This is a genomic window from Halobacillus litoralis, assembly GCF_020171725.1.
GTDB lineage: Bacteria > Bacillota > Bacilli > Bacillales > Halobacillaceae > Halobacillus > Halobacillus litoralis_F.
In genome coordinates, this window is the sequence record NZ_JAIVAJ010000011.1 from 1 (window position 1) to 56,187 (window position 56,187).

At 45.4% G+C, this 56,187-nt stretch carries 70 protein-coding genes and 2 other annotated features (1 of these 72 only partly in view); of the genes, 2 read left to right on the plus strand and 68 right to left on the minus strand.

Features of this window, described 5'->3' with window-relative positions; all coding sequences use genetic code 11:
- Positions 1-427: 427 nt before the first annotated feature.
- Positions 428-649, minus strand: a complete 222-nt coding sequence (locus LCM20_RS18620; protein ID WP_225197004.1) for a hypothetical protein — start codon at positions 647-649, stop codon at positions 428-430.
- A 116-nt stretch (positions 650-765) separates the two neighbouring features.
- On the opposite strand from LCM20_RS18620, the gene pdaB reads away from it, so the two are divergent.
- Positions 766-1,524 (plus strand): polysaccharide deacetylase family sporulation protein PdaB, encoded by a 759-nt coding sequence (pdaB, locus tag LCM20_RS18625; RefSeq protein ID WP_225197005.1) that lies wholly within the window; start codon positions 766-768, stop codon positions 1,522-1,524.
- A gap of 80 nt (positions 1,525-1,604) precedes the next feature.
- Here pdaB and LCM20_RS18630 read toward each other — a convergent pair whose 3' ends face one another.
- Complete coding sequence (locus LCM20_RS18630) at positions 1,605-2,195, minus strand: KinB-signaling pathway activation protein (protein WP_225197006.1); 591 nt, start codon at positions 2,193-2,195, stop codon at positions 1,605-1,607.
- 220 nt (positions 2,196-2,415) lie between these two features.
- On the opposite strand from LCM20_RS18630, the gene gerD reads away from it, so the two are divergent.
- Positions 2,416-3,075, plus strand: a complete 660-nt coding sequence (gerD, locus tag LCM20_RS18635) for a spore germination lipoprotein GerD (RefSeq protein WP_225197007.1) — start codon at positions 2,416-2,418, stop codon at positions 3,073-3,075.
- Between the two features lie 62 nt (positions 3,076-3,137).
- Here gerD and LCM20_RS18640 read toward each other — a convergent pair whose 3' ends face one another.
- From LCM20_RS18640 to clpC, 66 genes are all read right to left on the minus strand, one after another.
- Positions 3,138-4,187: an Mrp/NBP35 family ATP-binding protein gene (locus LCM20_RS18640; protein ID WP_225197008.1), complete on the minus strand. Its 1,050-nt coding sequence runs from the start codon at positions 4,185-4,187 to the stop codon at positions 3,138-3,140.
- Between the two features lie 81 nt (positions 4,188-4,268).
- Positions 4,269-4,991: an N-acetylmuramoyl-L-alanine amidase CwlD gene (gene cwlD, locus LCM20_RS18645; RefSeq protein WP_225197009.1), complete on the minus strand. Its 723-nt coding sequence runs from the start codon at positions 4,989-4,991 to the stop codon at positions 4,269-4,271.
- 169 nt (positions 4,992-5,160) lie between these two features.
- Positions 5,161-5,553 carry a 30S ribosomal protein S9 gene (gene rpsI, locus LCM20_RS18650; protein ID WP_225197010.1) on the minus strand — a complete coding sequence of 131 codons (393 nt, stop codon included), beginning with the start codon at positions 5,551-5,553 and terminating at the stop codon, positions 5,161-5,163.
- Positions 5,554-5,572: 19 nt separating this feature from the next.
- A complete protein-coding gene (rplM, locus tag LCM20_RS18655) occupies positions 5,573-6,010 on the minus strand; it encodes a 50S ribosomal protein L13 (RefSeq protein ID WP_225197011.1) in 438 nt (145 codons plus the stop codon).
- A gap of 189 nt (positions 6,011-6,199) precedes the next feature.
- Positions 6,200-6,943, minus strand: a complete 744-nt coding sequence (truA, locus tag LCM20_RS18660) for a tRNA pseudouridine(38-40) synthase TruA (protein ID WP_225197012.1) — start codon at positions 6,941-6,943, stop codon at positions 6,200-6,202.
- A gap of 15 nt (positions 6,944-6,958) precedes the next feature.
- Positions 6,959-7,756, minus strand: coding sequence for an energy-coupling factor transporter transmembrane component T family protein (locus LCM20_RS18665; protein WP_225197013.1), 798 nt, complete (start codon positions 7,754-7,756; stop codon positions 6,959-6,961).
- Entirely contained in the window at positions 7,749-8,621 is an 873-nt protein-coding gene (locus LCM20_RS18670; protein ID WP_225197014.1) for an energy-coupling factor ABC transporter ATP-binding protein, read from the minus strand. The genes LCM20_RS18665 and LCM20_RS18670 overlap by 8 nt, the downstream gene beginning before the upstream one ends.
- Complete coding sequence (locus tag LCM20_RS18675; protein ID WP_225197015.1) at positions 8,597-9,436, minus strand: energy-coupling factor ABC transporter ATP-binding protein; 840 nt, start codon at positions 9,434-9,436, stop codon at positions 8,597-8,599. The genes LCM20_RS18670 and LCM20_RS18675 overlap by 25 nt, the downstream gene beginning before the upstream one ends.
- 360 nt (positions 9,437-9,796) lie before the next feature.
- Positions 9,797-10,156, minus strand: a complete 360-nt coding sequence (gene rplQ / locus LCM20_RS18680; RefSeq protein ID WP_225197016.1) for a 50S ribosomal protein L17 — start codon at positions 10,154-10,156, stop codon at positions 9,797-9,799.
- A gap of 46 nt (positions 10,157-10,202) precedes the next feature.
- Positions 10,203-11,147, minus strand: a complete 945-nt coding sequence (locus LCM20_RS18685) for a DNA-directed RNA polymerase subunit alpha (RefSeq protein ID WP_225197017.1) — start codon at positions 11,145-11,147, stop codon at positions 10,203-10,205.
- A gap of 176 nt (positions 11,148-11,323) precedes the next feature.
- On the minus strand, positions 11,324-11,716 hold the full coding sequence (rpsK, locus tag LCM20_RS18690) for a 30S ribosomal protein S11 (protein ID WP_225197018.1): 393 nt from the start codon (positions 11,714-11,716) through the stop codon (positions 11,324-11,326).
- A gap of 28 nt (positions 11,717-11,744) precedes the next feature.
- Positions 11,745-12,110, minus strand: a complete 366-nt coding sequence (gene rpsM / locus LCM20_RS18695) for a 30S ribosomal protein S13 (RefSeq protein ID WP_225197019.1) — start codon at positions 12,108-12,110, stop codon at positions 11,745-11,747.
- A 21-nt stretch (positions 12,111-12,131) separates the two neighbouring features.
- On the minus strand, positions 12,132-12,245 hold the full coding sequence (gene rpmJ, locus LCM20_RS18700) for a 50S ribosomal protein L36 (protein ID WP_002509257.1): 114 nt from the start codon (positions 12,243-12,245) through the stop codon (positions 12,132-12,134).
- 27 nt (positions 12,246-12,272) lie between these two features.
- A complete protein-coding gene (gene infA / locus LCM20_RS18705; RefSeq protein ID WP_035543089.1) occupies positions 12,273-12,491 on the minus strand; it encodes a translation initiation factor IF-1 in 219 nt (72 codons plus the stop codon).
- Positions 12,469-12,804 (minus strand): KOW domain-containing RNA-binding protein, encoded by a 336-nt coding sequence (locus LCM20_RS18710; RefSeq protein ID WP_225197020.1) that lies wholly within the window; start codon positions 12,802-12,804, stop codon positions 12,469-12,471. Before LCM20_RS18710 ends, infA begins: the two co-directional genes overlap by 23 nt.
- A gap of 16 nt (positions 12,805-12,820) precedes the next feature.
- The gene (gene map, locus LCM20_RS18715) at positions 12,821-13,567 is read right to left on the minus strand and encodes a type I methionyl aminopeptidase (protein WP_225197021.1); all 747 of its coding nucleotides are present in this window, start codon (positions 13,565-13,567) and stop codon (positions 12,821-12,823) included.
- A complete protein-coding gene (locus tag LCM20_RS18720; RefSeq protein WP_225197022.1) occupies positions 13,564-14,217 on the minus strand; it encodes an adenylate kinase in 654 nt (217 codons plus the stop codon). Before LCM20_RS18720 ends, map begins: the two co-directional genes overlap by 4 nt.
- A gap of 41 nt (positions 14,218-14,258) precedes the next feature.
- A complete protein-coding gene (gene secY / locus LCM20_RS18725; RefSeq protein ID WP_225197023.1) occupies positions 14,259-15,548 on the minus strand; it encodes a preprotein translocase subunit SecY in 1,290 nt (429 codons plus the stop codon).
- Positions 15,548-15,988, minus strand: coding sequence for a 50S ribosomal protein L15 (gene rplO, locus LCM20_RS18730; protein ID WP_225197024.1), 441 nt, complete (start codon positions 15,986-15,988; stop codon positions 15,548-15,550). Before rplO ends, secY begins: the two co-directional genes overlap by 1 nt.
- Before the next feature lie 30 nt (positions 15,989-16,018).
- Positions 16,019-16,201, minus strand: a complete 183-nt coding sequence (gene rpmD / locus LCM20_RS18735) for a 50S ribosomal protein L30 (RefSeq protein ID WP_079477335.1) — start codon at positions 16,199-16,201, stop codon at positions 16,019-16,021.
- A gap of 18 nt (positions 16,202-16,219) precedes the next feature.
- Entirely contained in the window at positions 16,220-16,717 is a 498-nt protein-coding gene (rpsE, locus tag LCM20_RS18740; RefSeq protein ID WP_225197025.1) for a 30S ribosomal protein S5, read from the minus strand.
- Positions 16,718-16,737: 20 nt separating this feature from the next.
- Positions 16,738-17,100, minus strand: coding sequence for a 50S ribosomal protein L18 (gene rplR / locus LCM20_RS18745; RefSeq protein WP_225197026.1), 363 nt, complete (start codon positions 17,098-17,100; stop codon positions 16,738-16,740).
- Positions 17,101-17,133: 33 nt separating this feature from the next.
- The gene (rplF, locus tag LCM20_RS18750; RefSeq protein WP_225197027.1) at positions 17,134-17,670 is read right to left on the minus strand and encodes a 50S ribosomal protein L6; all 537 of its coding nucleotides are present in this window, start codon (positions 17,668-17,670) and stop codon (positions 17,134-17,136) included.
- 31 nt (positions 17,671-17,701) lie between these two features.
- Complete coding sequence (rpsH, locus tag LCM20_RS18755; RefSeq protein ID WP_225197028.1) at positions 17,702-18,100, minus strand: 30S ribosomal protein S8; 399 nt, start codon at positions 18,098-18,100, stop codon at positions 17,702-17,704.
- A gap of 30 nt (positions 18,101-18,130) precedes the next feature.
- Complete coding sequence (locus tag LCM20_RS18760; protein WP_079477340.1) at positions 18,131-18,316, minus strand: type Z 30S ribosomal protein S14; 186 nt, start codon at positions 18,314-18,316, stop codon at positions 18,131-18,133.
- Positions 18,317-18,342: 26 nt separating this feature from the next.
- Positions 18,343-18,882, minus strand: a complete 540-nt coding sequence (gene rplE / locus LCM20_RS18765) for a 50S ribosomal protein L5 (RefSeq protein ID WP_225197029.1) — start codon at positions 18,880-18,882, stop codon at positions 18,343-18,345.
- Positions 18,883-18,908: 26 nt separating this feature from the next.
- A complete protein-coding gene (gene rplX, locus LCM20_RS18770) occupies positions 18,909-19,220 on the minus strand; it encodes a 50S ribosomal protein L24 (protein ID WP_225197030.1) in 312 nt (103 codons plus the stop codon).
- Positions 19,221-19,260: 40 nt separating this feature from the next.
- Positions 19,261-19,629 carry a 50S ribosomal protein L14 gene (gene rplN, locus LCM20_RS18775; RefSeq protein ID WP_225197031.1) on the minus strand — a complete coding sequence of 123 codons (369 nt, stop codon included), beginning with the start codon at positions 19,627-19,629 and terminating at the stop codon, positions 19,261-19,263.
- A 42-nt stretch (positions 19,630-19,671) separates the two neighbouring features.
- The gene (gene rpsQ / locus LCM20_RS18780) at positions 19,672-19,935 is read right to left on the minus strand and encodes a 30S ribosomal protein S17 (protein ID WP_225197032.1); all 264 of its coding nucleotides are present in this window, start codon (positions 19,933-19,935) and stop codon (positions 19,672-19,674) included.
- A 24-nt stretch (positions 19,936-19,959) separates the two neighbouring features.
- Positions 19,960-20,160 carry a 50S ribosomal protein L29 gene (rpmC, locus tag LCM20_RS18785; protein WP_008636054.1) on the minus strand — a complete coding sequence of 67 codons (201 nt, stop codon included), beginning with the start codon at positions 20,158-20,160 and terminating at the stop codon, positions 19,960-19,962.
- Positions 20,150-20,584, minus strand: coding sequence for a 50S ribosomal protein L16 (gene rplP, locus LCM20_RS18790; protein ID WP_225197033.1), 435 nt, complete (start codon positions 20,582-20,584; stop codon positions 20,150-20,152). Before rplP ends, rpmC begins: the two co-directional genes overlap by 11 nt.
- An 18-nt stretch (positions 20,585-20,602) precedes the next feature.
- A complete protein-coding gene (rpsC, locus tag LCM20_RS18795; protein ID WP_225197034.1) occupies positions 20,603-21,244 on the minus strand; it encodes a 30S ribosomal protein S3 in 642 nt (213 codons plus the stop codon).
- A 3-nt stretch (positions 21,245-21,247) separates the two neighbouring features.
- A complete protein-coding gene (gene rplV / locus LCM20_RS18800) occupies positions 21,248-21,589 on the minus strand; it encodes a 50S ribosomal protein L22 (protein ID WP_225197035.1) in 342 nt (113 codons plus the stop codon).
- Between the two features lie 20 nt (positions 21,590-21,609).
- Positions 21,610-21,888: a 30S ribosomal protein S19 gene (gene rpsS / locus LCM20_RS18805; protein ID WP_225197036.1), complete on the minus strand. Its 279-nt coding sequence runs from the start codon at positions 21,886-21,888 to the stop codon at positions 21,610-21,612.
- Positions 21,889-21,945: 57 nt separating this feature from the next.
- On the minus strand, positions 21,946-22,779 hold the full coding sequence (rplB, locus tag LCM20_RS18810) for a 50S ribosomal protein L2 (protein ID WP_225197037.1): 834 nt from the start codon (positions 22,777-22,779) through the stop codon (positions 21,946-21,948).
- Between the two features lie 35 nt (positions 22,780-22,814).
- Positions 22,815-23,102: a 50S ribosomal protein L23 gene (gene rplW / locus LCM20_RS18815; protein WP_225197038.1), complete on the minus strand. Its 288-nt coding sequence runs from the start codon at positions 23,100-23,102 to the stop codon at positions 22,815-22,817.
- Complete coding sequence (gene rplD, locus LCM20_RS18820) at positions 23,102-23,725, minus strand: 50S ribosomal protein L4 (protein ID WP_225197039.1); 624 nt, start codon at positions 23,723-23,725, stop codon at positions 23,102-23,104. Before rplD ends, rplW begins: the two co-directional genes overlap by 1 nt.
- A 22-nt stretch (positions 23,726-23,747) precedes the next feature.
- Complete coding sequence (rplC, locus tag LCM20_RS18825) at positions 23,748-24,383, minus strand: 50S ribosomal protein L3 (protein ID WP_225197040.1); 636 nt, start codon at positions 24,381-24,383, stop codon at positions 23,748-23,750.
- A gap of 32 nt (positions 24,384-24,415) precedes the next feature.
- A complete protein-coding gene (gene rpsJ / locus LCM20_RS18830; protein ID WP_014641420.1) occupies positions 24,416-24,724 on the minus strand; it encodes a 30S ribosomal protein S10 in 309 nt (102 codons plus the stop codon).
- Between the two features lie 588 nt (positions 24,725-25,312).
- The gene (gene tuf, locus LCM20_RS18835; protein WP_225197041.1) at positions 25,313-26,503 is read right to left on the minus strand and encodes an elongation factor Tu; all 1,191 of its coding nucleotides are present in this window, start codon (positions 26,501-26,503) and stop codon (positions 25,313-25,315) included.
- A 122-nt stretch (positions 26,504-26,625) separates the two neighbouring features.
- A complete protein-coding gene (gene fusA, locus LCM20_RS18840) occupies positions 26,626-28,704 on the minus strand; it encodes an elongation factor G (protein ID WP_225197042.1) in 2,079 nt (692 codons plus the stop codon).
- A gap of 42 nt (positions 28,705-28,746) precedes the next feature.
- A complete protein-coding gene (gene rpsG, locus LCM20_RS18845) occupies positions 28,747-29,217 on the minus strand; it encodes a 30S ribosomal protein S7 (protein ID WP_225197043.1) in 471 nt (156 codons plus the stop codon).
- 51 nt (positions 29,218-29,268) lie between these two features.
- Positions 29,269-29,688, minus strand: coding sequence for a 30S ribosomal protein S12 (gene rpsL / locus LCM20_RS18850; protein WP_225197044.1), 420 nt, complete (start codon positions 29,686-29,688; stop codon positions 29,269-29,271).
- A 95-nt stretch (positions 29,689-29,783) separates the two neighbouring features.
- Positions 29,784-30,035, minus strand: coding sequence for a 50S ribosomal protein L7ae-like protein (locus LCM20_RS18855; RefSeq protein ID WP_225197045.1), 252 nt, complete (start codon positions 30,033-30,035; stop codon positions 29,784-29,786).
- Positions 30,036-30,211: 176 nt separating this feature from the next.
- The gene (gene rpoC / locus LCM20_RS18860; protein ID WP_225197046.1) at positions 30,212-33,817 is read right to left on the minus strand and encodes a DNA-directed RNA polymerase subunit beta'; all 3,606 of its coding nucleotides are present in this window, start codon (positions 33,815-33,817) and stop codon (positions 30,212-30,214) included.
- 75 nt (positions 33,818-33,892) lie between these two features.
- The gene (gene rpoB, locus LCM20_RS18865; protein WP_225197047.1) at positions 33,893-37,420 is read right to left on the minus strand and encodes a DNA-directed RNA polymerase subunit beta; all 3,528 of its coding nucleotides are present in this window, start codon (positions 37,418-37,420) and stop codon (positions 33,893-33,895) included.
- Positions 37,421-37,738: 318 nt separating this feature from the next.
- On the minus strand, positions 37,739-38,341 hold the full coding sequence (locus tag LCM20_RS18870; protein WP_225197048.1) for a class I SAM-dependent methyltransferase: 603 nt from the start codon (positions 38,339-38,341) through the stop codon (positions 37,739-37,741).
- A 125-nt stretch (positions 38,342-38,466) separates the two neighbouring features.
- On the minus strand, positions 38,467-38,832 hold the full coding sequence (gene rplL / locus LCM20_RS18875) for a 50S ribosomal protein L7/L12 (protein ID WP_225197049.1): 366 nt from the start codon (positions 38,830-38,832) through the stop codon (positions 38,467-38,469).
- 52 nt (positions 38,833-38,884) lie between these two features.
- Positions 38,885-39,385 (minus strand): 50S ribosomal protein L10, encoded by a 501-nt coding sequence (gene rplJ, locus LCM20_RS18880; protein ID WP_225197050.1) that lies wholly within the window; start codon positions 39,383-39,385, stop codon positions 38,885-38,887.
- Between the two features lie 39 nt (positions 39,386-39,424).
- Positions 39,425-39,572 (minus strand) — a sequence feature (ribosomal protein L10 leader region).
- A 52-nt stretch (positions 39,573-39,624) separates the two neighbouring features.
- On the minus strand, positions 39,625-40,320 hold the full coding sequence (gene rplA / locus LCM20_RS18885) for a 50S ribosomal protein L1 (protein WP_225197051.1): 696 nt from the start codon (positions 40,318-40,320) through the stop codon (positions 39,625-39,627).
- 118 nt (positions 40,321-40,438) lie between these two features.
- Entirely contained in the window at positions 40,439-40,864 is a 426-nt protein-coding gene (gene rplK / locus LCM20_RS18890; protein WP_079477364.1) for a 50S ribosomal protein L11, read from the minus strand.
- A gap of 170 nt (positions 40,865-41,034) precedes the next feature.
- A complete protein-coding gene (gene nusG, locus LCM20_RS18895) occupies positions 41,035-41,574 on the minus strand; it encodes a transcription termination/antitermination protein NusG (protein ID WP_225197052.1) in 540 nt (179 codons plus the stop codon).
- Positions 41,575-41,833: 259 nt separating this feature from the next.
- On the minus strand, positions 41,834-42,004 hold the full coding sequence (gene secE, locus LCM20_RS18900; protein ID WP_225197053.1) for a preprotein translocase subunit SecE: 171 nt from the start codon (positions 42,002-42,004) through the stop codon (positions 41,834-41,836).
- Positions 42,005-42,037: 33 nt separating this feature from the next.
- Positions 42,038-42,187, minus strand: coding sequence for a 50S ribosomal protein L33 (gene rpmG, locus LCM20_RS18905; protein ID WP_225197054.1), 150 nt, complete (start codon positions 42,185-42,187; stop codon positions 42,038-42,040).
- Between the two features lie 75 nt (positions 42,188-42,262).
- Complete coding sequence (sigH, locus tag LCM20_RS18910) at positions 42,263-42,919, minus strand: RNA polymerase sporulation sigma factor SigH (RefSeq protein ID WP_225197055.1); 657 nt, start codon at positions 42,917-42,919, stop codon at positions 42,263-42,265.
- A gap of 81 nt (positions 42,920-43,000) precedes the next feature.
- Positions 43,001-43,510 (minus strand): NYN domain-containing protein, encoded by a 510-nt coding sequence (locus LCM20_RS18915; RefSeq protein WP_225197056.1) that lies wholly within the window; start codon positions 43,508-43,510, stop codon positions 43,001-43,003.
- Between the two features lie 3 nt (positions 43,511-43,513).
- Positions 43,514-44,257 carry a 23S rRNA (guanosine(2251)-2'-O)-methyltransferase RlmB gene (rlmB, locus tag LCM20_RS18920; RefSeq protein WP_225197057.1) on the minus strand — a complete coding sequence of 248 codons (744 nt, stop codon included), beginning with the start codon at positions 44,255-44,257 and terminating at the stop codon, positions 43,514-43,516.
- Complete coding sequence (locus LCM20_RS18925) at positions 44,254-44,661, minus strand: Mini-ribonuclease 3 (protein ID WP_225197058.1); 408 nt, start codon at positions 44,659-44,661, stop codon at positions 44,254-44,256. Before LCM20_RS18925 ends, rlmB begins: the two co-directional genes overlap by 4 nt.
- A gap of 4 nt (positions 44,662-44,665) precedes the next feature.
- The gene (cysS, locus tag LCM20_RS18930; protein WP_225197059.1) at positions 44,666-46,066 is read right to left on the minus strand and encodes a cysteine--tRNA ligase; all 1,401 of its coding nucleotides are present in this window, start codon (positions 46,064-46,066) and stop codon (positions 44,666-44,668) included.
- Between the two features lies 1 nt (position 46,067).
- Positions 46,068-46,718 carry a serine O-acetyltransferase gene (gene cysE / locus LCM20_RS18935; RefSeq protein WP_225197060.1) on the minus strand — a complete coding sequence of 217 codons (651 nt, stop codon included), beginning with the start codon at positions 46,716-46,718 and terminating at the stop codon, positions 46,068-46,070.
- 92 nt (positions 46,719-46,810) lie between these two features.
- Positions 46,811-47,026, minus strand: a binding site (T-box leader).
- Between the two features lie 44 nt (positions 47,027-47,070).
- Positions 47,071-48,540 carry a glutamate--tRNA ligase gene (gltX, locus tag LCM20_RS18940; protein ID WP_225197061.1) on the minus strand — a complete coding sequence of 490 codons (1,470 nt, stop codon included), beginning with the start codon at positions 48,538-48,540 and terminating at the stop codon, positions 47,071-47,073.
- Positions 48,541-48,598: 58 nt separating this feature from the next.
- On the minus strand, positions 48,599-49,789 hold the full coding sequence (locus LCM20_RS18945) for a bifunctional 2-C-methyl-D-erythritol 4-phosphate cytidylyltransferase/2-C-methyl-D-erythritol 2,4-cyclodiphosphate synthase (protein WP_225197062.1): 1,191 nt from the start codon (positions 49,787-49,789) through the stop codon (positions 48,599-48,601).
- Positions 49,790-49,912: 123 nt separating this feature from the next.
- The gene (locus LCM20_RS18950) at positions 49,913-51,013 is read right to left on the minus strand and encodes a PIN/TRAM domain-containing protein (RefSeq protein ID WP_225197063.1); all 1,101 of its coding nucleotides are present in this window, start codon (positions 51,011-51,013) and stop codon (positions 49,913-49,915) included.
- A 153-nt stretch (positions 51,014-51,166) separates the two neighbouring features.
- Positions 51,167-52,240, minus strand: a complete 1,074-nt coding sequence (gene disA, locus LCM20_RS18955) for a DNA integrity scanning diadenylate cyclase DisA (protein ID WP_225197064.1) — start codon at positions 52,238-52,240, stop codon at positions 51,167-51,169.
- Complete coding sequence (gene radA / locus LCM20_RS18960) at positions 52,241-53,620, minus strand: DNA repair protein RadA (protein WP_225197065.1); 1,380 nt, start codon at positions 53,618-53,620, stop codon at positions 52,241-52,243. It abuts the gene before it with no gap.
- 172 nt (positions 53,621-53,792) lie between these two features.
- Positions 53,793-56,187, minus strand: the 3' portion of a protein-coding gene (clpC, locus tag LCM20_RS18965; protein ID WP_225197066.1) for an ATP-dependent protease ATP-binding subunit ClpC. Its footprint extends 71 nt past the window's final position; the window shows 2,395 of its 2,466 coding nt (coding positions 72-2,466); its start codon lies beyond the right edge, outside the window — the gene reads right to left on this strand; its stop codon occupies positions 53,793-53,795.

Below are 56,187 nucleotides of genomic sequence, written 5' to 3' on the forward strand. Positions count from 1 at the left end.
TTTGACTTGCTCATTTGCACATCGAAATGTGCTCGTTGTCTTTTCTTCACTAAGAAGAAAATATTGACGTACTGGTTGGTTCGTTCAGTTTTCAAAGATCAAAATGTTGTGTGCTGTTCGAAAACAGCGACTTTTATATCTTAACATTTCGTTTCGTTGCTGTCAACAACTTTTTTGAAATGTTTTGATTGGTTTGTTGCTGTCGTTTTTGCGACAAGATTAACTTTATCATCATCCCGGTTTGAAGTCAACAACTTTTTTGTTGTTTTTTCGTTGGGGTGTTGTGTTATCTTTTGCTTTCCCGACAACGTTTAATAATATAGCACATAACAAAAAGAGAACGCAATAGGTTTTGAACATTTTCTTGTTTTTATCCTTGAAAACCATATAAAAAGGAAAGTCCTTACAATCCGGACTTCCCTTTCGGTTAATTGTATTTCCGCTTCGAAGGCATATACTGAAGGCATTCTTTACTTGTCGCAAACCTTCTAAAGATTTGATAAAGCGTAAGGTACCTCTCCTGCATGGCCTGCTTCATAGCTGCATCAATTCGATTATCGCCTAAATCAAACGTGATCTCTTCCATCTCTCTTTTCAATAGATACTGAACTTCCTGTCTTTCCTGTTCATTAATCATGAACCCGTACATACCCAAAACCTCCCTGATAGTCGTCTTTCTATATTTTTACCCTTTTTCTACGGTTTTTAGCATAGGTTGTCCGATTTTTCATATGTATAAAACATATAAGTAGGAGGGAGAGGTCTGTGGTGTTCTTTTCTTTGAAGGCGGAACGATGGAAACGTTACGGAGTGGTCGTCGTACTCGCGCTCTTTTGCGCCCTTTTCTTGTGGGTGGGTCGCTTTAATCAAGAGCCTGTATTTTCAAACAACGGAGAATTGCGAGCGCTTAGTCAAGGGAGCGAGGACTTATCTTATGTGGCTCTTACATTTAACATCAGTTGGGGTACTGATAAAGTTCAGGAGATCTTAAAGCAATTGGAGGCATACGATGCTGAGGCCACCTTCTTTTTGAGTGGTGCATGGGCAGAGCGTCACCCTGATATCGTGAAGGACATCCATGAAGGGAATCACGAAATCGCTATGATGGGGTACGAATATGAAAGTTACCTTGAGATGAAACCTGAACAAGTATCCGAAGACTTGAAGCTCGCACAAGAAGCATTCGCTAAGCTTGGGTTCGAGGATGTGAAATGGATTCGACCGCCTCATGGTCATTTTGACAAGGAAGTGTTGAAGAGGATTGACCAAGCGGGCATGCAGGCCGTTCAATGGAGTATCAACCCGAGAGATTGGGAAAACCCTGGAACGAATCAAATTGTAGATCAAGTAATGGACGAGGGATCTAAAGGGGATATTATCTTACTTCATGCGTCTGATTCCGTAAAACAGACCCCTAAAGCATTGGAAGTCATATTACCAGGGCTTAAGCAGAAAGGTCTGGAATTCGTCAGCATCACTGAGCTGGTAAGCGGAAGCGAAACGGAAACGACACAAGTCAATTGACGGTGCCGCTTCCATTCAAATAATAAGAGCAGGAAGCCGGGTGCTTCCTGCTCTTATTATTTTCACCGCTGGACATACACCTATTCTTGGTTCGTCAATCTGTGCAGCAGCAATAGTTGGTATGCATTACATACAAATAACGGAATCACCATCAGCCATACATAATCGCTGTTCTCCGCACGCAAAGCCGGCACCCATTCAACCGTTGTGACGACAAACATGAAAAACAACGCAGGGGTAAAGGCTTGTGGCTTTGTTTCTTTGGCTTTGATGGTCGCAATGATCCATGAAAGCCCCAAAAGAACGACGGCGGTCAAAACGAACGGCCAAAGAGAAGACCCTTCTTCTGCTGCGCGGTAACGGAAGTAGATCAAATCGAACAACGTAAAGGCAATTAAGAACCATTGAACAGGTGTCCAGTACGTCCGAAACAATCCTTTTCCAAACTGATTGACCGTCAAGTAAGCGAAGAAACCCATTTGACTGATGACACTAAAGATAAAACCAAGACCAGAGAAAAACAACAACAATCCGATCAGTTCACCGATTTGAAAAGGCTGAAGTGCTTCAGCATAGGATTGCTGTTTGAAGATAAAACTGAGTATGAGCGTCAATCCTCCACCGATCAAAAGCGTGGACAGAAATAACCTCACCCATTTACGACTATTCACGAATGTTCCCCCTAGAAAAACAAAGGCTGCCGACGAAACGTGCATGCGCAGCTGGAATTTGTCTATATCAGCCGCTTCCACCTTTGAAAAATTTATACTTTTAAAAAAACGCTCCCACCGTATTTTATCATGAAGCTTGGCTTTTTTCTCCCACCCGCATATTATTTATCATTTCGCACATAGTAACGATATGGAGAATGAAGAAAGGGGACATGCTACTATGTCCAAATGGCTCCGTATTAGTGGTCTCCTCCTGTTTGTTTTTTTATTATCCGCTTGTAGTGGCGGATCGAGTTCAGGAGAACAGGCCGATTATGATGAAACGAAGAAAATGGTTGTGGATATATTAAAGACGGATGATGGCAAAAAAGCCATTACGGAAGTCTTATCGAATGAAGAGATGCAACAGTCCATGGCTTTAGAGTCGGAAATTGTTTCCCAGACGGTCAGTGAAACCATCGTCTCTGAGAAAGGGAAAGAATTCTGGACGAAGCTATTCTCCGACCCGACCTTTGTTCAAGGTTTTGATAAAGTTCTCCAGGATCAGCAGAAAGAACTGATGAAAGGTCTTATGAAAGATGCTGAATATCAGAAGCTGATGATCGAACTGTACAGCAACCCCGAAATGATGGAGCAAATGGTCACCGTCATGCAGGGACAGAAGTATAGAGAGTACTTGGAGACGACCATCAATGAAACCTTGAACAGTCCTGTGTTCCAAGCCAAAATGACCGACACGCTGTTGAAAGCTGCTGAAAAGATGAGTCAGGAAGGCGGATCTCAGGGTGAAGGTGGGCAAAGCGGACAGAACGGTGGAAGTAATGAAGGCAGCCAAGGTTCATCCAGTTCAGCTGGTGAAGAGGAACAGCAAAGCTCCTAATCCACTATTACGTTAAAACAAAACACGCGCCCTGTTCAAAGGACGCGTGTTTTTTCTTATGATTAATATTTATCGATGACCTTCGCCGCCATATTACGGTAAATCACACCTGTTGGATGATCCGCTTGATAAACAGACGGGGCGAAGACATCTTCTTCTTCGTACGGCTGCTGTAGTGGAATGTGCCCTAGCACATCCGTCTTCAGCGTATCGGCAAGCTTCACACCGCCACCGCGACCGAATACGAATTCTTTATTTCCGGTTTCTTTACTTTCGAAGTACGCCATGTTCTCGACAACACCCAGGATTTCATGCTCGGTTTTCAAAGCCATCTGCCCCGCTCGCGCTGCAACGAATGCCGCAGTCGGGTGTGGTGTCGTAACAATAATTTCTTTAGAGGAAGGCAGCATCGCATGGACATCCAGTGCAACGTCTCCCGTTCCAGGTGGAAGATCTAATAGGAGGTAGTCCAGATCTCCCCACTCCACTTCTTTGAAGAAGCTCGTCAACATCTTACCAAGCATCGGCCCACGCCAGATGATCGGTGAGTTGTCCTCGACGAAGAAGCCCATCGATACCAGTTTCACACCGAAGCGCTCGACTGGGATGATTTTTTCACCACGGACAACCGGGCGCTCTTCTACTCCCATCATGTCCGGTACGCTGAAGCCGTAAATATCAGCATCAATGATTCCGACCTTCTTACCAAGGCGTGTCAACGCAACGGCCAGGTTAACCGTGACGGTGGATTTCCCAACGCCGCCCTTACCACTGGCAACAGCAATGAACTTCGTACCCGCATTTCCACTCAAGAGAGACTGGTCTTCCTGTTCCTCTTTCGGTTGGAACTTCTGAATCACGTCATCCGGCAATTGATCGAAGCGAAGACCTACTGTTACCGCTCCCGCACTCTTCAATGCATTGACAATCGTCTGTTGAAGCTCCATCTGCTCTGCAGTATTGGTTTTAGAAATCAATACCTTAACACTTACGTGGTTCTTCTCTTCTTTGATCTTTATCTCTTCAACCCCACCGGTCTCTTCTAACGTCTTATGTAAAAACGGATCTTGGATACCGTGAAGGATTTCTAATACTTGTTCTTGTGTAAGCAAGCCGGTTCACCATCCTTAGAAAATGTTTCAATACGGCTAGTATAACATACATGAAACGCTTTCTAAGTGATATGCTCACATTCATTTACTTGAAGGATGTTCCCTTTCTGTCACAAACCGTAAGACACCCTGATAGATCGAAGCTGCCATTTTTCTCTGATAATCATCCGATTTCAAAAGCTCCCGCTCCTGATCGTTTGATAAGAAGCCTGCTTCGACTAATGCCCCCGGTGCCTCGACTTTTTTCAAAATGTAAATGTTCTTCAAGCCGAGCGCTTCCCTCGTCGTGTTCTCCAGGTTCGTCTTGATCTCTGATTGGATGAACTTCGCCAAGTTCTCACTCTCTTCACTATTCGGATTGTAAAACGTCTGAGCGCCTCTCCACTGTCCTGAAGGGATAGCATTCAAATGGATACTTAAATAAAAGTCCACTTCTTTCTCGTCAATGTACTGCACACGATTTCGAATGTCCTCAGACTTACGCCTTGATAGACTGCCCGCTCCATCCGACGAAAGGTCCTCATCCTCATACCGTGTTAAATACACCAACGCCCCCGCTTCCTGAAGATAATCTTGAAGGTAACGGGAAAGCTTAAGCGTGATCTGTTTTTCCTGCGTTCCGTCTGACCCTTCCGCTCCTCCATCAGGGCCACCGTGTCCCGGGTCCAGGACCACTACTTTCCCTGATAAAGGGGAGGACCAGATTGTCCAGGCATCTTTGGCTTCTTGAATAGGGTACGATACTAAACATACGAGCGCCACGATACCAATCAACCAAAAGAAGGTTTTCATCTTTCGAATCATGTCTCCACACTCCCTTATACTCCCTATCACAATGTATGGGACAAGGTGCAGAGTTATGTCTTATAAAACCACCCATGTATATTTAAAGCCGCTCGGAAAGCTGAAAATACAAACAATAAAAAAAGACCCCCAACCGAAGTTGAGAGTCTCTTTGTATATAAGCGAAAAATTAACGCTTAGAGAATTGTGGTGCACGACGAGCACCTTTAAGACCGTATTTCTTACGCTCTTTCATACGCGCGTCACGAGTTAGTAGACCTGCACGCTTAAGTGGTGTGCGGTATTCAGGATCTGCTTGTAGGAGCGCACGAGCGATTCCGTGACGGATCGCACCCGCTTGTCCTGTGAATCCTCCACCATGAACGTTTACATGAACGTCATAGTTTCCTTCTGTTTCTGTTACAGCTAGAGGCTGCTTCAGAATCGTACGAAGAGTTTCGTATGGGAAAAAGTCTTCAGCATCACGTTTGTTAACTACTACACGGCCGGTTCCTGGAACAAGACGTACACGAGCTGTTGAGCTCTTACGACGACCAGTACCGATGTATTGTACTTGTGCCACTCTTCATTACCTCCTTTAATTATCCGCGAAGTTCGTAAACTTCTGGTTGTTGTGCTTCATGCTTGTGTTCTGCTCCAGCATAAACATGAAGTTTCTTGCCCATCTTACGTCCAAGACTTCCTTTTGGAAGCATCCCTTTAACAGCAAGCTCTAGCATTTGCTCAGGGTATTTCGTACGCATTTCGTTCGCTGTACGGGACTTCAAGTTACCTACGTGACCAGAGTGACGATAATAGACCTTATCGTTGATTTTGTTTCCTGTTAGGTGAATCTCACCTGCATTGATGATGATCACGTGATCTCCAGTATCTACATGTGGAGTGTAAGTTGGTTTATTTTTACCGCGAAGGATCGCAGCAACTTCGCTCGCTAAACGGCCAAGTGTCTGTCCTGCAGCGTCGACAACATACCATTTACGTTCCACGTTGTTTTCATTTGCCATGAAAGTTGTGCGCATGTGGGTTTCCCTCCTGAATTGTTAGTTTCACAAAGCTTCGTTTCAATACTTTATCTCAATACGATTAGTTTCCGGGGCTAACCGTGGTATAGAAATAAAATGCCATAGAATATAATATAACACTCTCAGCCCTGGTGTCAAGAGTATGCACACCAGGATTCGTTGTTTTTTGAAATTATTTTTGAAAACTCACGTATAATAGACTTCCCAAAGGAAGAGCCCCCGTGCCGGAGCTGTCTTTCCAGCCGCATCACGATTCCTCGCTTCAATCATCCCGGGAATCTCAGAGGCCTTTCTCTCGCCTCTGCCGACCTCCAGCAATGTACCGGTAAGAATCCGGACCATATTATAAAGAAAACCTGACCCGCGGAAGACGAATGTAATCCGCTCTTCCTCCTGGATCACGTCCGCTTGATAAATCGTCCTTACCTTATCGCCTTTAATATCTGTTTTCGGGGAACAGAAGGATGTGAAATCATGTTCTCCCTCGAGGTACGCGCATGCTTCTCTCATCGCAGCGAGGTCCAGCGTGTCGCGAACGTGGTGATGATAGAGACGTTTGAAAATGTCCTCTTCCTGCGCGTTCCACACAAAATAACGGTATTCTTTTCCAGTTGTGTCATAACGGGCGTGGAAATCGGGCGAAACGACTTCCACATCCTCGACTTTAATGTCATCAGGCAGCAAAGAGGAAAGGGCACGTCGCCAATTCGAAGCTGGGATGCGAAGGGTCGTATCGAAATGGATCACCTGCCCCTTGGCGTGGACACCGGAATCGGTCCTTCCTGAGGCGACCACTCTGATGCCTTCGCCTTTGTGCATTTTCTTCAACGCCTTCTCAAGCTCGGCCTGAACCGTGTTTCCATTCGGCTGAACTTGGTATCCGGCATAATGGGTTCCATCATACTGAATGATACACCGTAAACGCTCCATCCTCTTCTCTCCTTACTAGTTTCTCGTGAGGAACAGCCCGATGACCACGACGACAAATAACCCGTACATGACGTAATCCAGCTTTCCTATTTTCAGTTCCCTCAGTTTCGTCCGTCCCTCACCACCGCGATAGCCACGTGCCTCCATCGCCATAGCGAGCTCCTCAGCCCTTTTGAAGGCGCTGACGAACAACGGGACTAATAGAGGTACAACAGCCTTTATGCGGTCCTTAAATGAGCCTGTACGGAAGTCTACACCACGGGAAGCCTGAGCTTTTGATATTTTCTCCGTTTCCTGCATCAATGTCGGAATGAACCTGAGGGAAATCGACATCATCAAGGCGAGCTCGTGGACCGGGAATCGCACCTTCTTCAGCGGTCCAAGCAGCTCCTCAATGGCATCTGTGATTTCGATTGGTGTTGTCGTCAAGGTCAACAATGAAGTGACGAGGATCAGCAGAAAGAATCTTAACGAGATCGCCGCCCCCTGAACGACTCCTTCCTCGTACACCTTAAAGCCCCAAAGGTTGAAGAGGAGGTCCCCTTCTTTAGTTACAAAAAGGTGGAGGATGAAGGTGAACAGGATCAGGAACCAAACAGGGGTCAACCCTTTCATGATGTAGCGGAGCGGAACCTTAGAGCTCGCAGCAGCTCCTATGCCGAACAAGGCAAGCAGTCCGTAGCTCATAACAGAATTAGCAAAGAATACGATCAACACAAAGAAAAAGATGATGGCGATTTTGGACCTTGGATCTAGCCGGTGAACGACCGAATCACCCGGGACATACTGGCCGATTATCATAGAGCTACTCATGATCGCGGCCCCCTCTCACCATACGAGCCAGTTCCTTTGCTAACTCTGCTATGCTTTGCCCTTCATAAGGAAGTCGGATATTCATCTTCTCTTCTACCTTGGCAAGAAAATCAATGACTTCCGGTACGTCGAGTTGCACGTTTTCTAAGGCTTCACGCTGCTTGAAGATCTCAAGCGGCGTCCCTTCCCGGTACACCTCTCCGTGATTCAATATGACAATATGATCAGCATACTTCAATGCATCCTCCATACTATGCGTCACTAAGATGGTTGTCAGCTCTTTCGACTTGTGAAGCTCATGAAACATGTCCATAATCTCACGCTGACCACTTGGGTCCAATCCAGCTGTCGGTTCATCGAGAACGAGTACTTCAGGGTTCATCGCGAGGACACCGGAAATCGCAACGCGTCTCATCTGTCCTCCACTCAAGTCGAAAGGAGAACGCTCTAACAAGTCTTCACTCAACTTTGTAGCCTTGGCTGCCTGTTGGATCCTGTCTTCGATCTCCTTTTGTTCCACACCGAAATTCTCCGGGCCGAATGCGATATCTTTCGCTACGGTTTCTTCAAAGAGCTGGTGCTCCGGATATTGGAACACAACGCCGACTTTCTCACGCAGTTCCCGCAAGTGCTTGTTCTTCTCACCTGAAACCAACGCATACGGGCCGATGTTCACTCTTCCTTCAGTGGGTTGGACCAATCCATTCAAATGTTGAAGGAGGGTCGATTTCCCGGAACCTGTGTGTCCGATAATAGCCACAAACGATCCGGATTGAATGGAGAAAGAAATATCCTGAAGAGCCCGGTGCTCAAATGGACTGCCGGGTTGATAGACGTAGCTTACTTGGTCGAATGTAATGTCCATAGTTCCTCCAACAACTCCTGGTGATTCAGTGGCTCACGCGAAAGGGATAAACCAGCGTTCAACAATTCATCCGCCAGCTTACTTACAAATGGAGTATCCAAGCCAATTTCTATTAACTGTTCTTTCCTAGAGAAAATCTCACGAGGGCTGCCCTGCATCCACACTTTCCCCTGATTCATAACGATGACACGGTCTGCTTGTGTCACTTCCTGCAGGTCGTGTGTGATGGTGATCAAAGCCAGGTTACGCTTGCTCTGCACGTCGCGTATTGTCTGCATAATCTCTTTCCGGCCTTTCGGGTCGAGCATCGCTGTCGCCTCATCCAGAATGATGTACTTCGGAGACACCGCAAGAACACTTGCGATCGCAACACGCTGTTTCTGTCCACCCGATAGACGGTGTGGCTCCTGACGTTCATAGGCTTCCATTCCGACAGCTTCGAGACTCTCCGAAATACGTTCAACCATTAACTCACGAGACATCCCGTGATTCTCCATGCCGAACGCTACATCGTCTCTTACCGTTGTCCCGACAAACTGGTTGTCAGGGTTCTGAAAGACCATCCCGACTTGTTCTCTGATCTCCCATATCGTGTCCGGGTTTACTTTCTGTCCCGATACATAGATTTCTCCTTCTTGAGGAAATAATAAACCATTCATTAATTTAGCAATGGTCGATTTCCCAGAACCATTGTGTCCTATAATCGCTACCCATTCATCAGCATCAATGGTGAAGCTGACATTCTTCAGTACCCAGGGGGCGTCATCATGATAGCGGAAGGACACATTACGAAATTCGATCTGACTCTTTTCCATTCGTGTTCCCCCTCTGCTCAACTCACTATTTCCCAGGAAATACGACAGCATTTCCTACCTCTATCTTACCTATCTACTCATCTTCTGACAAAAAATCGAGCAGCCGCCCGATTTTGAAAAGCAAAGGCTCAGGGCACCCTGTGAGCTCCGAGCAGAAGAAGCAAAACGCCCGTAGGAACGTGTACTTTCTTCCCAAAGGCAGATTGCTTATTCGTGTCGGAGCTGGGTGCTGGAGCCGGACGTTTATATGGCATGCGTGATCCACATAGTCCAAAATTATAGTTTCTAGACAATAAAAAAAGGGCTGGATTCAACCTCTTGACGAGATTCAGTCCTGCCCTTTTCCAAGAATGGTATTCATTAAACTAGCTCAATGATTGCCATCTTTGCGCCATCACCTTTACGCTCGCCAAGCTTAAGCACGCGAGTGTAACCACCCTGACGGTCTTCGTAGCGTGGGCCGATGTCAGAGAATAGCTTTTGCAAAGCTGTTTGCTCTCCTTCTTCATCAGCAGGAGCATTGTATAGGAATGATTCAGCTTGACGACGGGCATGAAGATCGCCGCGTTTACCAAGAGTAATCATTTTTTCTACAACAGAACGAAGCTCTTTTGCTTTAGCTTCTGTTGTTTCTAAACGTTCATGGATGATCAAGTCTGTCGCTAAGTTACGAAGAAGCGCCATACGCTGATCTGTAGTACGTCCTAGTTTTCTAGCCATTGATAATTCCCTCCCTTTTTGGAAACTCTTCGATGTTATCTATCAATCAATCGTCTTTTCTTAATCCAAGTCCAAGTTCATCAAGCTTGTGCTTCACTTCTTCAAGAGACTTACGACCAAGGTTACGCACCTTCATCATGTCTTCTTCAGATTTGTTTGCAAGCTCTTGGACTGTGTTAATTCCCGCACGCTTCAAGCAATTATAAGAACGAACAGAAAGATCAAGCTCTTCAATCGTCATTTCAAGAACTTTCTCTTTTTGGTCCTCTTCTTTCTCGACCATGATTTCAGCTTTTTGAGCTTCATCTGTCATGCCGACAAAGATATTGAGGTGTTCCATATACACTTTCGCGCCAAGAGAAATCGCTTCTTCTGGACGGATGCTTCCATCTGTCCAAACATCCAACGTCAGTTTATCGAAGTTCGATGTTTGTCCGATACGCGTATTCTCTACTTGGTACGTCACACGGGATACAGGCGTAAAGATAGAATCCACTGGAATCACGCCGATTGGTAAATCTTCGTGGTTGTTTCCTTCTGCTGGACGATATCCTCTGCCACGCTCTGCAGTAATACGCATGCGTAAGTTAGCATTGCTATCAAGTGTAGCAATATGAAGATCTGGATTTAGAACTTCTACATCACTGTCGTGCGTAATGTCTGCTGCTGTTACTTTCCCTTCACCCTGAACATCAATCTCTAAAGTCTTCTCTTCGTCGGAGTACACCTTCAAAGCTAGTTTCTTCAGGTTCAACACAACTGTCGTTACGTCCTCGACTACACCTTCGATGGTTGAGAACTCGTGTAGGACACCGTCGATTTGAACTGATGTTACAGCAGCGCCAGGAAGTGAGGATAATAGGATACGACGCAAGGAGTTACCTAGAGTTGTACCATACCCACGCTCAAGCGGTTCTACGACGAACTTACCAAAAGTAGAATCATCGTTGATCTCAACCGTCTCAATTTTTGGCTTTTCAATTTCGATCATTACACTAAACCCTCCTTCAAAACGTCGAAACCCCGGTTAGACAACGGTCTAACCGAAATTCCTCAGGTAGGCAGTTCCGATTCAAGACAACTGCACGTTTTCTCTGTCTACTGCGGTGCTGTTTGAATGCTATCATAACCCATTATAGACAGGGTGACAAATTCTATTCAGAACAATTATACGCGACGACGTTTTGGTGGACGGCAACCGTTGTGTGGTACTGGAGTTACGTCTACGATTGCAGTGATTTCAAGACCTGCTGCTTGTAGAGAACGGATTGCTGCTTCACGACCAGCACCAGGGCCTTTTACTGATACTTCTAGAGATTTCATTCCGTTGTCCATTGCATCTTTCGCTGCAGCTTCAGAAGCCATTTGAGCGGCGAAAGGAGTAGACTTACGAGAACCTTTGAAACCTAGAGAACCAGCACTGCTCCAGCTAATTACATTACCTTGAACATCGGTGATCGTTACGATCGTGTTGTTGAATGTAGAACGGATGTGAGCCACACCAGTTTCTATATTCTTTTTCACGCGACGCTTACGACGAGTATTTCCTTTACGTGCCATAGATTAGCTTACCTCCTTTGTATTTCGATTACTTACGTTTATTCGCAACTGTACGACGTGGACCTTTACGTGTACGAGAGTTGTTTTTCGTTTTCTGACCGCGAAGTGGAAGACCACGACGGTGGCGGATTCCGCGGTAAGAACCGATTTCGATTAGACGCTTGATGTTAAGAGAGTTCTCACGGCGAAGGTCACCTTCAACGTTCAACTCATCCACAACTTTACGGATCTTACCTAGTTCGTCTTCTGTAAGATCGCGTACACGAGTGTCTTTAGAAACTCCAGCTTGATCAAGAACTTCAACAGCTAGAGACTTTCCGATACCATATACATAAGTTAGAGAGATTACCACGCGCTTATCGCGGGGAATATCTACACCTGCTATACGTGCCATAGGGTTGCACCTCCTTCAGTTTTAACCTTGTTTTTGTTTATGCTTAGGGTTTTCACAGATAACCATGACTTTACCTTTACGTTTGATGACTTTGCATTTCTCGCAAATTGGTTTTACAGAAGGTCTTACCTTCATCATCCATACCTCCTTTAAGTCGGAGTTTTATTTGTAACGGTACGTAATACGACCCTTAGTCAAATCATAAGGAGAAAGTTCTACCGTTACTTTGTCTCCTGGCAAGATTCGAATAAAGTGCATGCGAATTTTACCTGAAACATGGGCTAAAACGGTATGACCGTTCTCGAGCTCTACCTTAAACTGTGCGTTTGGTAAGGTTTCAACGATTGTTCCTTCTACTTCAATTACATCGTCTTTCGCCATCGAGTTGATCTCCCTTCTTCAAATCAGTCACTAGTTCATTGACATATTTCGAAACAGCAAATCGTAATTTACCGTTTGTGACTCGACCAGTTTCCAGAAGGCTGTTCTGAACCTCCGGAGAGACGAAGTCCATGAGCTCAATGTGCTGCATGTTCTTTTTCTTTGGTCGATCGTACTTCCTCTTCTCTCCGTCGGCAAGCAGCACAAAGCGGCCATCCAGCACGTCGATCACGACGGCGTACTGTCCTGCCTCACGCCCCTGCACAATACGAACAACTTGACCTATTCGCGGACTCGACTCAGATTCGTTCAAATACGATCACCTTCATTTAGGATTTTGTTAATATTTCGTAACCCTCTTCCGTAATCGCTATGGTGTGTTCGAAATGCGCACACATTTTACCATCTCTCGTGACTACCGTCCAATGGTCATTCAGTGTCTTCACATGTCTGGACCCTGCATTCACCATCGGCTCAACAGCCAAAACCATACCTGGCTTCAAACGTGGACCTTTGTTAGGTGGACCGTAATGAGGGATCTGAGGATCCTCATGCAGCTCCTGCCCAACTCCATGTCCTACATATTCACGGACGATTGAATAACCTTCCGATTCTGCATACGCCTGAATGGCATGGGATATATTTGAAAGGCGTACACCAGGTTTTGCTTCATCAAGTCCTTTGAGCAAGGATGTCTCTGTCACTCTCAGCAAATCCATCGTTTCATCATCAACGTCTCCGACTGGATACGTCCAAGCGGAATCGCCGTGATAGCCTTTATATTTAGCACCTATATCGATGCTGATAATATCTCCTTCATTTAAAACCCGATCTCCCGGGATTCCATGGACGAGCTCTTCGTTCACAGATGCGCAAATACTACCACGGAATCCATTATAACCTTTGAAGGATGGGATTGCATCCATACTGCGTATGAATTCATCAGCAATCTTATCCAATTCTCCAGTAGTTATACCTGGTCGAATCGCTTTTTCAAGCTTTTCGTGCGTCAGGGCCACAATGCGACCGGCTTCACGCATTATATCTAATTCCCGTGGAGTCTTACAAATAATCATTCTGCCAACTCTCCGAGCTTCACGTCAATGTCTTTAAATACATCGTTGATATCTTTGTCACCTTCAAAGGATACTAAATAACCTTTCTCACGATAGAAATCAAGTAGCGGCTGAGCCTGTTCTACATTGACTTCAAGACGGGTTTTTACGGTTTCTGGTTGATCGTCTTCACGTTGAATCAGTTCGGCACCATCGTTGTCGCATTTCCCGTCAACCTTAGGAGGGTTGAATACGACGTGATACGTTGCACCACATGTTGGACAGATACGTCGTCCAGTCAGACGCTCTACAAGCTTATCTTTAGGGACATCGATATGAAGAACATAATTCAATGATTCGTTCATATCATCCAATAAGTTTTCAAGAGCCTCGGCCTGCGCGATCGTTCTTGGGAAACCATCAAGCAGGAAGCCTTTCTCCGTGTCAGGCTTACTTAGACGCTCGCGAACGATTCCGATTGTAACTTCATCGGGAACCAATTCACCTTTGTCCATATAGGATTTGGCCTCTTTGCCAAGTGCTGTTCCTTCTTTGATTGCTAGACGGAACATATCTCCAGTTGAGATATGAGGGATTTCATATTTCTCGACAATCTTCTCTGCCTGCGTGCCCTTGCCGGCACCAGGAAGACCCATCAGAATTAAGTTCAACGCGTTCCCCTCGCTCTCATGCTCATTAGCTTTGACACTAATTATTTAATAAAGCCTTTATAGTGGCGTTTCACTAGCTGACTCTCAAGCTGTTTCATGATTTGAAGGGCAACCCCTACAACGATGAGTAAGCCTGTTCCACCGATTTGTATAGATGGTGGAAGACCTGCCACACTACCTAAGATCAATGGAAGGACAGATACAGCTGCTAGGAAGAGTGCACCTACGAAGGTTAGACGGTACATTACGCGAGTCAAATACGTCTCTGTATTTGCACCTGGACGAATACCAGGAATATAGCCGCCCTGCTTCTGCAAGTTTTCTGCCATTTGTTCCGGGTTGACCTGAACAAACGTATAGAAATACGTGAAAGCAATGATTAACGCAACATAAATGATCATTCCAGGCCAGTTTTGATAGTTAAAGATATATTCAATAACAGAAGCTACTTCACCTTCAAAGAATCCAGCGACGGTTCTCGGTGCGATAATGAATGAAATCGCAAAGATCACCGGGATAACTCCTGCAGCATTAACTTTCAATGGTAAGTGAGTGGAATGCCCACCTACTGGCGAACGATTTACCAATCGCTTCGCATATTGGATAGGAATCTTACGAAGGGCTTGTTGGATGAAGATGACACCAACTACGACCGCAACGATGACAAGTACGATTAAACCAACGATGACTAAGTTAATGAACAGCTGCTCTCCTGCACCGGAGATGTACTGATCATACAACTGGTTGACACCATTAGGGATCGCAGCAACGATTCCTCCAAAAATCAGAATGGAAATACCATTCCCAACGCCGTGTTCAGTGATTTGCTCACCAAGCCACATAAGGAATGCTGTTCCACCGGTCAACACAAGCGCGATGACAGCGAATTTCGTAACACCAGGGTTCGAGATCAGCTGACCTCCAGCCAAGGCGTTAAACCCGATTGACATTCCAATCGCTTGGATGAAAGCTAGAACAATCGTTCCATAGCGGGTAAACTGAGCTAATTTTCGACGGCCCACTTCACCTTGCTTCTTCCATTCCGCAAATTTAGGAACAACATCCATCTGCAACAATTGCATGATGATGGAGGCAGTAATGTAGGGCATGATCCCCATAGCAAAGATGGAGAAGTTCTGTAATGCCCCGCCTCCGAATGTATTCAAGAAGCCAAACGCATTCTGTTCATCCATGAAGTTGATGGCATCTCGATTCGTAAATGGTACAGGGATAAATGCTCCTATACGGAAAACAATAAGCATCAATAAAGTAAAGATGATTTTCCGTCGAATATCACCCACGCGCATAAAATTGGAGATTGTCCGGAACATTAAATCACCTCAGTTTGACCGCCCGCTGCTTCAATTGCTTCTTTCGCTGAAGCAGAGAACTTGTGAGCTTTCACTGTAAGTTTCTTCTCGATAGAACCTTTAGCTAGTACTTTGATGCCGGCTTTCTCTTTAGAGACAACGCCAGTTTCAAGTAGTAGTTCAGGTGTAACCTCTGTACCCTCTTCGAAACGGTTGAGAGCGTCAAGGTTAATGATCGCAAATTCCTTACGGTGAACGTTCGTGAAACCACGCTTAGGCAGGCGTTGGAATAGTGGCATTTGACCACCCTCGAAACCTGGGCGAGTCTTGCTACCAGAACGCTGTCCTTGACCTTTGTGGCCACGTCCAGATGTTTTACCGTTACCAGAAGCCATACCACGACCTACGCGGTTACGTTCTTTACGAGTACCTTTAGCCGCTTTTAGTTCATGCAGTTTCATGCGAGCACCTCCTTAATTTATAATTTTCTATTATACTTCTTTAACCGATACAAGGTGAGATACCTTTTCAGCCATACCTCGGATCGCTGGGTTATCTTCAAGTACGACAGTTTGACGGATCTTTTTAAGACCTAGCGCCTTGACAGTAGAGCGCTGATCTTGCGGTCTACCAATAACACTGCGCGTGAGGGTAATTTCTAACTTTTTAGCCATTGTATTTCCCTCCTTATTTTACAGTTCTTCGACAGTCTTCCCACGAAGTTTAGCAACGTCTTCTGCGCGCTTAAGCTCGCTAAGTCCAGTTAGTGTCGCACGCACCATGTTGATTGGTGTGTTTGAACCAAGTGACTTAGACAGGATGTCTTGAACACCTGCAAGCTCAAGTACCGCACGGACAGGTCCACCAGCGATAACTCCAGTACCTTCTGCAGCTGGTTTCATCAAGATGTTACCCGCACCAAAGCGACCGTTGATTTCGTGTGGGATCGTCGTACCTTTGACAGGTACTGTGATTAGATTTTTCTTCGCATCATCAATAGCCTTCTTGATCGCTTCAGGTACCTCTTGGGCTTTACCTGTACCGAAGCCAACATGACCATTTTTATCTCCTACTACAACCAATGCAGCAAAGCGGAAACGACGTCCACCTTTAACTACCTTCGCAACACGGTTGATCGTAACTACGCGTTCTTCAAGATCCAGTTTGTTAGGGTCGATTGTTGTTTTCATTAATGTCCCTCCTTTAACGATTAAAATTCCAGGCCGGCTTCGCGAGCCGCGTCTGCTAGGGCTTTAACACGTCCGTGATACAAGTAACCACCGCGGTCAAATACAACAACTTTATATCCGTTGTCGATTGCACGCTTTGCTACCATTTCACCGACTTTTTGTGCTGCTTCAACGTTACCAGTTGTACCAAGATCAAAGTCATTGTCAACAGTAGACGCACTTGCTACAGTTACCTGGCTTTCATCGTTGATAAGTTGAGCGTAAATGTGTTTGTTAGAGCGATACACGTTCAAACGTGGGCGTTCAGCTGTGCCAAAGACGTTCTTACGAACACGTGCATGACGCTTCTTACGCACGACGTTTTTATCTGCCTTCGAGATCATTCGGGTCACTCCTTTCTATACATTACCTAAGCCTTACTTAGCTGTTTTACCTTCTTTTCTGCGTACACGTTCGTTTTCGTAACGAATTCCTTTACCTTTATAAGGCTCCGGAGGACGAATCGCACGAATGTTAGCTGCAACTGCGCCAACAAGCTCTTTGTCGATACCTTTAACCGTTACCTTCGTTTGAGAAGGAACTTCGATTTCGATACCTTCGCGCTTTTCTACCTCTACTGGGTGGGAGTAACCAGCGTTAATGACAACTTGGTCTCCTTGTTTCTGAGCACGGTAACCTACACCGATGATTTCAAGACTTTTCTCGAAGCCTTTAGAAACACCTTCAACCATGTTACCGATCAGGCTGCGGGTAGTACCGTGAAGAGCACGGTGTTCTTTGTGGTCGCTTGGACGAGCAACTGTAAGAACGTTATCTTCGATCGTAACTGTAATGTCCTCGTGGAACGTACGAGTAAGTTCACCTTTTGGACCTTTAACAGTGATTGTTTGGTTATCCTGAACGATTTCTACACCTTCAGGGATTTCAAGTGATTTAAAACCTACGCGAGACATATTGTTGCACCTCCTGTCTTATCTGTTTTTATTACCAGATGTAAGCTAGAACTTCGCCACCGATGGCTTGTTCACGAGCTTCTTTATCTGTTAGTAAACCTTTTGATGTTGATACGACGGCTACACCAAGTCCGTTAAGAACTTTCGGAAGCTCTTCAGCTTTAGCGTAAACACGTAGTCCTGGCTTACTGATACGTTTTACACCAGTGATTACGCGTTCGTTGCTTTGTCCGTACTTAAGGAAGATGCGAAGTACACCCTGTTTGCTGTCTTCTACAAATTCATAATCACGTACAAAACCTTCACGCTTAAGGATATCAGCGATTTCTTTCTTTACGTTAGAAGCTGGAAGCTCAAGCTTCTCGTGACGTACCATGTTAGCGTTACGAATACGCGTTAGCATATCTGCAATTGGATCTGTCATTGTCATAACTCATTTACCTCCTTCCCTAAATCGGGTTTACCAGCTGGCTTTTTTGACACCAGGGATTTGTCCTTTATATGCAAGTTCACGGAAACAAATACGGCAAAGCTTAAACTTACGAAGTACAGAGTGTGGACGTCCGCAACGTTCACAGCGCGTATATTCGCGTACTTGATACTTCTGTTTACGCTTCTGTTTCGCGACCATTGATTTTTTAGCCACTATTTTCCCTCCTTATCGTTAGCTCATTATTTTTGAAACGGCATACCGAATTGAGCTAATAGTTCACGGGATTCTTCGTCAGAGTCAGCAGTTGTAACGATGACGATATCCATACCACGCACTTTACTTACTTTATCGTAATCAATTTCTGGGAAAATCAATTGTTCTTTAACACCAAGTGTGTAGTTACCACGGCCATCAAATGCTTTCTTAGAGATACCACGGAAGTCACGTACACGTGGAAGAGACACTTGGATCAGTTTTTGCAAGAACTGGTACATGCGCTCTCCGCGAAGTGTAACCTTCGCACCGATTGGCATGCCTTCACGTAGACGGAAACCAGCGATTGATTTCTTCGCTTTCGTGATAACAGGCTTCTGACCAGTGATCATTGTTAGCTCTTCTACAGCTGTATCTAGTGCTTTCGCGTTCTGAACAGCATCACCTACACCCATGTTGACAACGATCTTTTCAACTTTTGGTGTCTGCATGATTGAATCATAGTTAAATTTGTTCATCAGAGATGGAACAACTTCTTCTTTATATTGTTTCTTTAGTTCGTTCATCGTGTGGCCCTCCTTTCATTTATGGGTTATTTATCTAGTGCTTCACCAGATTTTTTCGCGATACGAACTTTCTTGTCGCCCTCCACTTTATAGCCAACACGTGTTGGTTCGCCAGTTTTCGGGTCGATTGGCATTACGTTTGAAACGTGGATCGATGCTTCTTGAGTCAAGATTCCACCTTGTGGGTTCTCTTGGGAAGGCTTAGAGTGTTTTTTCACTTCGTTGACACCTTCAACAAGAACACGGTCCTGTTTTGGATAAGCTTCAAGGATTGTACCTTGCTTGCCTTTATCCTTACCAGTAATAACCATTACTTTGTCACCTTTTTTTACGTGCATTCTTCGCGCACCTCCTTGACAAGGCATTTTCGATTCGGAATTACAATACTTCTGGAGCTAGAGAAACGATTTTCATGAACTTAGCTTCGCGTAGTTCACGAGCAACCGGTCCAAAGATACGAGTACCGCGTGGCCCTTTATCATCACGGATGATTACGGCTGCGTTCTCATCAAAACGGATGTAAGAACCATCTACACGGCGAACACCGCTCTTGGTACGTACGATTACGGCTTTAACTACTTCACCTTTTTTAACAACGCCCCCTGGTGTTGCCTGTTTCACTGTCGCAGTGATGACATCACCAATGTTCGCAGTTTTACGGCCTGATCCACCCAATACTTTAATAGTTTGGATTTCACGAGCACCAGAGTTATCTGCAACTTTCAGACGACTTTCCTGTTGGATCATACCATGTAACCTCCCTTCGGATTATATCCGATCGAACTTGAATTAGATAATAACAGACTCTTCAACAACTTCGACGAGACGGAAACGTTTAGACGCTGATAGCGGACGCGTTTCCATGATGCTTACGATGTCACCATTTTTCGCTTGGTTGTTTTCGTCATGAGCTTTTAACTTTTTGGAATACTTTACGCGTTTGCCATAAAGCTTGTGGAACTTATAAGTTTCTACTAAGACAGTGATTGTTTTGTCCATTTTGTCAGAAACAACACGTCCAGTATAAACCTTACGATTATTACGTTCAGTCATGTGAGGGTGACCTCCTCTCATCTATTAGTTATTTACACCTAGCTCACGTTCACGAGCAACAGTTTTCATACGTGCGATAGACTTGCGAACTTCGCGAATACGCGCTGTGTTCTCAAGCTGTCCTGTTGCCAGTTGGAAACGTAGGTTGAAAAGTTCTTCTTTAAGAGACTTAACTTTTTGTTCAATTTCGGCAGTGGTTAATTCACGGATTTCATTAGCCTTCATTGATTTCACCACCAATTTCTTCACGTTTTACGAATTTCGTACGGATCGGCAGCTTGTGAGAAGCAAGACGCAACGCTTCGCGTGCAACCTCTTCTGATACACCTGCGATCTCGAACATAATTTTCCCTGGTTTCACAACAGCTACGAAACCTTCTGGAGCACCTTTACCAGAACCCATTCGTACTTCTAGGGGCTTAGCAGTATAAGGCTTGTCAGGGAAGATTTTAATCCAGACTTTACCGCCACGCTTCATGTAACGAGTCATCGCGATACGCGCTGCCTCGATTTGACGGGCTGTAATCCATGCTGGGTCAATTGCTTGCAATCCATATTCACCGAAAGCTACTTCAGTTCCGCCTTTGGCTTTACCTTTTAAGCTTGTACGGTGTTGACGACGATATTTAACACGTTTTGGCATTAACATAATGCTGTTCCCCCTTCCTTACTTGTTTGTTTTAGTTGGAAGGACTTCTCCACGATAGATCCACACTTTAACACCAAGCTTACCGTAAGTGGTGTCTGCTTCTGCAGTTCCGTAGTCGATGTCTGCACGAAGTGTGTGAAGTGGTACAGTTCCTTCACTGTAGTATTCTGCACGAGCGATGTCCGCGCCACCTAGACGGCCGGATACTTGGGTACGAATACCTTTAGCTCCTGCGCGCATAGCACGTTGCAATGTTTGTTTCTGAGCACGACGGAAAGAAACACGGTTCTCCAATTGACGTGCGATATTGTCAGCTACAAGAGTAGCGTCAAGATCTGGTTTCTTCACTTCAACGATGTTGATGTGAACTCTCTTACCAGTGAGTTGGTTTAGATTTTTACGAAGTGCTTCTACTTCAGAACCACCTTTACCGATAACCATACCAGGCTTAGCCGTGTGGACAGTGATGTTCACGCGGTTCGCTGCACGTTCAATCTCAACAGTAGAAAGAGCAGCATCTTTAAGGCGTTCTTCAACATATTCACGAATCTTAATGTCTTCATGTAACAAGTCTGCGTAGTCTTTGCCAGCGTACCACTTGGATTCCCAATCGCGGATGACGCCGATACGAAGACCTACTGGATTAATTTTTTGACCCACTGATTATCCCTCCTTTTTTTCTGATACAACCACTGTGATGTGGCTAGTGCGTTTGTTGATTTGGCTTGCGCGGCCCATTGCACGAGGGCGGAAACGTTTAAGAGTTACCCCTTCGTTTACAAACGCTTCGGAAACGTATAGGTTTTCCGGGTCCATTTCATAATTGTGTTCTGCGTTAGCGATCGCAGAGTTAAGGACTTTCTCAACTACTGGAGATGCGCCACGTTCTTTAAGACGTAACGTCGCTATCGCTTCACCTACATCTTTTCCTCGAATCAAATCAATAACTAGACGAGCTTTACGAGGAGCGATACGAACGGTTTTAGCAACTGCTTTAGCTTGCATTGGAGTGCCTCCTCTCTAATTTAGCGTTTTGTTTTCTTATCGTCACCAGAGTGTCCCTTGAACGTACGGGATGGTGCGAATTCACCTAGTTTATGACCTACCATGTCTTCAGTAACGTAGACTGGTACGTGCTTACGACCATCATAAACTGCGATAGTGTGTCCAACAAAGTTTGGGAAGATTGTAGAACGGCGAGACCAAGTTTTCACCACTTGTTGCTTGCCATCTTCGTTAAGCTTCTCAACTTTTTTCATTAAATGATCATCTACAAAAGGTCCCTTTTTCAGGCTGCGGCCCATGAATAAACCTCCCTTCGCGATTGAGAGACGGGTTTTATCGCCCGTCTTACAACCCCGTTATTTTTTGCCACGACGGCGTACGATATATTTATCAGACGGCTTGTTGCGTTTTCTCGTCTTGTAACCAAGTGTTGGTTTACCCCATGGAGATACTGGAGAAGGCATACCGATTGGCGCGCGTCCTTCACCACCACCGTGTGGGTGATCACTAGGGTTCATTACAGAACCACGTACAGTTGGGCGCTTACCTTGCCAACGAGAACGTCCAGCTTTACCAACGCTGATTAGTTCGTGCTGTAGGTTACCAACTTGACCGATTGTAGCACGGCAAGTGCTTAGTACCAAGCGAACTTCACCAGATGTTAGACGTACTAGCGTGTATTTTTCTTCACGACCAAGGATTTGTGCAGATGCACCAGCTGAACGTACAAGCTGACCACCGCGTCCTGGTTTCAATTCAATGTTGTGTACTGTTGTACCAACTGGAATGTCTTTAAGTGTAAGTGCGTTACCTGGTTTGATATCTGCACCTTCACCAGAAATGATTTCTGTGCCAACCTGAACACCTTTCGGAGCTAGGATGTAGCGTTTTTCACCATCAACATAGTTGATAAGTGCAATGTTAGCGGTACGGTTTGGATCGTATTCGATCGTAGCAACGCGTCCTGGTATACCATCTTTATCACGCTTGAAGTCGATGATACGGTATTTGCGTTTGTGTCCACCGCCCTGATGACGAACCGTTAGTTTACCTTGGTTGTTACGTCCTCCACGCTTGTGTAAAGGAGCAACAAGGGTGCTTTCCGGCTTATCAGTAGTGATCTCAGCAAAATCAGATACTGTCATGTGTCGACGACCGTTAGTAATCGGTCGGAACTTTTTAATCGCCATCTCTATTTCCCTCCTTCTTTATATATGGTTTATTTTTATACTTCGAAGAATTCTAGTTCTTCACTGTCTTGTGTTAGCTTAACAATTGCCTTCTTACGATCAGAACGGTATCCACCGTAACGACCCATACGCTTGTATTTACCTTTAAGGTTCATCGTGTTAACAGACTCAACGCTTACGCCGAAGATTTCTTCAACAGCAACTTTGATTTCTGTTTTGTTCGCCTTAGGGTTTACTTCAAACGTATATTTCTTTTCTCCCATAAGATCAGCAGAATGTTCAGTAATGACAGGGCGCTTAATGATGTCGCGTGGTTCTTTCATTATGAGAGCACCTCCCCTGCTTTTTCAGCTGCTTCCTTCGTAAGGATCAGCTTGTCATGCGTTAGTAAATCTAACACACTAACCTCTTCCACAGAAAGAGCTTTTACTGTAGGAATGTTGTTAGATGAAAGAGTTACGTTTTCATCTTTGTCCGCTGTTACGATCAATGCCTTTTCGTTGACATCCAGCGCGTTAAGAATGCTTGTTACTTCTTTAGTCTTTGGAGCATCTAGAGATAGGCTCTCAAGAACAATGATGTTCTCTTCTTTGACTTTAGAAGAAAAAGCAGACTGAAGTGCTAGACGACGTACTTTTCTTGGCATTGTGTAGCTGTAACTACGTGGTGTAGGACCGAATACAGTTCCACCGCCAACCCATTGAGGGGAACGAGTGGATCCTTGACGCGCACGGCCTGTACCTTTTTGGCGCCATGGCTTACGTCCACCGCCACTAACTTCAGAGCGTCCTTTTACTTTGTGTGTGCCTTGGCGAAGATTCGCGCGCTGCATCACAACAGTTTCGTGTAGTACATGAGTATTTGGTTCAATACCGAAAACGGCATCGTTAAGTTCAATATCACCAACGTTAGAACCACTTTGGTTTAATAGTGCTACTTTAGGCATGACATATCCTCCCTTCCGTTAATTATTTGCTAGCCTTAACTGCACTCGAGATTGTAAGGTATGATTTTTTCGCACCTGGTACGTTACCTTTGATTAGTAGAAGGTTACGTTCAGCGTCCACCTTCACAACTTCAAGGTTTTGAAGCGTTACTTGTTCGCCACCCATACGTCCAGCAAGTTTTTTGCCTTTGTGTACTTTGGCTGGGTCAGCACCTTGTCCCATAGAACCAGAACGGCGCTGGAAACGGGAACCGTGAGTCTTAGGTCCAGTAGATTGGTTATGGCGCTTGATTGCACCTTGGAATCCTTTACCTTTAGAAGTTCCTGTAACGTCAATTACGTCACCAGCTTCAAAAATATCAACTTTAACCTCTTGACCTAGTTCGTAGTCATCAAGGTTTGTTGTACGGAATTCACGAATGTAGCGCTTAGGTGTTGTGCTTGCTTTCTCAGCGTGGCCTTTTTCAGGCTTTGTTTGACGGTTTGGCTTTTGATCAGCGAATCCAAGTTGAAGCGCTTCGTAACCATCGTTTTCTTGTGTCTTCTTCTGAAGAACAACGTTTGGTTCAGCTTCTACAACTGTTACTGGAATCAATTCTCCGTTTTCAGAGAAGATCTGAGTCATGCCAATTTTACGTCCTAAGATTCCTTTCGTCATCCGATACACCTCCTATTATTTTAACTTAAGATTTATAGTTTGATTTCGATGTCCACACCAGATGGTAGATCCAAACGCATTAGTGAATCAACAGTCTGTGGTGTTGGATTAACGATATCGATTAGACGTTTGTGTGTACGCATTTCGAACTGCTCACGAGCATCTTTATACTTGTGTGTTGCACGAAGTACAGTGTAGATAGAACGTTCAGTTGGAAGCGGGATTGGACCTGATACGTTAGCTCCAGAACGCTTCGCTGTGTCTACGATTTTCTCAGCGGACTGATCAAGTACTCTGTGATCATACGCCTTTAAACGAATACGAATTTTCTCTTTTGCCATTATTTTCCCTCCTTTTTCGCCCATTTTAAAAATAGACATTCTCCGCGAAAAAACTTGACTCACTAGCCATGGCAAAGGGGCCGGGTGTGTCAACAACCTTTCGCTTCATCGCCTTTTATGACCAACATTATTCATTATATAGAAGAAAGTCGGTCAATGCAAGGATTTATCCATAAAAATTTTCTTTATGAACACATCCATATAGTATACTAACTCAACCACTATTTTTCAAGGGCTGTTTAGTAATTTGTTGTGTCGCTCCGGCGTTTTTCCACTTTTTCTATTTAAACAGATATCCTCATTCATTTCAAGCCATAACTGTACATAGATTAGAATAGCAGGCTCATACGAGAGCGTCGATTTATGAATTGCTTCCTTAGATTATTTAAAACAGAGGTGATTTCATCGTAAAAATATAGAGCACGGCATGTATTCACCGGGTTGCTTCCCCGCACAAATATGGATTGGATAACATGACGTCATAAGGTTCTGTATCCACTGATCATCCCTATCAGTACAGAACCTTTCTCAACAACAAAAAAGACAGCAGGGAAAACCCTGCTGCCTCATTTATATCAGTAACCGAGATTACTTAGTGATTGTAGAAACAACACCAGAACCTACTGTACGTCCACCTTCACGGATAGAGAAACGAGTTCCGTCCTCGATCGCGATTGGAGAGATAAGTTCAACTGTCATTTCAATGTTATCTCCAGGCATAACCATTTCTACGCCTTCTGGAAGTTCGATAACACCAGTTACGTCCGTAGTACGGAAGTAGAACTGTGGGCGGTAGTTAGAGAAGAATGGAGTGTGACGTCCACCCTCGTCTTTAGATAGTACATAAACTTCAGCTTTGAAGTTTGTGTGTGGTGTGATTGAACCAGGCTTAGCTAGTACTTGACCACGGTTGATGTCTTCACGGTTAACACCACGAAGAAGTGCACCAATGTTGTCACCAGCTTCAGCGTAATCTAGAAGCTTACGGAACATTTCAACACCAGTTACTGTAGTCTTGAATGCTTCTTCGTTAAGACCGATGATTTCGATTTCGTCACCGACTTTAACTTGTCCACGCTCAACACGACCAGTTGCAACTGTACCACGACCAGTGATTGAGAATACGTCCTCAACTGGCATCATGAATGGCTTGTCAGTGTCACGGTCTGGAGTTGGAACGTAGTTGTCTACTTGATCCATTAGATCGAAGATAGCTTGCTCATACTTCTCATCGCCTTCAAGAGCTTTAAGAGCAGAACCGCTTACTACAGGAACATCGTCACCATCGAAGTCGTACTCAGAAAGAAGGTCACGTACTTCCATTTCAACTAGTTCAAGTAGCTCTTCGTCGTCTACCATGTCAACTTTGTTTAGGAATACAACGATAGCTGGTACACCTACGTTTTTAGAAAGTAGGATGTGCTCACGAGTTTGTGGCATTGGACCGTCAGCTGCAGATACAACTAGGATCGCGCCGTCCATTTGAGCAGCACCAGTGATCATGTTCTTAACGTAGTCAGCGTGACCTGGGCAGTCAACGTGTGCATAGTGGCGAGTTTCAGTTTCGTACTCAACGTGTGCAGTTGAGATAGTGATTCCACGCTCACGCTCTTCTGGAGCACCGTCGATCATGTCGTATGCCATAGCTTCACCAGAACCAGATTTCTTGTGAAGAACTGTAGTGATTGCAGCAGTTAGAGTTGTTTTACCGTGGTCAACGTGGCCGATTGTACCAATGTTGACGTGGGACTTGGACCGGTCAAATTTTTCTTTTGCCATTGTATATTTCCTCCTTTAAATAAGTAGCAATTAATATAGTTACTTTATTTGCAGCTTAGAAGTAAGAAACTTACTTCTAAGCTTACAATACAAGTTATACTTCAACTGATCAAAAAAATCAATTATTCACCAGCATTTTTCTTGATGATTTCTTCAGAAATGCTCTTCGGTACTTCTTCGTAGTGATCGAAGTGCATCGTGTACGTTCCGCGACCTTGCGTGTTAGAACGTAGAGCCGTTGCGTAACCGAACATTTCTGCAAGTGGAACAAATGCTTTAACAACCTGAGCATTACCACGAGTTTCCATACCTTCAACACGTCCACGACGGGAAGTTACGTCACCCATGATGTCACCCATGTATTCTTCTGGAATGACTACTTCAACTTTCATCATTGGCTCAAGAAGAACTGGTTTACACTTGTTCTTCGCCTCTTTAAGTGCCATAGATGCGGCTACTTTAAAGGCCATCTCGTTGGAGTCGACATCGTGGTAAGAACCATCGTAAAGTGTCGCTTTAATGTCTACCATAGGGTAGCCAGCAAGTACACCGTTTTCCAAGGATTCTTTAATACCCTGCTCTACAGAAGGGATATATTCACGTGGTACAACACCACCAACGATTTTGTTTACGAATTCGAATCCAGCACCTTCGTCGTTTGGCTCGAATTCAACCCATACGTGACCGAATTGTCCACGACCACCGGATTGACGTACGAACTTACCTTCAACTTGTGCACTAGCACGGAAAGTCTCACGGTAAGAAACTTGTGGAGCACCGATATTCGCTTCAACTTTAAACTCACGACGCAGGCGGTCAACGATGATGTCAAGGTGAAGCTCACCCATACCAGCGATGATCGTTTGTCCTGTTTCTACGTTTGTTTCAGTTTGGAATGTCGGATCTTCTTCAGCAAGTTTACCTAGTGCAATAGCCATCTTATCTTGGTCCGCTTTGGACTTCGGCTCGATCGCTACTGAGATAACTGGCTCAGGGAATTCCATAGACTCAAGGATAACAAGGCTCTTCTCATCACACAATGTGTCACCAGTACCTGTGTCCTTAAGACCTACAGCACCCGCAATATCACCGGCGTATACAGTGGAGATCTCTTCACGAGAGTTGGCGTGCATTTGTAGGATACGACCTACACGCTCACGCTTATCTTTCGTGGAGTTCTTCACGTAAGAACCAGCGGATAGTGTACCTGAGTAAACACGGAAGAAGGTAAGTTTACCAACGTAAGGGTCTGTTGCAACTTTAAATGCCAATGCAGAGAATGGCTCGCTGTCATCAGCCTTACGGACAACTTCTTCTTCTGTTTGAGGTACGTGACCTTCAATTGGTGGTACATCTAATGGAGATGGAAGGTAATCAATAACTCCATCGATTAGAAGTTGAACACCTTTGTTCTTGAAGGCAGAACCACAGAATACAGGATAGAACTCAACGCTTAGAGTCGCGTTACGGATCGCAACTTTCAACTCTTCGTTAGAGATTTCTTCCCCTTCAAGATATTTCATCATCAATTCTTCATCAAGCTCAGCTACTGCCTCGATAAGGTTAGCGCGTTGCTCTTCAGCAAGTTCTTGATGATCTTCAGGAATCGGGCGTGCCTCAGCACGAGTACCCAGGTCATCCATGTAGTAGTAAGCTTCCATCGTTACAAGGTCGATGATTCCTTCGAAATCATCTTCCGCACCGATAGGAAGTTGAACAGCTGCAGCATTTGCACCTAGGCGATCTTTAAGCGTTCCTAGGGAGTACAAGAAGTCTGCGCCGATTTTGTCCATCTTGTTTACGAAAACAATACGTGGAACACCGTAAGTTGTAGCTTGGCGCCAAACGGTTTCAGTTTGTGGCTCAACACCAGACTGAGCGTCTAGTACAGCTACTGATCCGTCAAGTACACGCAGGGAACGTTCAACCTCTACAGTGAAGTCTACGTGTCCTGGAGTATCGATGATGTTAATACGGTGACCTTTCCATTGAGCAGTTGTCGCAGCGGAAGTGATTGTAATTCCACGCTCTTGTTCCTGCTCCATCCAGTCCATTTGGGAAGCTCCTTCGTGAGTTTCGCCAATCTTGTGGATACGTCCTGTGTAGAAAAGAATACGCTCTGTTGCTGTTGTTTTACCAGCATCAATGTGAGCCATGATCCCGATATTACGGGTCTTTTCCAAGGAGAACTCTCTAGCCATGACATTTTCTCCTTCCTGATTGAACTTTTATTTGAATGGGAATTACCAGCGATAGTGAGCGAATGCTTTATTCGCTTCCGCCATCTTGTGCATTTCCTCACGGCGCTTAACTGAAGCACCTGTGTTGTTTGCTGCATCTAGAATTTCGTTTGCTAGACGCTCTTCCATTGTTTTCTCTCCGCGAAGACGCGCATAGTTAACAATGAAACGCAAACCTAGAGCCTGACGACGCTCTGGACGAACCTCAACAGGTACCTGGTAGTTGGAACCACCTACACGACGAGCGCGTACTTCCAATACAGGCATTACGTTCTTCATTGCTTGATCAAAAGCTTCCATAGCATCGTTACCGCTACGCTCCTGAACTAGCTCGAACGCTTTATAAAGAATCTTCTGAGCTTTACCGCGCTGACCGTCAACCATGATTTGGTTGATCAAGCGAGTAACAAGCTTAGAGTTATACATCGGATCTGGTAATACATCACGTTTTGCTACTGGACCTTTACGTGGCATTGGTTAGCCTCCCTTCATTCTTGTTCTATTTAATCGATAGATGACTATCGTTTATTTTTTAGCTTTAGGCTTCTTAGTACCGTATTTAGAGCGGCCTTGCATACGTCCATCTACGCTTGCAGTATCTAGTGCACCACGTACGATTGTGTAACGTACACCTGGTAAGTCTTTAACCTTACCGCCACGGATTAGTACAACACTGTGCTCTTGAAGGTTGTGGCCGATACCAGGGATATAAGCGTTAACCTCAAGCTGGTTCGTTAGACGAACACGAGCATATTTACGAAGAGCGGAGTTTGGCTTCTTCGGAGTCATTGTACCAACACGAGTACAAACACCACGTTTTTGTGGAGAGTTCTCGTTCGTCATACGTTTTTTATAGCTGTTGTAACCTTTGTTCAACGCAGGTGCCGTAGCCTTTCTAGACTTCGCCACACGTCCTTTACGAACTAGTTGGTTAATAGTAGGCATGTTTGATGTCCTCCCTTCCTTAATTCTTAATACCACACATCCAGGTGGTTCATAAAAAGGCAAAAAACAAAGCTTTCGCGATAAACGCCAAAACTTTATTGCTTTATAGCTACTGTAGCAGCGCCAACATCAATACCACATGCTTCACCCAATGCTTCCATCGAAGGAACATTTGTGTGCGGTATGTTTAATTGCCTGGCTAACTGGACTACTTTTGCCGTCATCGACTGATCGGCATCGTCAGCCGTTATGACCTCATTCACTTCACCATTTTTCATGGCTTTCAGTGTTTGTTTGGTCCCGATTACTATCTCTGATTTAGCCTGTGCTACTTTTTCATAAGACATCTTTCATATCCTCCAAAGTAACAAGGATAAACGGAAGCACCTTGATTATATTATCACTACCCAAAATGCATGTCAACTGCATTTTGGGTAGTTTTATAATTTTCTATCAAAGCTTCTTCAAGAAGAAGTACTGCCTCTTCGTCATTACCCTTTGTTATCTTGATATCTCTCTATGCTTACGGCTGAGTTACTTCTTCTGGCTGTTCACCCGCATCGCTTGCTTCAGACTGAGCCTGAATCTTACGATAACGTGTCATTCCAGTACCAGCCGGAACAAGTTTACCAATAATAACATTTTCTTTCAAGCCTAATAGTTCATCTCTCTTACCTTTAATCGCTGCATCAGTTAGGACACGAGTTGTTTCCTGGAAGGATGCTGCAGACAAGAAGCTGTCTGTTTCAAGAGATGCTTTCGTAATACCAAGGATGACTGGACGACCAACGGCAGGTTGTCCGCCTTCCACAAGTGCTTTTTGGTTCGCTTCCTTGAATTGGTGAATCTCAAGAAGGGAACCTGGAAGAACATCTGTGTCACCAGAGTCAAGCACACGGATCTTACGAAGCATTTGACGAACCATGACTTCAACGTGCTTGTCGGAGATTTCAACACCTTGCATACGATATACTTTTTGAACTTCTTTAAGAAGATACTCTTGTACACCGTCAAGGCCTTGAATGTTCAGAAGTTCTTTCGGATCGATTGAACCTTCCGTTAATGGTTCTCCTGCTTGCACTTTGTCGCCGACTGCCACTTTCATACGCGCACCGTACGGAGCAGTGTATGAACGGGATTCTACAGTACCTTGGACAACAATTTCAAGCTTCTCTTTCACTTCATTTACGTCTTCAACTGTACCTTCGATTTCGGTGATCACGGCTTGACCTTTCGGATTACGTGCTTCAACGATTTCCTGGATACGTGGAAGACCCTGTGTGATATCGTCTCCTGCTACACCACCTGTGTGGAAGGTACGCATTGTAAGCTGTGTACCTGGTTCACCGATGGACTGCGCAGCGATGATACCAACTGCTTCACCGACTTCAACTTCTTCACCTGTGGCAAGGTTACGTCCGTAACACTTCTTACAAACACCGTGTTTCGTGTTACAAGTGAATGCTGAGCGGATGACCACTTGCTCGATACCAGAATCAGAAATCTGTTTCGCAGCATCTTCAGAGATGACTTCGTTACGGGATGCAAGAAGTTCTCCTGTTTCAGGATGCTTGAGTGTCTGGAAGGACGTACGTCCGATCAGACGGTCGATGAGTGGTTCAATGACTTCGCTACCTTCTGTCAGTGCATAGACTGGCAGGCCACGGTCTGTTCCACAATCATCTTCACGAACAATAACATCCTGCGCTACGTCTACTAGACGACGAGTCAGGTAACCTGAGTCGGCAGTCTTAAGTGCGGTATCGGCAAGACCTTTACGTGCACCGTGAGTAGAGATGAAGTACTCAAGTACTGTCAGACCTTCACGGAAACTGGACTTGATCGGTAGTTCGATGATTCGACCAGCCGGGTTGGCCATTAGGCCACGCATACCCGCAAGCTGCGTAAAGTTAGATGCGTTACCACGTGCTCCGGAATCACTCATCATGAAGATTGGGTTGGTCGGGTCAAGTGACTTCATCAGACGATTCTGGATGTCATCTTTCGCCGCCGACCAGATTTCGATAACACGGTCATAACGCTCTTCTTCTGTAATGAGACCGCGACGGAACTGCTTGAGTACTTTATCAACTTTCTCTTGTCCTTCTTCAAGAATCTCTTGCTTCTCAGGAAGTACGACAACGTCTGATACACCAACAGTAATACCAGCTTTTGTTGAATAAGCAAACCCTAGGTCTTTCATTCGGTCAAGCATCTTAGATGTTTCACTGATCGAGAAGCGTTTGAAGACTTCTGCAATGATATCTCCTAAGATACCTTTCTTGAATGGTGATACTTCTTCACGCTTAGAGATTTCTTCGCGGATATCTGTACCGTTCGGAACAAAGTATTGATCCGGTGTTTTGACCTCAAGGTTTTCCTGGGTCGGTTCATTTATATAAGGGAACGATGCAGGCAGCATTTCATTGAAAATCAGCTTACCTACTGTTGTAAGAAGCAACTGCTGATTCTGTTCCTCTGTAAAGGTTTCGTTGTCTAAGGAGCTTGCTTGTACGGCTACACGTGTGTGTAGGTGCACATAGCCATTCTGATAAGCCATAATCGCTTCATTCAAGTCTTTGAATGCCATACCTTCACCAACTGCTCCAGTACGCTCAAGGGTCAGGTAATAGTTACCTAGTACCATATCTTGTGATGGTGTAACAACCGGCTTACCATCCTTAGGGTTCAGGATGTTCTGTGCGGCAAGCATAAGAATACGTGCTTCTGCTTGTGCTTCAGACGACAATGGAACGTGAACGGCCATTTGGTCACCGTCAAAGTCTGCGTTGTATGCAGTACATACAAGCGGGTGAAGACGGATTGCACGACCTTCAACCAATGTCGGTTCGAACGCCTGGATTCCAAGACGGTGCAGTGTTGGTGCACGGTTAAGGAGTACAGGGTGTTCTTTAATGACGTCTTCAAGAACGTCCCACACTTCGTCATGGACGCGTTCAATCTTACGTTTGGCGGACTTGATGTTATGCGCAAGGCCACGAGAGACAAGCTCTTTCATGACGAATGGCTTGAACAATTCAAGTGCCATTTCTTTTGGAAGTCCACACTGATACATTTTCAGTGAAGGACCAACTACGATAACGGAACGTCCTGAGTAGTCAACACGCTTACCAAGAAGGTTTTGACGGAAACGTCCCTGTTTACCTTTCAACATGTGAGAAAGGGATTTAAGTGGACGGTTACCTGGTCCTGTAACTGGACGACCACGACGGCCGTTGTCGATCAAGGCGTCTACAGCTTCTTGAAGCATACGCTTCTCGTTCTGAACGATAATCGTTGGTGCACCAAGGTCCAACAAGCGCTTCAAGCGGTTGTTACGGTTGATGACACGACGATATAGGTCATTCAAATCAGAAGTTGCGAAACGTCCACCATCCAGCTGCACCATTGGGCGAAGCTCTGGAGGGATGACTGGTAGTACATCAAGGATCATCCATGATGGGTCATTACCTGAATGACGGAATGACTCTAGTACTTCCAAACGCTTGATGGCACGTGTACGACGTTGACCCTGAGCTGTCTTAAGCTCTTCTTTAAGCGTGTCAACTTCTCCGTCCAAGTCGATATCGAATAGCAATTTACGGATTGCTTCAGCACCCATTGCAGCTTGGAAGCCTTGTCCGAACTTCTCACGGTAAGAGCGGTACTCTTTTTCAGAAAGAAGCTGTTTCTTCTCAAGTGCTGTTTCACCTGGGTCCGTTACAATATATGCCGCAAAATAAATGACTTCTTCCAAAGCACGAGGAGACATGTCAAGAACAAGTCCCATACGGCTTGGAATGCCTTTGAAGTACCAGATGTGAGAGACAGGGGCAGCAAGTTCCAAGTGCCCCATACGCTCACGACGGACTTTTGCTTTTGTTACTTCAACGCCACAGCGGTCACAAACGACGCCCTTATAGCGGACGCGTTTGTATTTCCCACAGTGACATTCCCAGTCCTTTTGAGGACCGAAAATACGTTCACAGAATAAGCCGTCTTTTTCTGGTTTCAGCGTACGATAGTTAATCGTTTCAGGTTTCTTTACTTCCCCGTAAGACCATGAACGAATCTTATCTGGTGAAGCTAAACCAATTTTCATATACTCAAAGTTATTTACATCTAGCAAGGGGCCTACCTCCCTTTCAGTATCCGGGTTTTACCCTAAGCTCCGAATTAAAAAGATCATCGAACGTCTCTCGAATTAGTCGTCCAGGTTTAAGTTCTCCGATTCTTTTGTCTGCTCTTCTTCAATATCACGCATCTCGATTTCTTCCTCATCACCAGACAGGATCTTCACGTCCATACCCAGACTCTGAAGCTCTTTGATAAGAACTTTAAAGGATTCTGGCACTCCTGGTTCAGGAACGTTATCGCCTTTCACAATCGCTTCATACGTCTTCACACGACCTACAACGTCATCGGACTTAACAGTCAGAATCTCTTGAAGGGTATAAGCAGCACCATAAGCTTCAAGTGCCCATACCTCCATCTCACCGAAACGCTGTCCACCGAACTGTGCTTTACCACCAAGCGGCTGTTGCGTAACGAGTGAATAAGGTCCTGTAGAACGTGCGTGAAGCTTATCGTCAACCATGTGCGCCAGTTTGATCATATACATGACACCAACGGATACACGGTTATCGAAAGGTTCACCTGTACGGCCATCATAAAGGATGGTCTTCGCATCACGGGACATTCCTGCTTCTTCAAGTGTTTCCCAAACGTCTTCCTCACGAGCTCCATCGAATACAGGCGTTGCTACGCGTTCGCCAAGCAGGCGGGCAGCCATACCTAAGTGCAATTCTAGCACTTGTCCGATGTTCATACGTGATGGTACACCAAGTGGGTTCAACATGATATCTACAGGTGTTCCGTCTGGAAGGAACGGCATATCTTCTTCTGGAAGAATCTTAGAAATTACACCTTTGTTACCGTGACGTCCGGCCATTTTATCCCCTTCAGAAATCTTACGCTTCTGAACGATGTAGACACGGATCAACTGGTTAACGCCTGGTGGTAGTTCGTCGCCGTCTTCTCTATTGAATATCTTCACATCAAGGACAATTCCGCCTGCACCGTGTGGAACACGTAGTGAGGTGTCACGTACTTCACGTGCTTTTTCACCGAAGATTGCATGAAGTAGACGTTCTTCTGCAGATAGTTCAGTAACGCCCTTAGGTGTTACTTTCCCTACTAGAAGGTCTCCATCACTTACTTCAGCACCTACACGGATAATTCCGCGGTCATCCAGGTCACGAAGGGCATCTTCCCCTACGTTCGGAATGTCTCTTGTAATTTCTTCTGGTCCAAGTTTCGTATCTCGTGCTTCAGATTCATATTCTTCAATATGAATAGACGTATAAACGTCGTCTTTCACAAGACGCTCACTCATGATGATGGCATCCTCATAGTTGTAGCCATCCCACGTCATGAAAGCAACAAGTGGGTTTTGTCCAAGGGCCAATTCACCCATGTCCATAGATGGACCGTCAGCAAGGATTTCACCTTGTACGACGCGGTCACCTTTAGCCACGATTGGGCGCTGGTTGTAACAGCTACCTTGGTTGGAACGGATGAATTTCTGTAGACGGTAACGATCAAGGTCACCTTCTACTTCGCGTCCGTCGACTTCTGAAATACGGCGTACAAGCACTTCTTTCGCTTCGACACGCTCTACGACACCTTCGTGGCGGCAGATAACGGCAGCACCTGAGTCTTTACCAGATACATATTCCATACCTGTACCAACAATCGGTGCGTCCGGCTTAAGCAATGGCACGGCTTGACGCTGCATGTTCGCACCCATCAGGGAACGGTTGGAGTCATCGTTTTCTAAGAACGGGATACACGCTGTTGCAGCAGATACGACCTGCTTCGGTGATACGTCCATGTAATCTAGACGGTCACGGCTTACAACGGTGTTCTCACCTCGGAAACGCGCGATAACTTCTTCATCTACGAAGCTTCCGTTTTCTTCAAGCTTCGCGTTCGCCTGTGCTACGACATAGTTATCTTCTTCGTCTGCTGTCAGATAGTCGATTTGTGCGGTTACACGGTTCGTATCTGGGTCAACACGACGATAAGGAGTCTCGATGAATCCGAACTCGTTTACCTTCGCATAGGAAGACAAGGAGTTAATCAGACCGATATTCGGTCCTTCCGGCGTTTCGATCGGACACATACGACCATAGTGGGAGTAGTGTACGTCACGAACTTCGAATCCGGCACGTTCACGAGTCAGACCACCCGGTCCAAGGGCAGATAGACGACGTTTGTGCGTCAATTCTGCAAGAGGGTTTGTCTGGTCCATGAACTGTGATAACTGAGAGCTTCCGAAGAACTCTTTGATTGATGCGATTACCGGTCGGATGTTGATCAGCTGCTGAGGCGTGATTGATGACGTATCCTGAATAGACATACGCTCACGAACGACACGTTCCATACGGGATAGACCGATACGGAATTGGTTCTGCAGCAACTCACCTACTGAACGCAGACGGCGGTTACCTAAGTGGTCAATGTCATCTGTTCCACCTACATTATGCAGCAAGTTAAAGAAGTAGCTGATAGATGATAGGATGTCAGCCGGTGTAATGTTCTTCACATCACGGTCGATGTTCGCATTACCGATTACGTTGATAGAACGTTCCCCTTCTGGGTCAGTAGGATCAACGATTTTTACAGACTGTACTTGGATTTCATCTTCAAGTACGCCTTCAACCGGTTCAAGCGTTCTTTCGCTTAGCTGGTTGTCCTGATCCTCAAAGTAAGGAATCAGTTTGTTAAGCAAGCGACGATCGATTTTGTCACCTTTCTCAGCCAATACTTCTCCTGTTTCTTCATCAACAAGAGTTTCAGCTAAGGTCTGGTTGAACAAGCGATCTTTAATGTTTAGCTTTTTGTTCATCTTATAACGTCCGACACGCGCTAGATCATAACGCTTCGGATCGAAGAAACGTGATACAAGCAGGCTCTTTGCGTTCTCTACTGTTGGTGGCTCACCAGGGCGTAGACGCTCATAAATCTCAAGCAAGGCTTTCTCACTGTTTTCTGTATTGTCTTTCTCAAGTGAGTTCTTCAAGTATTCGTTGTCACCGATCAGATCAATGATCTCTTGATCCGTGCCGAATCCTAAAGCACGAAGAAGAACTGTAATTGGAAGCTTACGAGTACGATCGATACGTACGTGAACTACATCTTTGGCATCTGTTTCGAATTCCAACCATGCACCACGGTTTGGAATAACTGTCGCTGTGTAGCCGCGTTTTCCGTTCTTATCAATCTTCTTATTAAAATAGACACTTGGAGAGCGAACAAGCTGAGAAACGATAACACGTTCAGCACCATTAATGACAAAGGTACCTGTGTCCGTCATGAGTGGGAAGTCCCCCATGAATACTTCTTGCTCTTTCACTTCACCTGTTTCATTATTTAACAAACGAACCTTTACACTAAGCGGTGCGTTGTATGTTACATCGCGATCCTTTGACTCATCCACTGGATACTTTGGCTCGCCAAGGCTGTAGTCTACAAACTCGAGTGATAGGTTACCTGTGAAATCTTCGATAGGAGAAATGTCCTGGAACATTTCCTTCAAACCTTCTTTTAAGAACCAATCATAGGAAGCGGTTTGAATCTCAATCAGATTCGGTAACTCTAATACTTCACTGATACGTGCATAACTTCTGCGCTGGCGGTGTCGTCCATACTGAACTAGTTGACCTGTCAACTGATTCACCCCTCAAATCAAGCATTTTTATAACGTAAAAAGGTTCGGCAAAGACATGCCGAACAGGCTTGCGGTTGATCTTGCCACAAGCACTATTTAAACATTCGCCTTTATAGCAAATGGTGACTCTTCATTTCTCTCTAACGTTAGACAAAAAAGAAAAAGGGTTTTCATCAATAAAAACCTCATTTACTTTACGTGTTTGTTTTTTACCATACTGACCATCTATCAACCTTTTTATACATTTTTCAAAAAAAAGACTTGACAGACAACATGCATATTGGCATTTTTCAATACTAGCACAATTAATAGAAGTAGTCAAACCTTAGTGCTCTTCAGAATATAGTACCCTTTCTGCTTCGCCACTACTTCCACATTGCCGAATAACTCCTCCATCTTGTTCTTCGCCGATGGAGCTCCTTGCTTCTTCTGGATGACCACCCATAGTTCCCCTTGTGGTTGGAGGACAGCCTCCGACTCTTGGAACATGGCATGCACAACTTCTTTCCCCGCGCGAATCGGTGGGTTGGTCAAGACAGCTGCGAATTCACGGTCACGAACCGACTGCAATCGGTCACTTTCTAAAATAGTTACATTACGCACATCGTTTTGCTCTGCGTTTTTTCTGGAAAGCTGGAGCGCTCGTTCATTCACATCCACCATCACCAGTTCACGGTTCGGGAATGCTTTGGCCAGCGAGAGCCCGATCGGCCCGTAGCCACATCCCAAATCCAGCACATCTCCCTGAACAGATGGCTCTGTAAACGAATCAATGAGTAAACGTGAACCGAAATCCACTTCCTTTTTAGAAAAAACAGCATTGTCCGTCGTAAATACGAATGGTTGCCCTCTCAAATTGAAGGACCACGACTTCTCTTCACTTTGGGTCGTTGTCTGTTTTGAGTAATAATGCTCTGACACCTTACGCACACCTTCTTTTCATGCGCCTCGTGATCATTTTTTATCGGAGATGATATTGAGAGGCTATATAATAGAAGAAAAAGAAAGCCCGCCGATAGTCAGCGAGCTTTACTTTGAAAGTCCAATTACTTAAGTTCGATCGTAGCGCCAGCTTCTTCAAGCTGAGACTTGATTTCTTCCGCTTCTTCTTTAGAAACGCCTTCTTTAACAGCTTTAGGAGCGTTGTCTACAACGTCTTTAGCGTCTTTAAGACCAAGTCCAGTGATTTCACGTACTGCTTTAACTACTTTGATCTTAGAAGATCCAGCAGATTCAAGTACTACGTCGAATTCAGTTTGCTCTTCAGCAGCTTCGCCACCTGCAGCAGCACCGCCGACTGCAACTGGAGCTGCAGCAGATACACCAAATTCTTCTTCAATAGCTTTTACTAGGTCGTTAAGTTCAAGAACAGACATTTCTTTGATCGCTTCAATGATTTGTTCGTTAGACATGAGAAAGTTCCTCCTTATTGTTTTTAATTTAATAGTTTAGACGAGTGCTAACTTACGCACTTTCTTCTTCTTTTTGGTCCGCAATCGCTTGTGTAGCGTATGCGAAGTTTCTGATTGGTGCTTGTAGTACGCTTAGGAACATAGATACAAGACCTTCGTAGTTTGGAAGCTCTGCAAGCTCTTTGATTTGCTCAAGAGATGCAACCTGACCTTCTACTACGCCACCTTTGATTTCAAGGTTATCGTGATCTTTAGCAAAGTTGTTAAGAATTTTAGCAGGTGCAACAGCGTCGTCTGCATGGAATGCTAGTGCTGTCGGTCCTACAAGAACGTCGTTAAGCTCAGTAAGCTCAACTTCTTCAGCAGCGCGGCGAGTCATTGTGTTTTTGTACACTTTGAAATCAACGCCAGCTTCACGAAGTTGTGAACGAAGTTCTGTAACTTCTGCAACGTCAAGTCCACGGTAATCTACTAGTACAGCAGATTTACTGTTACGGAACTTGTCAGCTAGTTCAGTTACAACTTGCTTTTTCTGTTCGATAATGTTGCTCATCGTTCCACCTCCTATTGACTTATCATCATACCGTTTGAAGGCTCCATGTAAAAGACCCCCATGTAGACATGGAGGTCTGTATGATCAGTCCAGGGCTTAACGCGCTGTCCTGTATATTCACACACCTCGGCAGGATATTTAAGCGGTGACCCGCCCCTGCTGTCTACGGTATAACGTATTCATTTATACAACGTTTCTAATTATAATCAACTAGAAACGGAAAGTCAACAATAAATTAATTACTTAACGTAATTGGAAACGTCAACTTTGATTCCAGGTCCCATTGTAGAAGATACTGCAGCGTTACGCATGTACGTACCTTTTGAAGCTTGTGGCTTCGCTTTTACAAGGGCATCTGTGATTGCTTCGAAGTTTTCAACCAATTTGTCTTGATCGAAAGAAGCTTTACCGATTGGAACGTGGATGTTAGCTGCTTTATCAACGCGGTATTCAACTTTACCAGCTTTGATTTCGTTAACAGCTTTCTCTACTTCGAACGTTACCGTACCAGTTTTAGGGTTAGGCATAAGTCCTTTTGGTCCCAATACGCGACCCAGCTTACCAACTTCAGCCATCATGTCTGGAGTTGCTACAACTACGTCAAAGTCGAACCAACCTTGGTTGATCTTGTTGATCAGGTCCTGCTCTCCTACGTAGTCTGCACCAGCAGCTTCTGCTTCTTTCGCTTTATCACCTTTAGCGAAAACAAGCACACGCTGAGATTTACCTGTACCGTGTGGAAGCACCATCGCACCGCGGATTTGCTGGTCCGCTTTCTTAGGGTCAACCCCAAGACGGAATGCTGCTTCAACTGTTTCATCAAAGTTTGCTTTTGCTGTGTCTTTTACTAGTCCGATTGCTTCTTGGACTTCGTAAGATTTCGTACGATCAACAAGCTTTAGAAGCTCTTGTTGTTTTTTCGTCTTTTTAGCCATTTCAAATTTCCTCCTCGTTGTGGTTTTAACGGATTGTCCTCCCACGAATAAAGGTTGCGAAAAGGGACAAAAACTCCAATTCCGCAACCTTTTCCTATCTACTCTTGACGCTGTGGGATTAGTCTTCGATCGTGATACCCATGCTGCGTGCTGTACCTTCAACCATGCGCATTGCAGCTTCAACGTCAGCAGCGTTCAAGTCAGGCATTTTCGTTTCTGCGATTTCGCGTACTTGATCGCGCTTTACAGAAGCTACTTTGTTACGGTTTGGTTCACCGGAACCTGACTCAACTCCAGCCGCTTTCTTAAGAAGAACAGCAGCAGGTGGAGTTTTCGTTACGAATGTAAATGAACGGTCTTCAAATACCGTAATTTCAACTGGGATAATCATACCCGCTTGATCTTGCGTACGAGCGTTGAATTCCTTACAGAATCCCATGATGTTGATACCAGCTTGACCTAGTGCAGGTCCTACTGGTGGAGCCGGGTTAGCTTTCCCTGCAGGAATCTGTAGTTTTACAACGTTAATTACTTTTTTAGCCACGAGACACACCTCCTTAAAGTCCGTGATGTGGTAATAGGGATTTGCCCCTCCCACTCTTTGCATTATGCATAAACGCCCCGGTGTTCGAGGCACATAAAGAACATAAGAATTTTAGCATTTATTCTCGTTCAATGCAAGGGGAAGAGATTTATTTTTTTCAAAAGATTGGATTAACCTAACTTCTCAATTTGAGAGAAATCCAGTTCAACCGGGGTCTCTCGGCCGAACATATTCACATGAACTTTCACTTTCTGTTTGTCCAAGTCAATATATTCGATGGTACCTGTGAAGTTTGCGAAAGGCCCATCTGTTACTTTAACACTTTCCTTCACTTCGAAGTCAACCTCTGTTTTCGGTTGTTCGTTCATACCCATTCGTTTGAGGACTGTTTCCGCTTCTTCTGGAAGGAGAGGGATCGGCTTGGAACCCGAACCAGTAGAGCCAACGAATCCTGTCACGCCGGGAGTGTTCCGAACGACATACCAAGAATCATCTGTCATGACCATCTCTGCCAGCACATAGCCAGGAAAAACTTTCTTTTTCGCGATTTTGCGCTTTCCGTTTTTTATTTCCGCCTCTTCATCTTCCGGGACAAGCACACGGAAGATTTTATCTTCCATTCCCATTGATTCGACGCGCTTTTCTAAGTTGGTTTTTACTTTATTTTCATAACCTGAATAGGTGTGAACAACATACCATCTTTTTTCCATCATTACAGGACAAGTATTTGCCCTTCCCTCCCTTATATCAAAAATTATTGCAACGGGTTCTACCATACATAGGTTGAAGCGCTGTTTCAGAGAGCCCCCATACTTATGAATCCTCTCCGACACTTCAGGATGCAGAAGTACGTGTCCGTTTTACCATAAAGCCAAACTGTACCATTTTTTAATGCAATGAAAAAACCCGTAGAACGGGTTTTTTTGTAAGTCTGTCTTCTATTATAGCATAAAACGAATACTACTATTCTTATGAAATCAGTTCAAGAATCTGAGAAATACCTAAATCGACGACGGCAAAGAAAATAGCAACGAAGGCTACTGTAGCAAGAACGGTAATCGTATAACGAGTAAGCTCCTGCCCTTTTGGCCAGCTGACTTTCTTCATTTCTCGAGAAACATTTTGAAAGAACTTAAACATCTTCGCATACCCCCAGTATGACGTCTTGATCGTCTATTTCGTTTCGCGGTGCAGGGTATGGGTCCCACAACGCTTGCAGAATTTGCGAACCTCTAGACGCTCGGATTGATTAGAACGATTTTTATATGAACTATAGTTTCGACTTTGACATTCCGTACAAGCTAAAGCTACTTTCTCACGCATACATATCACCTCATTTTCGAGGTTTTCACACTTCGTATAATGTAGCACGCTTGACAAAGCCTGTCAATCTCACTTCTAGAGGGTGATTTCACTGACTTCTAAATATTTCTCCAGCTTCCGCTTCACACGCTGCAAGGCGTTGTCGATCGATTTCACATGACGATTCAGCTCAACTGAAATCTCTTGGTAGGATTGCCCGTCCAAATATAAGGCGAGCACTTTCTTCTCCAAATCACTTAAAAGCTCGGAAATCTTCTCTTCCATGTCGAAGAACTTCTCTTTGTTCACAATCAATTCTTGCGGATCGATGGCTTTGGATCCAGCGATTACGTCTAACAATGTGCGGTCTGACTCTTCATCGTAAATCGGCTTGTCCAAAGAAACGTAGGAATTTAACGGGATGTGCTTTTGTCTTGTGGCGGTTTTGATTGCGGTAATAATTTGACGAGTGACACATAATTCTGCGAATGCTTTGAAGGAAGAGAGCTTCCCTTCCCTGTAATCGCGGATCGCTTTGTAGAGACCAATCATGCCTTCTTGTACAATATCCTCTCGATCTGCGCCAATAAGAAAATAAGTCCGTGCTTTAGCGCGAACAAAATTTTTGTACTTATTGATTAAATAATCGAGCGCCTGGACTTGACCTTGATTAATCCGTTCAACAATTGCTTCATCATCAAGCTTGCTCAAATCCACTTCATCGATGTCTGTCTTCGTTTGAATGATGCTCACACAAGATCCCCCCGACCGTGCTACCTCAATATAGCAATATTATACAGTAAGGATTTGAAAAGCGTCAACAAGTTGTCAGAATTATTTATCTCCTCGCCGCCACTTTTCGAACAAATCCCTTACTTCTTTTTTCATCGGTATTTTCGGCTGGTATTGAACTTGATTATGGCTTTCGACATCTTTTTCTATTTCTCTTTCAATGTTCTTAACCTCGATATACAGCTCACGGGCGGACTTCCGGAATGCCCCCTGTCCGAAGATGGTGCGCTGTTCGGCATAATCCGATGTAGCGACGTAGACTTGAGTACGCACGTCATTCAACTCTCCTGCGAGCCGCTCAATTCGTTCATCCGCTGTTTCATTTTCTTTTGTGAAAATCACTTCGACTTTGTAGCTCTTCTGCTTCTTGGCAACACCTCTGACGTGATAGGCGTCAAAGACGATGATGATCCGGTCTCCTGTGTAAGACTGGTATTCAGCCATCATTTCGATTAGAAGATCCCTGGCTTGACCCAAGTCGGTTTCTTTCAACTTCTTCAGCTCAGGCCAGGCTCCAATCATGTTATAACCGTCAACAATGAGGACGATCATCTCTTACTCCCCAATGGGATGACGCTTTCTATACACTTCATACATCAATAGAGAAGCCGCTACAGATGCGTTCAGTGAAGTAACCTTACCAGCCATCGGGAGACTTACGGTCCAGTCGCACTTATCCTTCGTCAGGCGGCTCATGCCACGACCTTCACTACCGATCACAAGAGCAACCGCCATGTTTCCGTCCAACTTACGGTAATCTTCTGTGCCATCCGCGTCTGTGCCGACAACCCAGACAAACCGTTCCTTCAATTCATCAATCGTCCTTGCAAGGTTCGTCACTCTTGCGACAGGGATGTACTCAATCGCCCCTGTTGACGTCTTGGCCACAGTAGCTGTCAACGAGACGGAGCGGCGTTTCGGAATAATGACACCGTGAGCGCCGGCCGCATCTGCCGTTCTTAAGATCGAGCCCAGGTTATGGGGATCCTCGATTTCGTCACAAATGATAAAGAAAGGAGCTTCCCCTTTTTCTTCTGCTTTGGCAAACAAGTCTTCAATATCGCTGTACTCATAGGCCGCAACTGATGCCACGACTCCCTGGTGGTTTCCGTCGACAAGCTGGTCGATTTTTTTCTTCGGAACACGCTGGACGTTCACCCCGTTCTCTTTCGCCAACTGTTCTAACTTCTTCACAGCCTGATGCTGCAACTGATCCGTCACCCAGACTTTATTGATGGCACGACCTGATCTCAGTGCTTCTTGAACAGGGTTCTTGCCTATAATCCATTCATCCTTCATGCTTCTTCCACTCCTTTCTCCACGTATTCTATGGCTTGTCCAATTAATTGTTCCAACCGCTCCGTCTGACCGTCCAAGTAAAGAAACCCAAGGACAGCTTCGAATGCGGTCGAGTAACGATACGTTTGAACGTCTGTACTTTTCGGAACGGATCCGGACTTGGCATTTCGGCCTCGTCTCAGGACCCCTTCCTCTTCTTCTGTTAATGCTTCCTGATCAGTCCAGTGGGAAACGACAGCAGCCTGCGCTTTGGCTGACACAAATTTCACGGCAGCCTGGTGCAGCTGTTGAGGTTTGATTTCCCCTTTTTCCAACAGGTGATGCCTGACGTACAATTCATAAACGGAATCGCCCATGTACGCGAGAGCCAGACTCTTCATCTGCTTTACATCTGAAATGGCCATGCCGTCACCCTCGCTTCCAACGGGTACCTTGAGATGTATCTTCAAGGAGGATGTTGCGTTCCTTCAATTCGTCGCGAATCTGATCGGCGCGTTCGAAATTCCGGTCTTTTCTAGCCTGGATCCGCTCTTCAATCAGCGCTTCCACTTCTTCATCGAGCAACTCTTCCGCCGCTTCAATCTCAAGACCAAGAACCCCTGTCAATTCTTTGAATGCCTCTTCGAAAGCGGACAAGACGTTCGAATGCGTCTGGGATTCCTGAAGGTAGAGATTCGCGGATTTCGCTAGGTCAAAAAGAACGGAAATCGCATTGGCCGTATTGAAGTCATCATCCATTTCTTTGATGAACTGCTCTTTATGAGCTTCGATCTTGCTCAGCCACTGGTCATTGTCTTCCGTCAGGTCGAGACTCGTTTCCTTGCGGTGCTTCACATTTTCAAAAGCATTCTGAATACGTTCGAAACTGCTCTTCGCTCCGCGCAGAAGTTCATCACTGAAGTTGATCGGGTGACGGTACTGTACGCTCAGCATGAAGAAACGGATCACCTGTGGGTCATGCTGTTTCACTAAGTCATGAGCAAGAATAAAGTTACCAAGGGACTTCGACATCTTCTCGTTCTCGATATTAATATACCCGTTGTGCATCCAGAAGTTCGCAAATGACTTGTCATTGTGGGCTTCCGATTGCGCAATTTCGTTTTCGTGGTGAGGGAAGGTCAAATCCTGTCCCCCCGCATGAATATCAATCGTGTCTCCGAGGTACTTCTTCGCCATCGCAGAGCATTCGATGTGCCAGCCTGGACGGCCTGTTCCCCACGGACTATCCCACGTGATTTCACCTGGTTTCGCCTCTTTCCAAAGCGTGAAATCGAGCGGGTCTTCTTTTTTATCCCCCACTTCGATTCTGGCACCGGAACGAAGCTCATCGATGGATTGCTGAGAGAGCTTTCCGTAGGATTCGAACGAACGTGTTCGGAAGTAGACATCCCCATCAGAGGCATAAGCGAACCCTTTGTCGATTAAACCTTGGATGAAATCGATGATCTCCTCCATGTTCTCTGTCACGCGGGGATGATCGACCGCTTCTTTTACACCAAGCGCCCCTACGTCCTCTTTATAGGCCTCAATAAAGCGGTTGGCAATATCAGTGACACCTTCGCCCATTTCATTCGCAGCTTTGATTAATTTGTCGTCGACATCTGTGAAGTTCAGTACGTAATGGACATCGTATCCGCGGTATTCGAAATAGCGGCGAACAGTGTCGAATACAATGGCTGGGCGGGCATTGCCGATGTGAATGTAGTTGTAGACGGTCGGTCCGCAGACATACATTTTCACCTTGCCTTCTTCAATGGGTTGGAACGGTTCTTTTTGACGTGTCAGTGTGTTGAATACACGAATAGCCACGTTACTTCACTCCTTTTGCTTCTTTTAATTCTTCTTTCATTTTTTCTAACTCGGTTTCTAAATGGTTGAGTCGATCGTAAACGGGATCCGGGAGTTTGTGGTGATCCAAATCCTTCTTACGTACTTTCTTCCCGTTCTGGACGACAACATGCCCCGGAATTCCGACCACCGTTGAATTGTCCGGCACATCGTTCAGTACGACAGAGCCAGCCCCTACTTTTGAATTCTCTCCAATTGTGATCGATCCAAGTACTTTTGCCCCCGTCGCAACAAGAGAGTTATCCAGCAGCGTCGGGTGACGTTTCCCTTTTTCTTTGCCGGTTCCTCCAAGCGTAACGCCTTGGAAGATCGTCACATTATTCCCGATTTCACACGTCTCCCCAATGACCACACCCATGCCGTGATCAATGAAAAAACGACGGCCGATTTTCGCTCCTGGATGAATCTCTATACCTGTAAAGAAGCGGCTGATTTGAGAGATGACCCGTGCCAGGAAAAAGAATTTCCGCCGAAAACAAGCATGAGCCACCCGATGCGCCCAAATGGCATGCAAGCCCGAATAGGTCAAAATCACTTCCAAATAAGAACGAGCGGCTGGATCCTGGTCGAATACAACATCGACATCTTCTTTAAACATCTTGAACAGCCCCATACTTGCTCTCCTCCTTTATTTCATCTCTGCTTCGTCTTAAACGTTGTACCGATGATTTCAATAAACAAAAAACGCGCCCCTGTGCACAAAGGCACAGAGACGCGTTAAGCGTGGTTCCACTCTGCTTGGGAAATGGCTGAGATTCCCCACTCATCCTGGTAACGGCAGGTGACCGCTCCTGTCTACTGTGTTTCGACAAAAGACTCCGAGGTGCATTTCAAAAGGCCGGACCTGAACCACTCTCAGCAAGTGTGGCTCTCTCTGTGGAAGTGACGCGCCTTCTTACTTCTCCTCTTCAACGTTCTGTATTGATATCTTTACTATATGACAAATGACCAGCTTTGTGAACAAATTAGCCTTGAAGCTTCGCTAATACATCATCCAGGCGAACCGTTACGGTCTCAAGACCAAGAAGGTGAATGGCGTTCGGAAGCTCTGGGCCGTGTGTCTGACCTGTCGTGGCCACACGGATTGGCATGAACAACTTCTTCCCTTTGTGTCCAGTCTCTTTTTGAACGGCTTTAATTTGTTTCTTGATGTTCTCAGGTGTGAATTCATCAAGCTCGTTCAAGTTCTTCTTAAACGTTTCAAGGACTTCCGGTACCTGCTCGCCTTCCAGTACGTTCATTGCCTCTTCATCATAATCAATCTCCTGCTTGAAGAAGAGCTCTGTCAATTCGACAATTTCTGCACCATAGCTTAGTTGATCGTGGTAAAGCGAGATCAACTCACGCGCCCACTTACGATCTTCTTCACTCATGTCCTCAGAAAGACGACCTGCTTCGATCAAGTGCGGAAGAGCAAGTCCTTCAACACGATCTAGATCAGACGCTTTAATATACTGGTTGTTCATCCACTTCAGCTTCGCCGCATCGAATACAGCTGGTGACGTAGACAGACGTTCAGGGTTGAAGATGTCGATCAGCTGCTCTTGTGTGAAGATCTCTTCTTCGCCTTCAGGTGACCATCCAAGAAGTGTAATGAAGTTGAATAGAGCTTCCGGCAGATAACCGAGGTTCTTATACTGCTCGATGAACTGCAGAATGTGCTGGTCACGTTTACTTAACTTTTTGCGCTCTTCGTTCAAAATCAAGGTCATATGACCGAATTTCGGAGGCTCCCATCCGAACGCTTCGTACACCATCATCTGCTTCGGTGTGTTGGAGATATGCTCTTCCCCGCGCAGGACGTGGGAGATTTCCATCAAGTGATCGTCGATGGCAACGGCAAAGTTATACGTTGGTGTACCGTTCTTCTTCACGATGACCCAATCACCGAAGTCGCTGGATTCGAAAGTGATGTCATCACGGACGATATCGTTGAACTTATACGTCTTATTCTCAGGCACACGGATACGGATACTCGGTTCGCGCCCTTCCGCTTCGAATTGTTCGATCTCTTCTTGAGACAAGTTACTGTGAGCTCCTGAATACTTCGGCGCTTCCCCGCGAGCCATCTGCGCTTCGCGTTCCGCTTCCAGCTCTTCAGAAGTCATATAACATTTATAAGCCAGCCCACGTTCTAGAAGTTCGTCGACATATTTCTTATAAAGATCAAGGCGCTCCATCTGGCGGTACGGACCATATTCTCCGCCTTTGTCCGGACTTTCATCCCATTCGACACCGAGCCAGTTCAAATAGTTCAGCTGGCTGCGCTCGCCGCCTTCTACGTTTCGCTTCTCATCTGTGTCCTCTATACGGATGACGACCTTTCCACCTAGATGTTTCGCATAAAGGTAGTTGAATAGAGCCGTTCTCGCATTTCCGATATGGAGATGCCCTGTTGGACTTGGTGCATAACGCACACGTACTTGATTAGACATAATCATTCCCCTTTCGTTATTTCCGGGTTTTACTTTGTATTATTTTATCATTTTTTGCTTAGGATTGTGGACCATTTTGCAAAAGAACGACAGCCTGAGCCGCGACGCCTTCTTTTCTGCCAGTGAATCCGAGCTTCTCCGTCGTTGTCGCTTTGACATTGATACGAGCAGGATCGGTATCAAGCAGACGTGCGATATTGCTGCGGATCTCCTCGATGTAAGGAGCCATCTTCGGCGCTTGAGCAATGACTGTACAATCGATATTTCCAAGCTCAAAGCCTCTCTCTTTTACAAGCGACCAGACATGGGTCAGCAGCTTCCCTGAATCGGCATCTTTAAACTCAGGGTCGGTATCCGGAAAATGCTTTCCGATATCCCCTTCTCCAATAGCACCGAGACAGGCATCCGCGATTGTATGAAGCAGTACATCAGCATCTGAATGACCGAGCAGCCCTTTTTCATAAGGGATTTCGATTCCTCCGATGATGCACGGGCGTCCTTCTGTTAATTGATGAACATCAAATCCTTGTCCTATTCGAAACATGGGCGATTCCATCTCCTTCCCTCTCCGCTGATTTTTCACATAAGCTTCTGCTTTATGTAAGTCTTCGGGAGTCGTCAGTTTAATATTATCGTAGCTACCTTCTACAATCTCCACAGGGACTCCCAACTGTTCTACTAAAGAAGCATCATCTGTTCCATAGTATCCACGGCTTTGCGCTTGTTGATGCGCATCCATAATCAGCTCATACTTAAATGCCTGAGGGGTCTGAGCCGCCCATAGATAATGGCGGTCAAGAGTCGAGAGGTGTTCTCCGTTCTTCTGCTTGATGGTATCCGTCACTTTGACCGCCAGAAGAGCCGCTTGCTTATCAGCGGTCGTTTCAGCGAGCTTATGCAGAGCGTCGGTGCTCACGAACGGACGGGCTCCGTCGTGGATAAAGACCGGAATCTCCGTGTTCTCGATCGCTTGTAATCCCGCCAACACGCTGTCTTGTCGCTCCGCTCCACCATTTACAAAACGAACCGCCTGACAAGCTTCATATTTCGAGAGAAGCTCTTCCATCTTGCCTCGCTCCTGTGTGTTCGTGACGAGGACAATCTCCTCACACCAAGGGTCCTCTCGGAAGACGGATAACGTATGTATAATCAACGGCTGATCATCAATCATCAAAAACTGTTTATTGCGGCCTGCCAGCATCCGCTTCCCTTGTCCGGCTGCCAGAAGAACTGCTGAATATTTAACCATGACATCCACCCTATTATGGAATCCGGACCTTCAAGGCACCGTTTCCCGATTTCGTTCCTTAACAACAAAAGTGATAACACTAAGGTTATCACTTTTGTTTGTCCCTATTTGTTTATACCGTTTTTATAAGGCTTTTTCAAGTGATTTTGGCTTAGCGAAAATCATTCGTCCAGCGGAAGTCTGAAGAACACTTGTGACAATGACATCAATCGTCTTGCCGATATAATTCTTCCCTTCCTCTACCACGATCATCGTCCCATCATCGAGATAGGCGACACCTTGATTCTGCTCTTTACCGTCTTTAATCACTTGGATCTTCATCTCTTCACCCGGAAGCACAACCGGCTTCACGGCGTTCGCTAGATCATTAATGTTTAAGACTTGGACATTTTGAAACTCACATACTTTGTTCAAGTTGAAGTCATTGGTCACGACAATACCATTCATGACTTTTGCGAGCTTGACCAGCTTACTGTCGACTTCTTGTATATCTTCAAAGTCCCCTTCGTAAATCTCCACGTTTACAGGGAGGTCTTTCTGCAGGCGGTTCAGAATATCCAACCCACGGCGACCTCTGTTCCGCTTGAGTCCGTCAGAAGAATCAGCAATGTGCTGCAATTCTTCCAGAACAAATTGAGGAATGACAATGGTTCCTTCAAGGAAATGCGTCTCACAGATATCTGCGATTCGACCATCGATAATGACACTCGTATCTAATATTTTCTGTTTTGGGATCAGGGATTCGTCTACAGATGACGTTTCTGTAGCCTGATCTGCATCGTCACTCTTCTTATCTTTGCGCGTGACCATACCAAGGAATTCGTCTTTTCTCTTGAAGCCGACCTGGAAACCGAAATACCCTAAGAAAAAGGTAATGATGATCGGCACGACTTGATCAACGACTGGAATCTCAAATTGCTGAACTGGAATATTGACCAGATAGGCAATGATTAAACCAACAATCAGTCCCAGACTTCCAAATAACAGATCAGCAGCAGGAGCTCGTACGAGCGTATCCTCCACCCATCTGAGAAAATCGACAATATAATCCACAAACCAAAACATTAATAAATATAAAATAAGTGCTCCGATAACAGCGCCTAAGGATGATTGGATTAAGCCCGGCCAATCCATTCCCATCAATCTGAATAAATCAGGCAGATAGAGATAACCAATGGTACCACCTGTTAATACGATGAATAACTGTACTATACGTTTAAGCACTTCTCCTCACCTCCTTCTAATCAGTATGACCAAAGTGCTTTCCCATTAATCGTTGAATATAGGAATGATGAATTCTAAATTATCACAGTTTCCATTTTAAGTCAAAGGATAACCAAACATGATACCATGATTAGACGAAATAAGTCAATATCCCTATATGTGACGATCGACAAATAATTGCTCTTGAATCCGCTCTAACCCGTCTTGAATTTTCATCGCGCGGACTTCTCCAACCCCGTCTACCTCGACTAATTCTTTGGTAGAAGCCTGAACTAAAGCTTCCAAGGTGCTGAATCGTCCCACCAAATGTTCAATGATCAGCGGCGGCAGCCTCGGAATACGGTTGAGGATCCGATACCCTCTCGGGTGGATGGCATCTTCCATCTTCGTATTAGAGGAGTAGCCGAGTAATTTCAGGATCTGTTCGTCTGATAAAAACTCAGCAGACGTGACTTCCTGCATTTTTCTCAGAATATAATGCGGCTCATAGTCCGGTCTCTTACTATAGTCCTTCAACAGCAACGCCGCTTCGTCCTCAATGTTCGATACAAGCTCTGTCATTTGTAATTGGATCAGACGTCCCTCTGTGCCCAACTCATTCACATAGTTAAGGATTTCTGTCTTTGTCCGTAGCACCATCTCGATTCTATGAACAACCTGGACGACCTCGGAGAAAGAAACCATATTTTCAAACTCCATCGCACCAAGATTGGTGATGCTTTGGTTCAGTACATTTTTGTATTTTTCAAGCGTCTGAATCGCCTGGTTCGCCTTCGTCAAAATAACCCCGATATCCTTCAACGAATAGCGCAGCGCCCCCTTATACAGGGTAATGACATTACGGCGCTGTGAAATCGCAATGACGAGTGTGCCCGTCTGTTTGGCCACACGCTCCGCCGTACGGTGGCGCATCCCGGTTTCTGTCGATAAGATATCCGGATCCGGCATCAACTGAGCGTTGGCATAAAGAATTTTGCTCGCTTCGCCATTCAAAATCAGCGCACCATCCATTTTAGCCAGCTCGTACAAGTGAGCCGGAGTGAAATCGGACTGAATATGAAATCCGCCATCGACAAGTTCCCTTACTCCGTCACCGTATCCTAGAACGATCAGCCCTCCCGTATTGGCGCGCAGGACGTTCTCAATCCCATCGCGCAGCGGTGTACCGGGCGCTACAAACTTCAAGATTTCTCCCATACCATGGTCTTTTATCTCATGCCATTCCATTTAAGCATCTCCTAACGTAACCTTCATGGCCTCCTGTACAGAGCTCACACCGATCACCTCAATGTTGGAAGGCACTGTCCAGCCATCCATGTTCTTTTTAGGGATAATCACTCGTTTAAAACCGAGTTTCGCTGCTTCCTGGACACGTTGTTCAATCCGGGCGACACGACGAACTTCGCCGGTTAACCCTACTTCTCCTACAACAACATCATCCGGCCTTGAGGAACGATCACGGAAGCTTGACGCCACACTGATTGCGACAGCAAGGTCAATCGCCGGTTCATCCAGTTTCACGCCGCCTGCCACTTTGACATAAGCGTCCTGGTTCTGTAATAAAAGTCCGGCTCTCTTTTCAAGCACTGCCATAATCAATGGAATACGGTTGTTATCGATTCCTGTCGCCATTCTTCTTGGATTACCGAATGCGGTTGGTGAAATTAAAGCCTGGATCTCGACAAGGACAGGGCGTGACCCTTCCATCGAACAAACGACAATCGATCCCGCCGCTCCCTGTGAACGCTCTTCAAGAAAGATCTCGGAAGGGTTGAGCACTTCTCTCAAGCCCTCCTCCTTCATCTCAAAGATTCCCATTTCGTGTGTACTTCCGAAACGGTTTTTGACGCTTCGCAGGATTCTGAAGGTGTGGTGCCGTTCTCCTTCGAAATAAAGGACCGCATCCACCATGTGTTCAAGCAGTCTCGGACCTGCAATAGATCCCTCTTTGGTAACATGCCCTACAATGAAAATCGGAATACCTTTACTTTTGGCAACCCGCATCAATTGACTTGTACACTCTCGTACTTGAGAGACACTTCCCGGCGCCGATGTAACGTCTTCCTTGTAAATGGTCTGTATGGAGTCAATGACCACAAATTTCGGATCAACTTGCTCAATATGCGTAATGACGTCCTGTAAGTTCGTTTCGGATAAAACGTACAATTCGTCTGAGGTAATGCCGAGACGCTCAGCCCGAAGCTTCGTCTGTCTGGCAGACTCCTCTCCTGAAATATATAAGACCGGCATGTTTTTGTCAGCAATCTGGGCGGAGATCTGCAAGAGTAAAGTTGACTTACCGATACCCGGGTCTCCACCGATTAAAACAAGCGATCCCGCTACGATTCCCCCACCAAGCACCCGGTTAAACTCGGGCATGTCGGTCGGTAGACGCGGTTCTTTCTGTGATTGAATAGCTGTGATTTTCTCTGGTTTAGATGTTGCGGAAGTGGAATTCGTCTGGAATACGTGCCTGGAGTTCGTGCCGGTTGCACTCACTTCTTCCACTAAAGTATTCCACTGTTGACACCCCGGGCATTTGCCCATCCATTTCGGCGTTTCATATCCACATTCCTGGCAAACAAATTTCGTTTTTCTTTTTGCCAAGACGCTCGCTCCTCTATCTATATTTTATACGATATGGTTCGTAAAGAAGTTTCATGATCATATCAATTGTATTAAGATTTTCTTACTAAAATCAAATAGACGCAAGCTTTTTGACTTCGTTATGTATAAAGAAATCGGAAGGTGTCGAGACCTTCCGATTCCGGTTTATCTATCATGAATTTGTCGATTCCTGCTGCTGGGTATGAACAACGAACTCTTTCTTATCGTTCAAGTCGATTTTCACTTTCTGTCCTTTGGCAATGTTCTCTTTCAGCAATTCTTCAGACAAGAGATCTTCTACGTTCTTTTGAAGCGAACGACGCAACGGACGGGCTCCGTACTCAGGGTCGAAACCTGTTTCTGCGATGTGTTCGATCGCAGCTTCTGACAAGGTAAAGTCGATTTCCTGTTCCTGAAGACGCTGGCGAAGGTGGTCCGCCATCAGCGTAACGATGGACTTCATGTGTTTTCTCTCTAGAGAGTGGAACACGATCGTCTCATCAATACGGTTTAAGAATTCAGGACGGAACGCTTTCTTCAATTCCGCGGTTACCTTGGACTTCATGTCTTTATAATCCTGGTCGCCATCTTCCATCGTGAACCCAACGTATTTGTTGGATTTAAGCTCCTGAGCACCAACGTTTGATGTCATGATCAGGACTGTATTACGGAAGTCTACAACGCGTCCTTTAGAGTCTGTCAGACGACCGTCCTCAAGCACTTGAAGCAGGATGTTGAATACTTCAGGGTGCGCTTTTTCAATCTCATCCAGAAGGACGACAGAATACGGTTTGTTCCGTACTTTTTCTGTCAGCTGACCGCCTTCATCATATCCTACATAACCTGGTGGTGAACCAACCAGACGTGACGTGCTGTGTTTTTCCATGTATTCGGACATGTCGATCCGAATCATCGCATCCTCTTCACCAAACATGCTCTCTGCAAGCGCACGGGCAAGCTCCGTTTTACCAACACCTGTTGGTCCTAAGAAGATGAAGGAACCGATTGGACGCTTCGGATCTTTCAAACCGGCACGAGCACGACGGATTGCTTTGGAAATCGATTTAACGGCTTCGTCCTGACCGATGACGCGGTTGTGAAGCGTGTCTTCGAGTGCAAGTAGACGCTCACTTTCATCCTTGGTCATCTTAGAAACCGGCACACCGGTCCATGTAGACACGACAGACGCAATATCCTCAACCGTTACTTCAGAATCTTCCTGACCCTGCTTCTCTTTCCACTCATCCTTCGTCTGATCTAGTTCGTCACGGAGACGCTGTTCACTATCGCGAAGGGATGCAGCTTTTTCGAATTCCTGGCTCTGAACAGCCGCGTCTTTCTCTTTTCTTACCTCTTCCAGCTTCTGCTCAAGCTCTTTCAAGTTTGGCGGAGCTGTGTAAGAACGAAGGCGGACCTTCGAAGCTGCCTCATCAATTAAGTCAATCGCTTTATCCGGAAGGAAACGATCCGTAATATAGCGGTCTGAGAAACGCACAGCGGAATCAATTGAATCGTCTGGAATCGTGACACGGTGGTGTGCTTCATAACGGTCACGAAGCCCTTTAAGGATTTGTACAGACTCTTCGAGGTTCGGCTCATCCACTTGGATAGGCTGGAAACGGCGTTCAAGAGCCGCATCTTTCTCGATATACTTACGGTATTCATCCAGTGTAGTAGCACCGATACATTGCAGTTCGCCACGTGCAAGGGATGGTTTCAGAATGTTGGAAGCATCAATCGCCCCTTCTGCGCCACCTGCGCCGATCAACGTGTGCAACTCATCAATGAATAGAATGATGTTGCCTGCCTGACGGATCTCCTCCATCACTTTTTTCAGACGATCTTCGAATTCACCGCGGTACTTCGTTCCCGCTACGACCGTACCCATATCGAGTGTCATAACGCGCTTATCACGGAGGATCTCAGGTACTTCATTGTTCATAATCTGTTGAGCCAATCCCTCAGCAATCGCCGTTTTACCTACACCAGGCTCACCGACAAGTACCGGGTTGTTCTTCGTACGACGACTCAACACTTGAATCACTCGTTCGATTTCTTTACTACGCCCGATGACAGGGTCGATGTTACCTTCTTTTGCAATAGCGGTTAAATCACGTGCTAGAGAATCCAGTGTCGGGGTGTTCGCATTGGCTGCTGGGCCTCCTGCGCCACCTCCACGGCGATTCTGGCCGCCTGTAGACTCATTGTTGCCTAGCAGCTGTAAAACCTGCTGACGGGCTTTATTTAAGCTTACACCAAGGTTATTCAGGACACGCGCTGCTACGCCTTCTCCTTCACGGATCAATCCGAGAAGAATGTGTTCTGTGCCTACGTATGAATGGCCCAGCTTACGCGCTTCATCCATGGATAGTTCAATCACTTTTTTCGCACGTGGTGTATAATGAATCGTCTGAGAGACTTTGTCTCCCTTTCCGATTAATTTTTCTACTTCTTGTTGAATTTTTGCTGACTCGAGGCCAAGAGCGGAAAGTGCTTTTGCCGCAATACCTTCTCCTTCACTAACTAGCCCCAATAGAATATGTTCGGTACCAATATTATTGTGACCT

What these genes read in the sequence shown, in the direction of transcription:
- rlmB (WP_225197057.1), bottom strand. Translation starts at nt 44,257, where the DNA reads ATGAAGGATGAATGGATTATAGGCAAGAACCCTGTTCAAGAAGCACTG.
- rpsE (WP_225197025.1), bottom strand. Translation starts at nt 16,717, where the DNA reads ATGAAAACAACAATCGACCCTAACAAACTGGATCTTGAAGAACGCGTA.
- rplX (WP_225197030.1), bottom strand. Translation starts at nt 19,220, where the DNA reads ATGCACGTAAAAAAAGGTGACAAAGTAATGGTTATTACTGGTAAGGAT.
- secE (WP_225197053.1), bottom strand. Translation starts at nt 42,004, where the DNA reads ATGTTTAAGTTCTTTCAAAATGTTTCTCGAGAAATGAAGAAAGTCAGC.
- LCM20_RS18665 (WP_225197013.1), bottom strand. Translation starts at nt 7,756, where the DNA reads ATGAGTAGCTCTATGATAATCGGCCAGTATGTCCCGGGTGATTCGGTC.
- LCM20_RS18620 (WP_225197004.1), bottom strand. Translation starts at nt 649, where the DNA reads ATGTACGGGTTCATGATTAATGAACAGGAAAGACAGGAAGTTCAGTAT.
- rplV (WP_225197035.1), bottom strand. Translation starts at nt 21,589, where the DNA reads ATGCAAGCTAAAGCAGTTGCTAAAACCGTTCGTATCGCTCCTCGTAAA.
- infA (WP_035543089.1), bottom strand. Translation starts at nt 12,491, where the DNA reads ATGGCGAAAGACGATGTAATTGAAGTAGAAGGAACAATCGTTGAAACC.
- rplD (WP_225197039.1), bottom strand. Translation starts at nt 23,725, where the DNA reads ATGCCTAAAGTAGCACTATTAAACCAAAGTGGTTCTAACGTTGGTGAT.
- LCM20_RS18685 (WP_225197017.1), bottom strand. Translation starts at nt 11,147, where the DNA reads ATGATCGAAATTGAAAAGCCAAAAATTGAGACGGTTGAGATCAACGAT.
- truA (WP_225197012.1), bottom strand. Translation starts at nt 6,943, where the DNA reads ATGGAGCGTTTACGGTGTATCATTCAGTATGATGGAACCCATTATGCC.
- rplE (WP_225197029.1), bottom strand. Translation starts at nt 18,882, where the DNA reads ATGAACGAACTAAAGAAACAATATAAAGAAGAAGTTGTTCCATCTCTG.
- gltX (WP_225197061.1), bottom strand. Translation starts at nt 48,540, where the DNA reads ATGTCTAATCAAGTACGTGTGCGTTATGCACCAAGTCCAACAGGGCAT.
- rpmG (WP_225197054.1), bottom strand. Translation starts at nt 42,187, where the DNA reads ATGCGTGAGAAAGTAGCTTTAGCTTGTACGGAATGTCAAAGTCGAAAC.
- LCM20_RS18925 (WP_225197058.1), bottom strand. Translation starts at nt 44,661, where the DNA reads ATGGCCATTTCAGATGTAAAGCAGATGAAGAGTCTGGCTCTCGCGTAC.
- rpsH (WP_225197028.1), bottom strand. Translation starts at nt 18,100, where the DNA reads ATGACAATGACAGATCCAATTGCAGATATGCTAACGCGTATTCGTAAC.
- rplQ (WP_225197016.1), bottom strand. Translation starts at nt 10,156, where the DNA reads ATGGCTAGAAAACTAGGACGTACTACAGATCAGCGTATGGCGCTTCTT.
- rpsK (WP_225197018.1), bottom strand. Translation starts at nt 11,716, where the DNA reads ATGGCACGTAAAGGAAATACTCGTCGTAAGCGTCGCGTGAAAAAGAAT.
- LCM20_RS18855 (WP_225197045.1), bottom strand. Translation starts at nt 30,035, where the DNA reads ATGTCTTATGAAAAAGTAGCACAGGCTAAATCAGAGATAGTAATCGGG.
- rpsG (WP_225197043.1), bottom strand. Translation starts at nt 29,217, where the DNA reads ATGCCACGTAAAGGTCCAGTAGCAAAACGTGATGTATTACCAGATCCG.
- rpmC (WP_008636054.1), bottom strand. Translation starts at nt 20,160, where the DNA reads ATGAAGGCTAATGAAATCCGTGAATTAACCACTGCCGAAATTGAACAA.
- rpsL (WP_225197044.1), bottom strand. Translation starts at nt 29,688, where the DNA reads ATGCCTACTATTAACCAACTAGTTCGTAAAGGACGTGTGGCGAAGTCT.
- rplW (WP_225197038.1), bottom strand. Translation starts at nt 23,102, where the DNA reads ATGAAAGAACCACGCGACATCATTAAGCGCCCTGTCATTACTGAACAT.
- fusA (WP_225197042.1), bottom strand. Translation starts at nt 28,704, where the DNA reads ATGGCTAGAGAGTTCTCCTTGGAAAAGACCCGTAATATCGGGATCATG.
- rplR (WP_225197026.1), bottom strand. Translation starts at nt 17,100, where the DNA reads ATGATCTCGAAGGCAGATAAAAACGTCGTGCGTAAGAAGCGTCATGCA.
- rplL (WP_225197049.1), bottom strand. Translation starts at nt 38,832, where the DNA reads ATGTCTAACGAACAAATCATTGAAGCGATCAAAGAAATGTCTGTTCTT.
- rplP (WP_225197033.1), bottom strand. Translation starts at nt 20,584, where the DNA reads ATGTTAATGCCAAAACGTGTTAAATATCGTCGTCAACACCGTACAAGC.
- rpsM (WP_225197019.1), bottom strand. Translation starts at nt 12,110, where the DNA reads ATGGCACGTATAGCAGGTGTAGATATTCCCCGCGATAAGCGCGTGGTA.
- LCM20_RS18945 (WP_225197062.1), bottom strand. Translation starts at nt 49,789, where the DNA reads ATGGTTAAATATTCAGCAGTTCTTCTGGCAGCCGGACAAGGGAAGCGG.
- gerD (WP_225197007.1), top strand. Translation starts at nt 2,416, where the DNA reads ATGTCCAAATGGCTCCGTATTAGTGGTCTCCTCCTGTTTGTTTTTTTA.
- rpsQ (WP_225197032.1), bottom strand. Translation starts at nt 19,935, where the DNA reads ATGACTGAACGTAATAATCGTAAGGTTTATACTGGACGTGTTGTTTCT.
- LCM20_RS18675 (WP_225197015.1), bottom strand. Translation starts at nt 9,436, where the DNA reads ATGGAAAAGAGTCAGATCGAATTTCGTAATGTGTCCTTCCGCTATCAT.
- rplO (WP_225197024.1), bottom strand. Translation starts at nt 15,988, where the DNA reads ATGAAACTGCATGAACTAAAAGCGGCTAAAGGTACTCGTAAAGAACGT.
- rpsJ (WP_014641420.1), bottom strand. Translation starts at nt 24,724, where the DNA reads ATGGCAAAAGAGAAAATTCGTATTCGTTTAAAGGCGTATGATCACAGA.
- rplF (WP_225197027.1), bottom strand. Translation starts at nt 17,670, where the DNA reads ATGTCTCGCGTAGGTTTTAAATCACTTGAAATCCCTGAAGGTGTAGAA.
- rplN (WP_225197031.1), bottom strand. Translation starts at nt 19,629, where the DNA reads ATGATCCAACAGGAAAGTCGTCTGAAAGTTGCAGATAACTCTGGTGCT.
- map (WP_225197021.1), bottom strand. Translation starts at nt 13,567, where the DNA reads ATGATTATTTGTAAGACTCCACGGGAATTAGATATAATGCGTGAAGCC.
- rplB (WP_225197037.1), bottom strand. Translation starts at nt 22,779, where the DNA reads ATGGCGATTAAAAAGTTCCGACCGATTACTAACGGTCGTCGACACATG.
- tuf (WP_225197041.1), bottom strand. Translation starts at nt 26,503, where the DNA reads ATGGCAAAAGAAAAATTTGACCGGTCCAAGTCCCACGTCAACATTGGT.
- nusG (WP_225197052.1), bottom strand. Translation starts at nt 41,574, where the DNA reads ATGGAAAAAAGATGGTATGTTGTTCACACCTATTCAGGTTATGAAAAT.
- rplJ (WP_225197050.1), bottom strand. Translation starts at nt 39,385, where the DNA reads ATGAGCAACATTATCGAACAGAAAAAGCAAGTTGTAACTGAACTAGCT.
- cwlD (WP_225197009.1), bottom strand. Translation starts at nt 4,991, where the DNA reads ATGATTCGAAAGATGAAAACCTTCTTTTGGTTGATTGGTATCGTGGCG.
- rpsS (WP_225197036.1), bottom strand. Translation starts at nt 21,888, where the DNA reads ATGGGCCGCAGCCTGAAAAAGGGACCTTTTGTAGATGATCATTTAATG.
- rpmD (WP_079477335.1), bottom strand. Translation starts at nt 16,201, where the DNA reads ATGGCTAAAAAGTTAGAAATTACCCTCACGCGCAGTGTTATTGGTAGA.
- rplM (WP_225197011.1), bottom strand. Translation starts at nt 6,010, where the DNA reads ATGCGCACAACTTTCATGGCAAATGAAAACAACGTGGAACGTAAATGG.
- rplA (WP_225197051.1), bottom strand. Translation starts at nt 40,320, where the DNA reads ATGGCTAAAAAGACGAAAAAACAACAAGAGCTTCTAAAGCTTGTTGAT.
- disA (WP_225197064.1), bottom strand. Translation starts at nt 52,240, where the DNA reads ATGGAATGGCATGAGATAAAAGACCATGGTATGGGAGAAATCTTGAAG.
- LCM20_RS18915 (WP_225197056.1), bottom strand. Translation starts at nt 43,510, where the DNA reads ATGATCGTCCTCATTGTTGACGGTTATAACATGATTGGAGCCTGGCCT.
- cysE (WP_225197060.1), bottom strand. Translation starts at nt 46,718, where the DNA reads ATGGGGCTGTTCAAGATGTTTAAAGAAGATGTCGATGTTGTATTCGAC.
- rpmJ (WP_002509257.1), bottom strand. Translation starts at nt 12,245, where the DNA reads ATGAAGGTAAGACCTTCTGTAAAACCAATTTGCGAGAAATGCAAAGTC.
- rplC (WP_225197040.1), bottom strand. Translation starts at nt 24,383, where the DNA reads ATGACGAAAGGAATCTTAGGACGTAAAATTGGCATGACTCAGATCTTC.
- secY (WP_225197023.1), bottom strand. Translation starts at nt 15,548, where the DNA reads ATGTTCCGGACAATCTCCAATTTTATGCGCGTGGGTGATATTCGACGG.
- LCM20_RS18670 (WP_225197014.1), bottom strand. Translation starts at nt 8,621, where the DNA reads ATGGACATTACATTCGACCAAGTAAGCTACGTCTATCAACCCGGCAGT.